This is a genomic window from Cobetia sp. BL01 (assembly GCF_056493605.1).
Genome location: NZ_JBVBEE010000008.1, coordinates 57,458 through 113,261, shown reverse-complemented (window position 1 = coordinate 113,261; position 55,804 = coordinate 57,458). Strand labels below are relative to the sequence as shown.

50 protein-coding genes, 2 tRNA genes and 1 riboswitch (2 of these 53 cut by a window edge) are annotated in these 55,804 nt (G+C 62.9%); of the genes, 30 read left to right on the top strand and 22 right to left on the bottom strand.

What is annotated here, in order from left to right:
• The 3 genes from ACZYGA_RS13985 to ACZYGA_RS13975 form a co-directional block, all read left to right on the top strand.
• A protein-coding gene (locus ACZYGA_RS13985; protein WP_240499558.1) for an extracellular solute-binding protein crosses the window boundary here: on the top strand, positions 1–264 show its final stretch. Its footprint begins 894 nt before the window's first position; 264 of the gene's 1,158 nt are visible here — the last part of the coding sequence; its start codon lies beyond the left edge, outside the window; the stop codon is at positions 262–264.
• A gap of 158 nt (positions 265–422) precedes the next feature.
• On the top strand, positions 423–1,724 hold the full coding sequence (locus tag ACZYGA_RS13980) for an ABC transporter permease (protein ID WP_077372703.1): 1,302 nt from the start codon (positions 423–425) through the stop codon (positions 1,722–1,724).
• A gap of 3 nt (positions 1,725–1,727) precedes the next feature.
• Positions 1,728–2,579, top strand: a complete 852-nt coding sequence (locus tag ACZYGA_RS13975; RefSeq protein ID WP_077372706.1) for an ABC transporter permease — start codon at positions 1,728–1,730, stop codon at positions 2,577–2,579.
• 141 nt (positions 2,580–2,720) lie between these two features.
• Here ACZYGA_RS13975 and ACZYGA_RS13970 read toward each other — a convergent pair whose 3' ends face one another.
• On the bottom strand, positions 2,721–4,757 hold the full coding sequence (locus ACZYGA_RS13970) for a sigma-54-dependent Fis family transcriptional regulator (RefSeq protein WP_479399430.1): 2,037 nt from the start codon (positions 4,755–4,757) through the stop codon (positions 2,721–2,723).
• A gap of 426 nt (positions 4,758–5,183) precedes the next feature.
• Here ACZYGA_RS13970 and ACZYGA_RS13965 point away from each other — a divergent pair, with 426 nt between their 5' ends.
• The 7 genes from ACZYGA_RS13965 to ACZYGA_RS13935 all read left to right on the top strand — a co-directional run bounded on the left by ACZYGA_RS13965 (position 5,184) and on the right by ACZYGA_RS13935 (position 13,809).
• Positions 5,184–6,350, top strand: a complete 1,167-nt coding sequence (locus ACZYGA_RS13965) for an ABC transporter ATP-binding protein (protein WP_084209007.1) — start codon at positions 5,184–5,186, stop codon at positions 6,348–6,350.
• Positions 6,350–7,564: an ABC transporter ATP-binding protein gene (locus ACZYGA_RS13960; protein ID WP_479399428.1), complete on the top strand. Its 1,215-nt coding sequence runs from the start codon at positions 6,350–6,352 to the stop codon at positions 7,562–7,564. The genes ACZYGA_RS13965 and ACZYGA_RS13960 overlap by 1 nt, the downstream gene beginning before the upstream one ends.
• Complete coding sequence (locus ACZYGA_RS13955; RefSeq protein ID WP_077372715.1) at positions 7,564–8,433, top strand: carbohydrate ABC transporter permease; 870 nt, start codon at positions 7,564–7,566, stop codon at positions 8,431–8,433. The genes ACZYGA_RS13960 and ACZYGA_RS13955 overlap by 1 nt, the downstream gene beginning before the upstream one ends.
• Before the next feature lie 11 nt (positions 8,434–8,444).
• Positions 8,445–9,245: a carbohydrate ABC transporter permease gene (locus ACZYGA_RS13950; protein WP_084209005.1), complete on the top strand. Its 801-nt coding sequence runs from the start codon at positions 8,445–8,447 to the stop codon at positions 9,243–9,245.
• A gap of 73 nt (positions 9,246–9,318) precedes the next feature.
• The gene (locus tag ACZYGA_RS13945) at positions 9,319–9,591 is read left to right on the top strand and encodes a DUF2160 domain-containing protein (protein ID WP_043334560.1); all 273 of its coding nucleotides are present in this window, start codon (positions 9,319–9,321) and stop codon (positions 9,589–9,591) included.
• A gap of 211 nt (positions 9,592–9,802) precedes the next feature.
• Positions 9,803–11,839: a DUF4955 domain-containing protein gene (locus tag ACZYGA_RS13940; RefSeq protein ID WP_479399427.1), complete on the top strand. Its 2,037-nt coding sequence runs from the start codon at positions 9,803–9,805 to the stop codon at positions 11,837–11,839.
• A gap of 317 nt (positions 11,840–12,156) precedes the next feature.
• On the top strand, positions 12,157–13,809 hold the full coding sequence (locus tag ACZYGA_RS13935; RefSeq protein WP_240499748.1) for an ABC transporter substrate-binding protein: 1,653 nt from the start codon (positions 12,157–12,159) through the stop codon (positions 13,807–13,809).
• Between the two features lie 156 nt (positions 13,810–13,965).
• Here ACZYGA_RS13935 and gcvP read toward each other — a convergent pair whose 3' ends face one another.
• Complete coding sequence (gene gcvP / locus ACZYGA_RS13930) at positions 13,966–16,860, bottom strand: aminomethyl-transferring glycine dehydrogenase (RefSeq protein WP_479399426.1); 2,895 nt, start codon at positions 16,858–16,860, stop codon at positions 13,966–13,968.
• A gap of 208 nt (positions 16,861–17,068) precedes the next feature.
• Positions 17,069–17,461 carry a glycine cleavage system protein GcvH gene (gene gcvH, locus ACZYGA_RS13925; protein ID WP_077372729.1) on the bottom strand — a complete coding sequence of 131 codons (393 nt, stop codon included), beginning with the start codon at positions 17,459–17,461 and terminating at the stop codon, positions 17,069–17,071.
• An 878-nt stretch (positions 17,462–18,339) separates the two neighbouring features.
• Between gcvH and ACZYGA_RS13920 the strand changes: the two genes are divergently transcribed.
• Positions 18,340–19,701 (top strand): alanine/glycine:cation symporter family protein, encoded by a 1,362-nt coding sequence (locus tag ACZYGA_RS13920; RefSeq protein ID WP_373996116.1) that lies wholly within the window; start codon positions 18,340–18,342, stop codon positions 19,699–19,701.
• A 145-nt stretch (positions 19,702–19,846) separates the two neighbouring features.
• Positions 19,847–20,980, top strand: a complete 1,134-nt coding sequence (gcvT, locus tag ACZYGA_RS13915) for a glycine cleavage system aminomethyltransferase GcvT (RefSeq protein ID WP_077372734.1) — start codon at positions 19,847–19,849, stop codon at positions 20,978–20,980.
• A gap of 291 nt (positions 20,981–21,271) precedes the next feature.
• On the opposite strand, the gene ACZYGA_RS13910 is transcribed toward gcvT, so the two are convergent.
• The 3 genes from ACZYGA_RS13910 to ACZYGA_RS13900 form a co-directional block, all read right to left on the bottom strand.
• Positions 21,272–21,478 carry a cold-shock protein gene (locus ACZYGA_RS13910; RefSeq protein ID WP_077372737.1) on the bottom strand — a complete coding sequence of 69 codons (207 nt, stop codon included), beginning with the start codon at positions 21,476–21,478 and terminating at the stop codon, positions 21,272–21,274.
• Between the two features lie 584 nt (positions 21,479–22,062).
• Positions 22,063–22,725: a 3-oxoacid CoA-transferase subunit B gene (locus ACZYGA_RS13905; protein ID WP_084209001.1), complete on the bottom strand. Its 663-nt coding sequence runs from the start codon at positions 22,723–22,725 to the stop codon at positions 22,063–22,065.
• Positions 22,726–22,817: 92 nt separating this feature from the next.
• Positions 22,818–23,519: a CoA transferase subunit A gene (locus tag ACZYGA_RS13900; RefSeq protein WP_077373240.1), complete on the bottom strand. Its 702-nt coding sequence runs from the start codon at positions 23,517–23,519 to the stop codon at positions 22,818–22,820.
• A gap of 427 nt (positions 23,520–23,946) precedes the next feature.
• Here ACZYGA_RS13900 and ACZYGA_RS13895 point away from each other — a divergent pair, with 427 nt between their 5' ends.
• The gene (locus ACZYGA_RS13895; protein ID WP_479399424.1) at positions 23,947–24,870 is read left to right on the top strand and encodes a LysR family transcriptional regulator; all 924 of its coding nucleotides are present in this window, start codon (positions 23,947–23,949) and stop codon (positions 24,868–24,870) included.
• Here the strand turns inward: ACZYGA_RS13895 and ACZYGA_RS13890 are convergent.
• From ACZYGA_RS13890 to ACZYGA_RS13870, 5 genes are all read right to left on the bottom strand, one after another.
• The gene (locus ACZYGA_RS13890) at positions 24,862–25,623 is read right to left on the bottom strand and encodes an alpha-ketoglutarate-dependent dioxygenase AlkB family protein (RefSeq protein WP_479399422.1); all 762 of its coding nucleotides are present in this window, start codon (positions 25,621–25,623) and stop codon (positions 24,862–24,864) included. The genes ACZYGA_RS13895 and ACZYGA_RS13890 overlap by 9 nt on opposite strands.
• Positions 25,624–25,698: 75 nt before the next feature.
• On the bottom strand, positions 25,699–26,250 hold the full coding sequence (locus ACZYGA_RS13885; RefSeq protein WP_077372749.1) for a phosphatase PAP2 family protein: 552 nt from the start codon (positions 26,248–26,250) through the stop codon (positions 25,699–25,701).
• Positions 26,222–27,379 carry a glycosyltransferase family 4 protein gene (locus ACZYGA_RS13880; RefSeq protein ID WP_479399421.1) on the bottom strand — a complete coding sequence of 386 codons (1,158 nt, stop codon included), beginning with the start codon at positions 27,377–27,379 and terminating at the stop codon, positions 26,222–26,224. Before ACZYGA_RS13880 ends, ACZYGA_RS13885 begins: the two co-directional genes overlap by 29 nt.
• Positions 27,380–27,717: 338 nt before the next feature.
• Positions 27,718–28,668, bottom strand: a complete 951-nt coding sequence (locus ACZYGA_RS13875; RefSeq protein WP_255304395.1) for a LysM peptidoglycan-binding domain-containing protein — start codon at positions 28,666–28,668, stop codon at positions 27,718–27,720.
• Positions 28,655–29,557 (bottom strand): acyltransferase, encoded by a 903-nt coding sequence (locus ACZYGA_RS13870; protein ID WP_084208996.1) that lies wholly within the window; start codon positions 29,555–29,557, stop codon positions 28,655–28,657. The genes ACZYGA_RS13875 and ACZYGA_RS13870 overlap by 14 nt, the downstream gene beginning before the upstream one ends.
• Positions 29,558–29,831: 274 nt before the next feature.
• Between ACZYGA_RS13870 and nhaD the strand changes: the two genes are divergently transcribed.
• Positions 29,832–31,139: a sodium:proton antiporter NhaD gene (nhaD, locus tag ACZYGA_RS13865; RefSeq protein WP_077373243.1), complete on the top strand. Its 1,308-nt coding sequence runs from the start codon at positions 29,832–29,834 to the stop codon at positions 31,137–31,139.
• A gap of 363 nt (positions 31,140–31,502) precedes the next feature.
• Here the strand turns inward: nhaD and ACZYGA_RS13860 are convergent, their stop codons facing one another.
• The gene (locus ACZYGA_RS13860) at positions 31,503–32,273 is read right to left on the bottom strand and encodes a VOC family protein (RefSeq protein WP_077372760.1); all 771 of its coding nucleotides are present in this window, start codon (positions 32,271–32,273) and stop codon (positions 31,503–31,505) included.
• A gap of 116 nt (positions 32,274–32,389) precedes the next feature.
• Between ACZYGA_RS13860 and ACZYGA_RS13855 the strand changes: the two genes are divergently transcribed.
• On the top strand, positions 32,390–33,289 hold the full coding sequence (locus tag ACZYGA_RS13855) for a DMT family transporter (RefSeq protein WP_077372763.1): 900 nt from the start codon (positions 32,390–32,392) through the stop codon (positions 33,287–33,289).
• Between the two features lie 92 nt (positions 33,290–33,381).
• On the opposite strand, the gene ACZYGA_RS13850 is transcribed toward ACZYGA_RS13855, so the two are convergent.
• From ACZYGA_RS13850 to ACZYGA_RS13840, 3 genes are all read right to left on the bottom strand, one after another.
• Positions 33,382–35,136 carry a monovalent cation:proton antiporter-2 (CPA2) family protein gene (locus tag ACZYGA_RS13850; RefSeq protein WP_077372766.1) on the bottom strand — a complete coding sequence of 585 codons (1,755 nt, stop codon included), beginning with the start codon at positions 35,134–35,136 and terminating at the stop codon, positions 33,382–33,384.
• 274 nt (positions 35,137–35,410) lie between these two features.
• Positions 35,411–35,677: a GrxA family glutaredoxin gene (locus tag ACZYGA_RS13845; RefSeq protein ID WP_077372769.1), complete on the bottom strand. Its 267-nt coding sequence runs from the start codon at positions 35,675–35,677 to the stop codon at positions 35,411–35,413.
• 178 nt (positions 35,678–35,855) lie between these two features.
• Entirely contained in the window at positions 35,856–36,908 is a 1,053-nt protein-coding gene (locus ACZYGA_RS13840; protein WP_479399420.1) for a YeiH family protein, read from the bottom strand.
• A gap of 168 nt (positions 36,909–37,076) precedes the next feature.
• Here ACZYGA_RS13840 and ACZYGA_RS13835 point away from each other — a divergent pair, with 168 nt between their 5' ends.
• The 3 genes from ACZYGA_RS13835 to ACZYGA_RS13825 all read left to right on the top strand — a co-directional run bounded on the left by ACZYGA_RS13835 (position 37,077) and on the right by ACZYGA_RS13825 (position 40,262).
• Positions 37,077–37,985 carry a LysR substrate-binding domain-containing protein gene (locus ACZYGA_RS13835; RefSeq protein ID WP_479399418.1) on the top strand — a complete coding sequence of 303 codons (909 nt, stop codon included), beginning with the start codon at positions 37,077–37,079 and terminating at the stop codon, positions 37,983–37,985.
• A 148-nt stretch (positions 37,986–38,133) separates the two neighbouring features.
• The gene (locus tag ACZYGA_RS13830; RefSeq protein WP_077372775.1) at positions 38,134–38,970 is read left to right on the top strand and encodes an alpha/beta fold hydrolase; all 837 of its coding nucleotides are present in this window, start codon (positions 38,134–38,136) and stop codon (positions 38,968–38,970) included.
• Between the two features lie 41 nt (positions 38,971–39,011).
• The gene (locus tag ACZYGA_RS13825; protein WP_136938122.1) at positions 39,012–40,262 is read left to right on the top strand and encodes an MFS transporter; all 1,251 of its coding nucleotides are present in this window, start codon (positions 39,012–39,014) and stop codon (positions 40,260–40,262) included.
• Positions 40,263–40,378: 116 nt separating this feature from the next.
• Here the strand turns inward: ACZYGA_RS13825 and ACZYGA_RS13820 are convergent, their stop codons facing one another.
• The 3 genes from ACZYGA_RS13820 to ACZYGA_RS13810 form a co-directional block, all read right to left on the bottom strand.
• Complete coding sequence (locus ACZYGA_RS13820) at positions 40,379–41,566, bottom strand: ABC transporter substrate-binding protein (protein ID WP_479399416.1); 1,188 nt, start codon at positions 41,564–41,566, stop codon at positions 40,379–40,381.
• 65 nt (positions 41,567–41,631) lie between these two features.
• Positions 41,632–42,399 carry an ABC transporter permease gene (locus ACZYGA_RS13815; RefSeq protein WP_077372781.1) on the bottom strand — a complete coding sequence of 256 codons (768 nt, stop codon included), beginning with the start codon at positions 42,397–42,399 and terminating at the stop codon, positions 41,632–41,634.
• Positions 42,396–43,148 (bottom strand): ABC transporter ATP-binding protein, encoded by a 753-nt coding sequence (locus ACZYGA_RS13810; protein WP_479399415.1) that lies wholly within the window; start codon positions 43,146–43,148, stop codon positions 42,396–42,398. The genes ACZYGA_RS13815 and ACZYGA_RS13810 overlap by 4 nt, the downstream gene beginning before the upstream one ends.
• A 61-nt stretch (positions 43,149–43,209) precedes the next feature.
• Positions 43,210–43,323: riboswitch (TPP riboswitch) on the bottom strand.
• Positions 43,324–43,448: 125 nt separating this feature from the next.
• On the opposite strand from ACZYGA_RS13810, the gene ACZYGA_RS13805 reads away from it, so the two are divergent.
• The 3 genes from ACZYGA_RS13805 to ACZYGA_RS13795 all read left to right on the top strand — a co-directional run bounded on the left by ACZYGA_RS13805 (position 43,449) and on the right by ACZYGA_RS13795 (position 47,568).
• On the top strand, positions 43,449–44,408 hold the full coding sequence (locus tag ACZYGA_RS13805; RefSeq protein ID WP_084208992.1) for a protein kinase family protein: 960 nt from the start codon (positions 43,449–43,451) through the stop codon (positions 44,406–44,408).
• A 121-nt stretch (positions 44,409–44,529) separates the two neighbouring features.
• Positions 44,530–46,239: a potassium/proton antiporter gene (locus tag ACZYGA_RS13800; protein ID WP_255303023.1), complete on the top strand. Its 1,710-nt coding sequence runs from the start codon at positions 44,530–44,532 to the stop codon at positions 46,237–46,239.
• A gap of 198 nt (positions 46,240–46,437) precedes the next feature.
• Positions 46,438–47,568, top strand: a complete 1,131-nt coding sequence (locus tag ACZYGA_RS13795; protein WP_167593029.1) for a GGDEF domain-containing protein — start codon at positions 46,438–46,440, stop codon at positions 47,566–47,568.
• 74 nt (positions 47,569–47,642) lie between these two features.
• Here the strand turns inward: ACZYGA_RS13795 and ACZYGA_RS13790 are convergent, their stop codons facing one another.
• From ACZYGA_RS13790 to ACZYGA_RS13780, 3 genes are all read right to left on the bottom strand, one after another.
• Positions 47,643–48,854, bottom strand: coding sequence for a DEAD/DEAH box helicase (locus tag ACZYGA_RS13790; protein WP_479399413.1), 1,212 nt, complete (start codon positions 48,852–48,854; stop codon positions 47,643–47,645).
• 174 nt (positions 48,855–49,028) lie between these two features.
• Positions 49,029–49,119: transfer RNA gene (locus tag ACZYGA_RS13785), tRNA-Ser, on the bottom strand.
• A gap of 196 nt (positions 49,120–49,315) precedes the next feature.
• A tRNA-Ser gene (locus ACZYGA_RS13780) sits at positions 49,316–49,406 on the bottom strand.
• Between the two features lie 254 nt (positions 49,407–49,660).
• Between ACZYGA_RS13780 and ACZYGA_RS13775 the strand changes: the two genes are divergently transcribed.
• From ACZYGA_RS13775 to ACZYGA_RS13750, 6 genes are all read left to right on the top strand, one after another.
• The gene (locus ACZYGA_RS13775; protein ID WP_065392578.1) at positions 49,661–50,329 is read left to right on the top strand and encodes a Bax inhibitor-1/YccA family protein; all 669 of its coding nucleotides are present in this window, start codon (positions 49,661–49,663) and stop codon (positions 50,327–50,329) included.
• A 197-nt stretch (positions 50,330–50,526) separates the two neighbouring features.
• Positions 50,527–50,916: a sulfurtransferase complex subunit TusD gene (gene tusD, locus ACZYGA_RS13770; RefSeq protein WP_077372797.1), complete on the top strand. Its 390-nt coding sequence runs from the start codon at positions 50,527–50,529 to the stop codon at positions 50,914–50,916.
• A gap of 10 nt (positions 50,917–50,926) precedes the next feature.
• Entirely contained in the window at positions 50,927–51,355 is a 429-nt protein-coding gene (tusC, locus tag ACZYGA_RS13765; protein WP_255317648.1) for a sulfurtransferase complex subunit TusC, read from the top strand.
• 160 nt (positions 51,356–51,515) lie between these two features.
• Positions 51,516–51,806, top strand: coding sequence for a sulfurtransferase complex subunit TusB (tusB, locus tag ACZYGA_RS13760; RefSeq protein ID WP_084208989.1), 291 nt, complete (start codon positions 51,516–51,518; stop codon positions 51,804–51,806).
• Between the two features lie 78 nt (positions 51,807–51,884).
• On the top strand, positions 51,885–52,238 hold the full coding sequence (locus ACZYGA_RS13755; RefSeq protein ID WP_077372803.1) for a TusE/DsrC/DsvC family sulfur relay protein: 354 nt from the start codon (positions 51,885–51,887) through the stop codon (positions 52,236–52,238).
• Positions 52,239–52,448: 210 nt separating this feature from the next.
• Positions 52,449–53,177 (top strand): YebC/PmpR family DNA-binding transcriptional regulator, encoded by a 729-nt coding sequence (locus tag ACZYGA_RS13750; protein WP_077372806.1) that lies wholly within the window; start codon positions 52,449–52,451, stop codon positions 53,175–53,177.
• A 223-nt stretch (positions 53,178–53,400) separates the two neighbouring features.
• On the opposite strand, the gene ACZYGA_RS13745 is transcribed toward ACZYGA_RS13750, so the two are convergent.
• The gene (locus ACZYGA_RS13745) at positions 53,401–54,087 is read right to left on the bottom strand and encodes a DUF4396 domain-containing protein (protein WP_084208988.1); all 687 of its coding nucleotides are present in this window, start codon (positions 54,085–54,087) and stop codon (positions 53,401–53,403) included.
• A 298-nt stretch (positions 54,088–54,385) separates the two neighbouring features.
• Here ACZYGA_RS13745 and rloA3 point away from each other — a divergent pair, with 298 nt between their 5' ends.
• From rloA3 to fhuF, 3 genes are all read left to right on the top strand, one after another.
• Positions 54,386–55,015, top strand: a complete 630-nt coding sequence (gene rloA3, locus ACZYGA_RS13740; protein ID WP_084208987.1) for a retropepsin-like aspartic peptidase RloA3 — start codon at positions 54,386–54,388, stop codon at positions 55,013–55,015.
• A gap of 102 nt (positions 55,016–55,117) precedes the next feature.
• Complete coding sequence (locus tag ACZYGA_RS13735) at positions 55,118–55,501, top strand: thiol-disulfide oxidoreductase DCC family protein (protein WP_077372815.1); 384 nt, start codon at positions 55,118–55,120, stop codon at positions 55,499–55,501.
• 129 nt (positions 55,502–55,630) lie between these two features.
• Positions 55,631–55,804 carry the 5' end (the start) of a siderophore-iron reductase FhuF gene (gene fhuF / locus ACZYGA_RS13730; protein WP_479399412.1) on the top strand. 693 nt of this gene lie beyond the right edge of the window, so the window shows 174 of its 867 coding nt (coding positions 1–174); its start codon is at positions 55,631–55,633; its stop codon lies beyond the right edge, outside the window.

Sequence of the window (55,804 nt, the reverse complement as noted above, 5' to 3'; positions counted from 1 at the left end):
AAGCTCGACAAGGTCAAGGATTACCTGATGTTTGCCACCGACACCCAGCGTCTGGCGGATCAGGCCAAGTACATCTCCTACGGCCCGGCACGTACCTCGTCTGCGGCGCTGGTCTCGACCCACGCCGATACGGGCATCGACATGAAGCCGCACATGCCGACCTACGGCCCCAACTTCGAGACCGCCATTCCCAAGGATGACGAGTTCTGGGCCGACAACCTCGATGAGCTGAGCCAGCGCTTCAACGCCTGGCTGGCACGCTGATTCCGCACTGACCCGATGGCCCCGGTGGCGCACGACCGCGCGCCGGGGCCTTTTTGATCATGCCTGATCGCCCGGCAGTTCGTGCTCGTCCCCGCCTTCACGTGCGGGAATCGGCTGACGGCTCAGGCATCCTCGGATAGCCGATCAAGGAGTGCAGGATGAGCGATTCCTCCGCCCCGGCCACGTCCGGAAGCGCAGAACATGACCCCAATGGAGCCCCCGGCGCGGCACTGACCACCGCCGACGGCGTGCCCCTGAAACAGAGTCTCAATCGAGCCATCCGCCGCAGCCGTCTCAAGGCGTTGCTGCTGGTGGCACCGCTGTTGATCTTCATCGGGCTGGCCTTCGTCATGCCCATCTTCGACATGCTGTCGCGCAGTGTCGACAACCCGGAAGTCTCCACCTATCTGCCGCGCACCAGTGAGGCGCTGGTTGACTGGGACGGCGAGGGATTGCCGGATGAGGCTACCTACGCCGCGCTGGCAGATGACCTTGCCGCGGGCCTCAAGGCGCGCAATCTCGGGCGTGTCGCCTCACGTCTCAACTATGAAATGTCGGGCATGCGCTCACTGTTCATGAAGAGTGCACGCAAGGCCGCTCGCATGGAGGCCCCTTACAAGGCGGCATTGATCGAGGCCGATGAGGACTGGCAGGACCCGGACATCTGGCGCTTGATCAAGCGCGAGTCCACGCCTTACACGGCTTCCTACTATCTGGCGGCGGTGGATCGTCAGTTCTCTCCCACTGGCGAGATCGTCGAGAAGCCGGAATATCTGCAGATCCATGTTTCGCTGTTCATCCGCACCTTCTGGATGAGCGCCGCGATCACCGGGCTATGTCTGCTGCTGGCCTATCCGGTGGCCTGGCTGCTGGCAACCCTGCCTGCCGGGCGCGGCAATCTGCTGATGATTCTGGTGTTGCTGCCGTTCTGGACTTCGCTTCTGGTACGCACCACGACATGGATCGCGATCCTGCAGCAGCAGGGGGTGCTCAACGACATGCTGGTGGGCGTCGGGATACTCGCCGAGGAGGCGCGCATCCAGATGATCTACAACAAGACCGGCACCATCATCGCGATGACCCATATCCTGCTGCCCTTCATGATCCTGCCGCTGTACTCGGTGATGAAGACCATTCCGCCCAGCTACATGCACGCGGCGCGCTCGCTGGGTGCCGGGCCGATCACCGCCTTCCGACGCGTCTACTTCCCGCAGACCCTGCCGGGTATCGGAGCAGGCTCGATTCTGGTCTTCATCCTCTCCATCGGCTACTACATCACGCCGGCACTGGTGGGCGGGCAGTCGGGCCGCTTCATCACCAACTTCATCGCCTATCACATGCAGACCTCGCTCAACTGGGGACTGGCAGCGGCCATTGGCTCGATCCTGCTGGTCGTGGTGATCCTCTTCTATCTCGTCTACAACCGCCTGATCGGTGTCGACAAGGTCAAACTGGGGTGACAGATGGCCATACCTTCCTATGCAACACGTGGTGAGCGGATCTGGCATTGGGTGTTCTGCGCACTCTGTGCGCTGATCTTCCTGTTCCTGATCGGGCCGATCCTGGTGATCATTCCGCTCTCGTTCAATGCCGAACCCTACTTCACCTTCTCGGAGAAGATGCTGTCGCTGGACCCGGAGGGTTACTCGCTGCGCTGGTATCAGGAGTTCTTCACGTCGGATGAGTGGATGCGCTCGATCAAGAACAGCATCTTCGTCGCGGTATGTGCCACGGTGCTGGCCACGGTGCTGGGCACGCTTGCCGCGCTTGGGCTTTCGAGTCGCTTCATGCCGTTTCGCAATACCATCATGGCGATCCTGATCTCGCCGATGATCGTGCCATTGATCATCAGTGCCGCGGCGATGTTCTTCTTCTTCTCGAAGCTGGGGCTGACGCAGACCTATCTGGGCGTGATTCTGGCGCACACCGCGCTTGGCATTCCCTTCGTGGTGATCACGGTGACGGCGACGCTCTCCGGATTCGATCACTCTCTGACGCGTGCGGCGCACTCGCTGGGGGCCAGCCCGAGTCGCACCTTCTTCCGCATCATCCTGCCGCTGGTGACGCCGGGAGTGGTGTCCGGTGCGCTGTTCGCCTTCATCACCTCGTTCGATGAAGTCGTGGTGGTGCTGTTCATCGCCGGGCCGGCGCAGACCACCATCCCGATCCAGATGTGGTCCGGTATCCGCGAGGAGATCAGTCCGACGATTCTGGCGGTGGCCACGCTCCTGGTGCTGGTCTCGATCCTGCTGCTGACGACACTGGAGCTGATTCGCCGTCGCAATGAGCGCCTGCGCGGCCTGACGCCGAGCTGACTCCCTGTCCCTGAGTGCTGAGTGTTAGGTGCTTGGTAGCGGTAAGAAATGTGAGTCGTGTGAAACGCCCGTGCCCCCGCAGAGTCTGTCTGCGGGGGCACGGGCGTTTCAGGGCCGGGGCTTGAGGAGAAGCCTGCTGCGTCAGGCCGCGCCGAGTCGCTTGTAGAGCGTGGTGCGACTGATGCCCAGCTCCCGAGCGAGACGCGAGACGTTGCCGCCCAGCGCGTCCAGCGCGCTCTGCAGTTCCTTGGCACTGGAGAGATCATGCAGCGAGGGCAGGGGAGGCTTCTCGGGCGGCATCATGGCGCAATGTTGTGCATGCGATGCGCTGCTGAATTCGCCCGACAGCATCACGTGGCACGCTTCAAGAGACGGTCCATCGCACAGCGCCAGCGCCAGACGCAGCACATTGTCCAGTTCGCGCACGTTGCCGGGCCAGTCATGCCGGGTGAGGCGATCGAGGAAGGCGGGCGTGATGCGCGGCAGCTCACGTTGCTGCTCTCGGCACAGCCGTGTCAGCAGGGCATGGCTCAATCCAGCCATGTCCTGGCGTTCGCGCAGTGGCGGCAGGGCGATGCTGGCGCCACACAGGCGGTAGTAGAGGTCCGCCCGGAAGTGACCTGCCTTGACCAGCTCGCAGAGAGGCTGATGGGTGGCGGCCACCAGTTCGAAGTCGACTCGCTGCGGCTTGCCGCCGCCCAGCGGGGTGACTTCACGCTCCTGCAGCACGCGCAGCAGACGCGCCTGGACATGCAGTGGCATATCGCCGATCTCATCCAGAAACAGGCGTCCGCCATTGGCCTCGATCAGTCGGCCCTCGCGCCCCGCAGGGTCGGCACCGGTGAAGGCGCCGCGCCGATACCCGAACAGCTCAGCCTCGACCAGCTCATCGGGCAATGCCGCGCAATTGATGGCGACCAGTGGCTGATGGGCGCGATGACTGGCCTGATGCAGCGCCTTGACCACCTCTTCCTTGCCGACACCTGTCTCGCCCTGCAGCAGCAGTGGCAGGCGAGCGTTCACCAGCCGTGCCAGCAGCTCGCAGACTCGGGCCCAGCCGGCATCGCCATGATGCAGGCGCGCAAGGCTCGGATGGCAGGCAGCGGCCTGAGTGGCCAGCGGGCCAGTTCGCTCATCGGTGGGGTGAGTGGCTGGAGCGCGTGCCTGAATGCGTGGCCTGGGCAGGACACCGCACAAGGCGTAGCCCGTGAAATGCGGGTGTTGCGTGAGCGTCAGGCACTCCGCGTCGTCAAGCTGGGCCAGCGGTGCCCAGTCCAGCTGCCAGCGAGCCAGGGGCTGGCCCAGCAACAGATGGAGGTCATCGCGCGTGGCGCAGCTGTCGTTGTCCGCCGGGTGTTCCGCGCAATCTGGCGATGGCGGGAGCTCAAGGTGCGCTGCCAGAAGTTGCAGCCCTCTGCGACTGGCGGCCGCGACCTGGCCCTGCGGCGTGACGGCCAGCAGGGCGGCGCTGGGCGAGTCCAGCTGAGAACGGTTGAGATGCAGGCGCAACAGATGATGATCATGCCCGAGCGCCTCATCGAGACGGCGTTGCTCGATGTCATCCGCCAGTACGCCGAGCATGCCGAGACTGTACTGGCGGACGCGATAGGGGTCGCAGATCAGTCCCAGGCAGCCCTCGCAGGCACCGGGTGTCAGCCCGCGGCGGCTGCTCCAGCTGGCGGGCGCCAGCAGGGCGGCACTGGCACTGGCCAGCCCCTTGAGGCACTCGGCGTCATGCGCCTCGAGCGCGATGCGCGCCAGACGATTGGCACGCGGTGCATTCAGGGTCTCGGCGATGGCGTTGTGACCCAGCGACTCCTCACGCCAGCGCGCGCCGGGGTGCAGCAGGGTGGCGTCATTGCCCAGCAGCTGTTGATGGCCGTAGCTTGCCAGCACCACGCCGTCGCGGTCGGTCAGTACCAGACACGCCTGCCAGTGATCGAGCAGGTTAAGGGTATGACCGGCCACCGCTGACGCCACCGTCGCCATCAGGCTGGCGGCCTGACGCTGACGCCAGACGAGCTCTTCCGGCGGACACACCAGTGAGGAATGCTGAAGTGCCACGGGAGCAGCGGCGGGATGGGGCGTGGAGTGAGCTGGGGTGGCGGCGGTGTGGTTATCGACGTGGTTATCGACGTGGTTATCGACGTGGCTGGCGGAATGATGGCGTGCTGTCATGAGACATCCCTTGTGCGGCGGGCCTTTCAGGCCTCTGTTGTTATTGATGCTGTTATCGGTGCTGTTATCGGTGCTGTTTTCGGTCTTGGGGAGTGTTCACGGCAATGTTCACTTGTGCGTGGCGAGTGTTCAGTTCCGAGGACTCCAGTGTTCAGACACTGTTCATCAGAGTAGCGGCAGACGGGGTGGTTGACGGGCTAGACCATGGTCTGCCCCTGCCTTGGTCGCATCTGGCAAGTGACTGAATGATCAACGAAAGAGGGCGATCTGGTGGTATCCGATGGCTGGCAGAGGGTGTCGGTGGGCACGGGATTGCGCGCGGCTGGCACAGGGTTCGCTAGATGAGAGTCACCAGGTGGGTATGAACACTCGGCAGTGGTTGGCCGTGTCCCTGCCCCGATGACTTTCACCAGACGAGACAGCGCCATGTCCTTGAGCCTTGAGGCGGTCACCCGCCGGGTTGGCCGCGAGACCCATATCGACAGGGTGGACCTGACCTTCGAGCCCGGCTCCTTCAATGTGCTGCTGGGACGCACCTTGTCCGGCAAGACCTCACTGATGCGCCTGATGGCAGGCCTCGATGTGCCCAGTGATGGGCGAATCGTGATGAACGGCGAGGACGTGACCGGCCGTCCGGTGCGCGAGCGCAATATCTCGATGGTCTATCAGCAGTTCATCAACTACCCGAGTCTGAGCGTCTACGACAACATCGCCTCGCCGCTGAAGCTGGCGCGCATGGCGCCGGAGGAAATCCGTCGCCGCGTGCACGAGATCGCCGAGATGCTGCATATCGAGCAGTTTCTCGCGCGTCAGCCGGCGGAGCTCTCCGGCGGTCAGCAGCAGCGTACGGCCATGGCGCGGGCGCTGGTCAAGGATGCTGACCTGGTGCTGTTCGATGAGCCGCTGGTCAATCTTGATTACAAGCTGCGCGAAGAGTTGCGCCACGAGATGCGCAGCCTGTTCGCGACCCGCAACACCATCGCCGTCTACGCCACCACCGAACCCGGTGAGGCGCTGGCGCTCGGTGGCACCACCACCCTGATGCATGAAGGGCGGGTGTTGCAGTCCGGGCCTACCGAGGCCGTCTACCATCATCCGGTGAGTGTCGAGGCGGCGAAGCTCTACTCTGAGCCGCAGATCAATCTGTTCGAGGCCGAGGTGCGTGGGCGTGAACTGGCGTTCTCCGGTGCCGCCAGTGCCGGCGAGCAGGGCAGCCGGTTCGTGCTGCCCACACCACTGGTGGGGCTCGAGAGCGGGGCCTATCGCTTCGGTATCCGTCCCAGTCATCTGGGGTTGGCGCCGCTGGCCGACGATGATCTCGAGTTCGCCGTCACGGTGGATATCGCCGAGATCTCCGGCTCCGAAACCTTCCTGCATGTCAGCAATGACGATCACTCCCTGGTGCTGCACCTGTCCGGTATCCACGACTTCGCCGTGGATGATGCCATCCGGGTCTATGCCCCCGCGCACAAGTTGTTCGTCTTCGCGGATGACAAGGGCCGCGCTGGCGGTGAAGTGGCAGGCCCGGGCGGCGACGGGGCACTGATCCGCTCGCCCGAGCGACCCACCACGACTGGCGGAGGGCTGGCCTGATGGCGGAAATACACCTCAATGATCTGGCGCACAGCTACCTGGCGGCGCCTGCGGCTGACAGTGACTACGCCATCCGGCGCATGAACCATGTCTGGCAGCAGGGCGGTGCCTATGCGCTGCTCGGCCCGTCGGGCTGTGGCAAGAGCACGCTGCTCAACATCATCTCCGGGCTGCTGGCCCCCTCCGAGGGCGAGGTGCGCTTCGATGATCGCGTGGTCAATCGGCTGCCGCCGGAAGAGCGCAACATCGCTCAGGTGTTCCAGTTCCCGGTGGTCTACGACACCATGACGGTCTTCGACAATCTGGCCTTCCCGCTGCGCAATCAGCGCCAGCCGGAGCACAAGGTGCAGTCTCGGGTACGTGAGATCGCCCAGGTGCTGGAGCTGGAAGACCTGCTGACGCGGCGTGCCAGCAACCTGACGGCCGACGAGAAGCAGAAGGTCTCGATGGGCCGCGGGCTGGTCCGCGATGACGTGGCCGCCATCCTGTTCGATGAACCGCTGACCGTCATCGACCCCCACCTCAAGTGGAAGCTGCGGCGCAAGCTCAAGCAGATCCATGAGCAGTTCAACATCACCATGGTCTACGTCACCCATGATCAGCTGGAGGCCTCGACCTTCGCCGACAAGATTGCGGTGATGTATGAAGGCCGCATCGTGCAGTTCGGTACCCCGCGCGAGCTGTTCGAGGACCCCGCTCACACCTTCGTGGGCTACTTCATCGGCTCGCCGGGCATGAACCTGGCCAGCATCACGCTGGAATCAGAGGGCGTGCGACTCGGGGCGGGGGAGGATGCGCCTTTGCTGCACCTTCCACGGGCGCTGCTGGCGACGCTTGAGGAGCGCAAGGGCGAGCTGAAGCTGGGCATCCGCCCCGAATTCGTCGAGCTCGAGGCAAGCGACAGCTCAACCGCTGCGGCGGTTTCCGACACCCGCGAGCATTGGCTCAGTGGTCAGGTCACGCTGGTGCAGGATCTTGGCACCTACAAGGTAGTGGATCTCGACATCGGCGGTGGCTGCATCTTCAAGGCACGTATCGAGGAAGATGCGCCTATCCCTGTCGGGGGTGTGCGGCTGCGGCTACCGGCCCGCTGGCAGCGCTTCTATCTCGATGAGCATCTGCTGGATCTGTCACAGGCCGGCGCGCCCGACAGCGGCGAGGCGGACAGCTTTGCCAGAGGGGAAAGTGGAGAGCAGCCGGGAGGAAACGCCTGATGCAACGCACACACAACAATCGCGCCTGGTGGCTGGTGCTGCCGGTGGTCATCGTGGTGGCGTTCTCGGCCATCATCCCGATGATGACGGTGGTCAACTACTCGGTGCAGGACATCTTCGATCCCTCCACACGCTTCTTCGTGGGAACCGAATGGTATCGCGAGATCCTGCGCGACGAGCGCCTGCACGACTCGCTGGTTCGCCAGTTCGTCTATTCCTTCGCGGTTCTCGCCATCGAGATTCCGCTGGGGATCGCCGTGGCGCTCTCGATGCCGCGCAAGGGCTTCATGGTCTCGCTGTGCATGATCCTGCTGGCCCTGCCGCTGCTGATTCCCTGGAACGTGGTCGGCACCATCTGGCAGATCATCGGGCGTGAGGATATCGGGCTCTATGGCTGGGCGCTGGGACAACTGGGCATCGATTACAACTACGCCTCCAACCCGGCCGATGCCTGGGTGACGGTGCTGGTGATGGATGTCTGGCACTGGACGTCGCTGGTGGCACTGCTGTGCTACTCGGGGCTACGCGCCATTCCCGATGTCTACTATCAGGCCGCGCGCATCGACCGTGCCTCACCCTGGGCCGTGTTCCGCTACATCCAGCTGCCCAAGCTCAAGAGCGTGCTGCTGATCGGCATCATGCTGCGCTTCATGGACAGCTTCATGATCTACACCGAGCCCTTCGTCCTCACCGGTGGCGGGCCGGGTACCACCACGACCTTCCTGTCCCAGACCTTGACCCAGATGGCGATCGGCCAGTTCGATCTCGGACGCGCCGCTGCCTTCTCGCTGATCTACTTCCTCATCATCCTGCTGGTCTCGTGGCTGTTCTATACCGCCATGACCCACCAGGACAGTGACGACGCCTGAGGAGACGAGTGATGAAAACACGCAAGCGTCTGGTAATGACGATCTACCTGCTGTTTCTGCTGGTGCCGATCTACTGGCTGTTGATCATGTCGTTCAAGTCGAATCAGGAGATTCTCGGCGGCCTGACCCTGTGGCCACAGAACTTCACCTTCGACAACTACCGGGTGATCTTCACCGACCCCAGCTGGTACATGGGCTATGTGAACTCGATGAGCTATGTGGTGCTCAACATGGCCATCTCGCTGACGGTGGCACTGCCGGCGGCCTATGCCTTCTCGCGCTATCGCTTCCTGGGTGACAAGCATCTGTTCTTCTGGCTCTTGACCAATCGCATGGCACCGCCGGCGGTCTTCCTGCTGCCGTTCTTCCAGCTCTACTCCTCGGTGGGACTGTTCGATACTCCGCTGGCGGTGGCACTCGCGCACTGTCTGTTCAACGTGCCGCTGGCAGTGTGGATTCTGGAAGGCTTCATGTCCGGCGTGCCCAAGGAGATCGATGAGACGGCCTATATCGATGGCTACAGTTTTCCGCGCTTCTTCCTGACGCTGTTCATTCCGATGATTCGCCCGGGCATCGGGGTGACCGCCTTCTTCTGCTTCATGTTCTCGTGGGTGGAGCTGTTGCTGGCGCGAACCCTGACCTCGACGGAGGCGAAGCCGATCGCGGCGGTGATGACGCGAACGGTCTCGGCCTCGGGCATCGACTGGGGCGTGCTGGCCGCCGCCGGCGCCCTGACGCTGATTCCCGGCATCCTGGTGATCTACTTCGTGCGCAATCACGTCGCCAAGGGCTTCGCCCTGGGTCGGGTGTGAGCGGCGGCCAGACGAGCGCCGCTGTCATTGCCGCCAGCGAGTCGCTGCTGACGGCCTACAAGAGGACATGATGATGGAATGGATGGCCTGGACACTGCCCACGTCACTCTTCTTTGCCGGTATCGGCACCCTGCTGCTGGGCATGACCGCCTGGCAGTTCGTGACCCCGACGCTGAGTCGTCAGGGCTTTCTGCCCATCGCGACCACGCGGGGCGACAGACTGTTCATCGGCCTGCTCTCCAGCGGCTGGCTGCATCTGCTGTGGCTGGGCTTCACTGATCAGGTGCTGTGGATGATCAGCATCGTCTGTGTCGTCTGGATGCTGGTGTTGATGAAGTGGGGATGAGGTGAGGGTGAAGTGAGGGGGGATGTGGGGATGAGAAGAAACGAGAGGTGAAGAAACGAGAAGTGAAGTGAGATGTCGGGAATGGGTGTGAGCGTTGACGACGGGCAGCGTCGCCTTGTGGCAACAGGGAACCCGAGGTGCTGACAGGAGTCCCAAGCGGTTCTGACTGGCCAAGCCAGTGTCATCTGTCATCGCTCTGGAACCCTGCTGCATGTCGTCTACCGAATCCTCGCGTCATTCGTCCACCACTGCCTCTGTTTCTTCCGGCAGGAAAAGCCGTCGTGTCATTCGTGCCGGGCTGACAGGGTTGAGCCTTGTCTGTGTCGTCGCCATCGGCTGGTGGGTCACGACTCCCGTGTCGGTGGAGGATCAGCAGGGCGGAGCTGGCGAGGGCCATTCTTCAGAGGGCCATACTGCAAGTGGCGGGCAGCAGGACAAAGGGCAACCCCCCTTGTGGCAGGCGTATCAGCGAGTGTGGCAGGCCAATCAGGCGCTGCCGGCAGACAAGCGCGAGCCGCTGCCCTTGCCGGACTTCTCGCAAGCTGGCTATCACCAGGGAGGAGAACTCCCGGCGGCGTTGGCGACGGGAGCCAATGCACAAGAGGCGCGGAAGCGGGAATCAGAGTCTCGCAGCGTCAGGCGCTTCGATGTCACGGATTATGGCGCCGATGGCACGGATGACGTGAGTGACCGAGATGCGGTACTGCGCGCCCATGCCGCGATGCGTCGTTGGCAGCAGCAGGGCGAGCATGATGCGGACAGTCCTCAGCGCCATGGGGTGCTCTATTTCCCCGCCGGTGACTATGTATTGTTCGGCCCCGCGGAGCGCGACTGGTTCTATGCACGGATGATCGCGCTCAAGGCGGCAGTCTCGGACAAGGCGCGCCAGCAGACGCTGCGCGAGGCATTGCTCAAGATGCAGGGGCTGAGCCTGGCCGGCAGTCATTGGACACTGGCGGGAGACGGAAGCGACAGGACCCGTCTCAAGCAGACCCGACCGATGCTGCCGTTGCACGCCAGCTGGTACTGGAGCACGCCCTGGTTGCTGCATCTTGGCAATCTGGAGGAAGGCAGGACGCTGGCCGAGGGCGGGAGTCAGGAAGCCTGGCAGCCCATCGCCGCGACGGCTCGCGTGCAGCCCGCCGATACGCAGGACACGGTGACACTGGCGGGCGTGGCACAGGCGGGCGTGGCACAGGCGTCATCGCTCAAGGCGGGGGATGAGGTATTGCTGGAGAGCATCGACAAGCGTCCGCAAGCGGTAGCGCGTGCTCTGGCACCCTATCAGATGGAAAAGGAGGCCAGAACCGGCAAGTCGCGCTGGCTGATCGAGCGGGATGGGGTGGTCAAGCGCGCTCGCTACCGTGTGCTGGCACGAGAAGGCAATCGGCTGACGCTGTCGCTGCCGGTGGTGCACGAGCGCTTCCCCGGTGAGCAGTGGCGTATCGCGCGCATCCACCCGGCGCATGAGGTCGGGGTCGAAGGCATCACGCTCAAGGGCAACTGGCGAGGGCATTTCAAGCATCACCGCAGCGCCGAGGACGACAGCGGCTTCGGCCTGCTGGATCTCGATGGCATCACCGATGGCTGGGTGCGTGATGTCCGGCTCGACAGTTTCAATCAGGGAGTGAAGGTGCGCCACAGCTCCCAGGTGACGCTCGAGGACGTGAGGATGACCGGCAAGCCGGGGCATATCGCGATGACGATCAGTGACAGCAATCAGGTGCTGGCAAGGCAGGTGGTCGACCAAAGTCATGCCTGGCATGCGCCCGGCGTGGCCCGCTACGCGACCCATAACGTCTACCTTGAACTGGAGCATGGCGGTGACAGTGGGATCGAACTGCATGGTCAGCAGCCGCGGGACAATCTCTTCGACCGCAAGCGAGGCGGCCATGTACGTGACCGCTGGGGCGCCAGTGTCGGCCATCAGCCCAATCATCTGCGCGGGCTGGTGCTGTGGAATCCGGTCAATACCGGCAAGCCGCACGATGCCTGGCCCTTCATGCGCGCCGACTCACACTTCGGCAAGGTGATCATGCCGACGGTAGTGGGCGCCACCGGCCGCGCGCTGGGCATTGCCAGTCGCCATGATTACGAGCGGGTGATGAACGCCAAGGGCGTGACGGACTACCCGCAGCTTGAGGCGCTGGACAAGCTGCAGGCGCGAGTGGAATCCCCCGGCGAGGCCGTTGAGCCAGCTTCGCTCTATCGTGCTCAACGTGCGCTGCTTCGCGAGACGCACCCGTGACCCGGAAAGCTTGAATCCGTCGGGTATCTGGCAGACGGACTGACAGTCAGATGCCCGGCCAGCCGAGCAGCAACGCAGCAAAGGCAAGACAGCGTACCCGGAACGACAGGAGGACAAGCAGTACCGGCAGGAGACACGCGCGGCATATCGCGCCGCGCGACACGTGATTGACGGAAGTGGTTGTTGGACGACGCGACACAACAATAACGCCAATGAAGGGACATCCCATGAGTCAGCACATCATTCGACCCGCACGCCTGCGTTACGCCATCGCCTTCGCCACGGCGGCGGGGCTCGCGGGTCTTTCCAGTCAGGCCATGGCCGATCAGTATCAGGATGCGGCAAGGAAGTGGATCGACCAGGAATTCTCACCCTCCACGCTGAGCAAGGACGAGCAGATGTCCGAGCTCGAGTGGTTCATCAAGGCCGCCGAGCCGCTGCGCGGCATGGAAATCAAGGTGGCCTCGGAAACCCTGACCACCCATGAATACGAGTCCAAGGTGCTGGCCAAGGCCTTCAGCGAGATCACCGGCATCAAGCTGACCCACGACTTGATCCAGGAAGGCGATGTCATCGAGAAACTGCAGACCCAGATGCAGTCCGGGCGCAACATCTACGATGGCTACGTCAATGACTCCGACCTGATCGGCACGCACTTCCGCTATGGCAAGGTCGTGCCGATCAGCGACATGATGGAAGGCGACGGCAAGGCCTTCACCTCGCCGACCCTGGATCTGGATGACTTCATCGGGCTGGATTTCACCACCGGCCCGGATGACAAGCTCTATCAGCTGCCGGACCAGCAGTTTGCCAACCTGTACTGGTTCCGCGCCGACTGGTTCGAGCGTGAAGACTTGAAGAAGCAGTTCAAGGACAAGTACGGCTACGAGCTGGGCGTACCGGTCAACTGGTCAGCCTATGAAGACATCGCCGATTTCTTCACCAATGACGTCAAGGAAATCGACGGCAAGCGGGTCTATGGCCACATGGATTACGGCAAGAAGGACCCGTCACTTGGCTGGCGCTTCACCGATGCCTGGTTCTCCATGGCGGGTGCCGGCGACAAGGGCTTGCCCAACGGCCTGCCGGTGGATGAGTGGGGCATTCGTGTCGAGGAATGTCAGCCGGTGGGCTCCTCGGTGACGCGTGGCGGCGCGGCCAATGGCCCGGCGGCCGTCTATGCCACCACCAAGTATGTCGACTGGTTGGGCAAGTACGCACCGCCGGAAGCTCAGGGCATGACCTTCTCCGAGTCCGGCCCGGTGCCGTCCCAGGGCAACATCGCCCAGCAGATCTTCTGGTACACCGCCTTCACGGCTGACATGACGCGGGATGGCCTGCCGGTGGTCAACGACGACGGCACGCCCAAGTGGCGCATGGCGCCGTCACCGCATGGCCCGTACTGGGAAGAGGGCATGAAGCTTGGCTATCAGGACGTGGGTGCCTGGACCTTCTTCGACTCCACGCCGGAGAAGAATCGTCACGCCGCCTGGCTGTATGCGCAGTTCGTGACCGCCAAGACCGTCTCGCTCAAGAAGACCCTGGAAGGTCTGACGCCGATCCGCGAGTCGGATATCCAGTCCCAGGCGATGACCGATGCCGCGCCGAAGCTGGGCGGTCTGGTCGAGTTCTATCGCAGCCCGGCACGGGTGCAGTGGTCGCCGACCGGCACCAACGTGCCGGATTATCCGAAACTGGCCCAGCTGTGGTGGCAGTACATCTCCCAGGCCGCCAGTGGTGAAGCCACGCCGCAGGAAGCGCTTGATGGCCTGGCCAAGGCGCAGGACCGCATTCTCGAGCGTCTCGAGCGCGCCAAGGTGATGGACAACTGTGGGCCGAAGCTCAACGAGGAACGTGATGCGGAGTACTGGTTCGCCCAGCCGGGTGCGCCGAAGGCCAAGCTGGACAACGAGAAGCCCAAGGGCGAGACCATCGCCTACGACGAGCTGCTCAAGAGCTGGAAGGAGTGATCTCGGCTGGCGCGTCATTGCGCCACTGAGCAAGCGCTTGACGGACAGCTGCAACGACAACGCCCCTGCCGGTTACCCGGCAGGGGCGTTTTTTTGCCAGAGCGATCAGCGACAGCGTTTCATCACTGCCTCATTGCTGGCTCTCAATCGAGACTCTCAATCACGGTAGAGGTCGATGCTTGGGCAGGAGCAGATCAACTGGCGATCGCCATGCACGTTGTCGACCCGGTTGACGGCCGGCCACTGCTTGGCCGCCTTGACGTGCTCGCTGGGGAAGGCACCGATCTCGCGGGAATAACCACGGTTCCATTCGGCGTCCATCAAGTCCGCCTGGGTGTGCGGCGCGTGCACCAGCGGGTTGTCTTCCAGGGTCCACTCGCCTTGCTCGACACGGGCGATCTCGGCGCGAATCGCGATCATCGCCTCACAGAAACGGTCGATCTCGTAGAGCGACTCGGACTCGGTGGGCTCGACCATCAGCGTGCCCGCCACCGGGAACGACATGGTCGGGGCGTGGAAGCCGTAGTCGATCAGGCGCTTGGCAATGTCTTCCTCGCTGATGCCGGAAGCGGCCTTCAGCGGGCGGATATCGATGATGCACTCATGCGCCACGGTGCCGTTCTTGCCGCGATAGAGCACCGGATAGTGCCCATCGAGACGCGTGGCGATGTAGTTGGCGTTGAGGATCGCAAGCTCGGTGGCCTCACGCAGCCCCTGCGCACCCATCATCTTGATGTAGGCCCAGGAGATCGGCAGGATCGCCGCGGAACCGAAGGCGGCGGCGGAGACGGCGGTACATTCCGGCTTCACGCCTTCCAGCGGGGTGACCACGTGGTTGGAGACGAAGGGTGCCAGGTGTGACTTGACGCCGATGGGGCCCATGCCCGGTCCGCCGCCACCGTGGGGAATGCAGAAGGTCTTGTGCAGGTTGAGGTGCGAGACATCGCCGCCGAAGTCACCCGGACGGCAGATGCCGACCTGGGCGTTCATGTTGGCGCCGTCGATGTAGACCTGACCGCCGTGATCGTGGACGACCTGACAGGCCTCGCGCACGGTTTCCTCGAACACGCCGTGGGTGGACGGGTAGGTGATCATGATCGCGGACAGCTTGTCGCTGTGCTGCTCGGCCTTGGCGCGCAGATCATTGATGTCGATGTTGCCGCTGGCATCACACTCGACCACCACCACCTTCATGGCGGCCATCGCAGCGGAGGCCGGATTGGTGCCGTGGGCGGAGCTGGGGATCAGGCAGATGTCGCGCGCGCCCTCGCCGATGGAGGCCTGGTAGCGACGGATCGCGACCAGTCCCGCATATTCCCCCTGGGCGCCGGAGTTCGGCTGCATGGAGATGGCGTCGTAGCCGGTGATCTCGACCAGGAAGGCCGACAGCTCATCGATCATCTGCTTGTAGCCGACGACCTGATCCGAGGGCGCAAACGGGTGGACGTTGGCGAATTCGGGCCAGGTGACCGGAATCATCTCGGTGGTGGCGTTGAGTTTCATGGTGCAGCTGCCCAGCGGAATCATCGCGTGGGTCAGCGACAGGTCCTTGTTCTCCAGGCGTTTCAGGTAGCGCAGCATCTCGGTTTCCGAGTGGTAGCGGCTGAAGGTCGGGTGGGTCAGGAAGTCGCTGTCACGCTGACAGGCCGCCGGGATCGCGCTTACGCCCTTGGCCAGCAGGTCCTGGTCCAGCGCGGCGACGGACAGGCCGTGCTCCTCGCCGAGCAGCACGTCGAACAGCACGCCGACGTCAGCGGCGGTGGTGGTCTCGTCGAGGTTGATGGTGATGCGGCCATCGCCGTGGTGGCGCAGGTTGATCTCGTGGGTCAGCTCGCGACCATGGATCTTGCCGGCATCCACGCCGGTGACGGTGATGGCATCGAACCAGCTGTCGTGGGCCAGTGTCATGCCGCAGCGCGTGACGCCCTCGGCGAGAATGCTGGTCAGGCGATGCACCCGGGTGGCGATGCGCTTGAGGCCTTCGGCGCCGTGATAGACGGCGTAGAAGCCTGCGATGTTGGCCAGCAGCGCCTGGGCGGTGCAGATGTTGGAGGTCGCCTTCTCGCGGCGGATGTGCTGCTCGCGGGTCTGCATCGCCATGCGCAGCGCCGGATTGCCGCGCGAGTCCTTGGAGACCCCGATGATGCGGCCCGGAATCGAGCGCTTGAGCTTGTCGGTGGTGGCGAAGAAGGCGGCGTGCGGGCCGCCGAAGCCCATCGGCACGCCGAAGCGCTGGGAGGTGCCGACGACGATATCGGCGCCGAGGCTGCCCGGCGACTTGAGCAGCACCAGGCTCAGCAGGTCGGCGGCCACCACGGTCATCGCGCCATTGGCGCGTGCCGCGTCCAGCAGCGGTGCGAGATCGCGTACCTGACCGGTATTGCCCGGATACTGGAACAGGGCGCCGAAGATGTCGTGCTCACCGACCTTCTCGGCAGCATCGATGACCAGCTCGAAGCCGAAGTAATCGGCACGCGTGCGCATGACGTCCAGCGTCTGGGGCAGGACATCGTCGGCGATGAAGAAGCGATTGCTCTTGTTCTTCTTGTTGCCACGCTGACACAGCGCCATGGCTTCGGCCGCGGCGGTGGCCTCATCCAGCAGGCTGGCATTGGCCAGTTCCATGCCGGTCAGGTCCATCACCGCCTGCTGGAAGTTGAGCAGCCCTTCGAGACGGCCCTGGGCGATTTCCGGCTGGTACGGCGTATACGCGGTATACCAGCCCGGATTCTCCAGCACGTTGCGCTGGATGACCGCCGGCAGGTGGGTGTTGTGATATCCCTGGCCGATATAGGTCTTGAATACCTTGTTCTGACGCGCCAGGCGCTTGAGATAGTCCAGTGCCTCGGATTCCGTGCGCGGCCCTTCGAGGTCCAGCTCGCGTCCCAGACGAATGGCCGCCGGCACGGTGCGGTCAATCAGCGTCTCGATGCTGTCTTCACCCAGTGTCGCCAGCATGCGCGTGACATTGGCGGCAGTCGGGCCATTGTGACGGGAAATGAAATCATCGTGCCCGGCCAGCTGGGCCAGGGTAAGCGTCTCGTGAGCCATGCAAGGAATCCTGTGCTGCAACGGGAACTGCAAGTGACAGTCCGCGGGAGGAACATCGCCTTGCCGGCGCAGGAGGGCGGGCAGGGCGTCGGGAATCGTGAAGCCTCGGCTGGGGGCGCCGAGCCAGCGTACTACCGGGTGAGACGGGCAAGCGGCCTCCAGCCATGTGACAGCGCTGTCTCGGACAGCGGCTGGAGGCCAACCGTGATCAGGCTTCGCTTTCCACCAGCTGGGTGTAGGCGTCCGCGTCGAGCAGCTTTTCCAGCTCGGCGCTGTCAGCGACCTTCATCTTCAGAATCCAGGCATCGTCATAGGGGCTTTCGTTGACGGATTCCGGCGCGTCTTCGAGGCTCTCGTTGACGGCGATGACTTCGCCGGCCAGCGGCGCGTACAGATCAGAGGCCGCCTTGACGGACTCGATGACACCGAACTCTTCTTCCAGCGCCAGTTCGCGACCGATTTCCGGCAATTCGACGAAGACGACGTCGCCCAGCGCTTCCTGAGCGTGGTCGGTGATGCCGATGGTCACGGTACCGTCACCGTTGTCCTGAACCCACTCGTGACTCTCGGTGTACTTAAGCGTGGCAGGAATGTTGCTCATGAGTGTTTTCCTATGTGAAAAGATTTTCTGATTCAGGGAATCGTTGCGCCATTATGCACGAAGGTCTCGACACGTGGCAGTAGCTGAGCGCGGCGTGCCTCTACGACTTTTGGCGAGTGGCAAGCGAGTTGCCCTCTTCATCGTGGTCCGTCGTGCTCCGGGCGTCCAGTGTCTCGCCTTGCCACGCCCGGTCTATCTGCGCCATGGCGCGAAGGTATCAGCGCACAAGGCCCATGAGTGCAGGGTACAGACCGTTTTTTTCACCGCTGGAAGTCAGTTCTCAAGGTCCTCATCCTCTGACGGGAGGTGGGTTTCCAGCGAGAATCTGATGCCACTTTCCTGCGCTTGCGAGCCCTGTTGAGTCGAGGTAGAGTGTCGCTTGTTTCGTATTGGAAACTTGTTTCCCATGTTGTGTCCAGATTCACGTGCTGTCAATGGTGTCGCAGGCAGCGACACCCATATTCGCTGAGGGAAGCTCCTTCACGCTCTGATCATCAGGCGTGTCCTGATGGCAGGTATCCCCGAGGAGAGCCCGCCGGAGCGTGCCTGTCGTCACGGGACTGCCCGCGAGAGGTGTGGGGGAAGACCCGGGAGAGACTCAGGTTGCCGGCACAAGGGAAAGAGATATCCACTGAGTGACGCCCATCAACGGGCTGAATCCCTCAGGCGATTGACACATTTTCATGATTTTTGCGTGACGTTTTGCTCGCATTCCAGCGTAAAGCCCTGTTGGGGTAGTGAAGACTGGAAGCTTCCGCTAATGTGAGCTGTCCGTTTGGCGTGCTGTCCGGTTGACCGGCTGGCCAGACGGGATTTCCGATGTGTCTCTCCTCGCATCGAGTCATAACAACAATTCAGCGGAGGAAATCTGCGTGGAAATGATCAGTTCTCTCTTTACCGCCATCAATGGCGTGGTGTGGGGCCCGGTGATGTTGATCCTGCTGCTCGGGGTCGGCTTCTATCTTCAGGCGGGCCTCAAGGGCATGCCGATCCGCAAGTTGGGTACCGGCTTCAAGCTGCTCTGGAGCGGGCGCGCGCCCGGCAAGGATGGCGATGGTGAAATGTCGCCGTTCAATGCCCTCATGACATCACTCTCCGCTACCATCGGTACCGGCAACATCGCGGGTGTGGCGACGGCGATCGCGCTGGGTGGACCGGGGGCGATCTTCTGGATGTGGATCACGGCGCTGGTCGGCATGGCGACCAAGTACGCCGAGGCCGTCTGTGCGGTGCGTTATCGCGAAGTGGATGACAACGGCAACCACGTCGGTGGTCCGATGTACTACATCCGCAACGGACTGGGGGCCAAGTGGGGTTGGCTGGGGGGCGCCTTTGCCTTCTTCGGCTGCTTCGCGGCCTTTGGCATCGGCAATACCGTGCAGTCCAACTCCGTGGCGGATGCCCTGGAAACCTCGTTTGCCATTCCGCACTGGGCCTCCGGTGTCGTGATGATGGTGCTGGCGGGTGCGGTCATTCTGGGTGGCATCAAGCGCATCTCCAGCGTGGCGGGCAAGCTGGTGCCGTTCATGGCGATTGCCTACTTCCTGTCGGGCATCGTCATTCTGGTGATCAATGCTGACCAGATCGGTCACGCCTTCGGCCTCATCTTCACCTACGCCTTCAATCCAGTCGCGGCGACTGGCGGCTTTGCCGGTGCGGCGGTGATGGCGGCCATCCGTTTCGGTGTGGCGCGCGGTATCTTCTCCAATGAAGCCGGCCTGGGCAGTGCGCCCATCGCCCACGCTGCCGCGCAGACCAAGAACCCGGTACGTCAGGGGCTGGTCGCCATGCTGGGCACCTTCATCGATACCATCGTCATCTGCACCATCACCGCGCTGGCCATCATCACCTCCGGCCTGTGGTCTTCTGGTGAGACGGGGGCGGCGCTGACCTCCATGTCCTTTGATCAGGCCTTGCCGGGTGTCGGCAACCATCTGGTCGCGATCGCGCTGGCCGTGTTTGCCTTCACCACCATCCTTGGCTGGTCCTTCTATGGCGAGAAGTGCTTCCAGTACCTGTTCGGTACGCGCGCCATCATGCTGTATCGCATCGTGTTCGTGATCGCGATTCCGGTGGGCGCGATGGCCAAGCTGGATCTCATCTGGCTGATGGCGGATACCTTCAATGCCTTGATGGCGATTCCGAACCTGATTGGTCTGGCGCTGCTGTCGCCCGTGGTCTTCAAGCTGACCCGCGACTACTTTGACGGCAAGGAAGTGCTGGCGGGCGAAGACCGCTGATCGCATCAGGAGCCCCCCGTCGCTGGCAGGCGCGGCGGGGTGAGCCCCCTCAGATTGTCCTATCTCGATCACTAGCCTCCGGCAGCACAGGGCCAGCTTCACCTGGCTGTCGGAGAGATGTTGCATGCCACTCTGGAGAATGATGATGTCCGATTCCGCCGCTGTCACCGGTCTCAAGCAGACCGCGCTTCATGACCTGCACGTCGAGCAGGGAGCGAAGATGGTCGAGTTTGCAGGCTATTCCATGCCCGTCCAGTATCCGCTGGGCGTCAAGAAGGAGCACGAGCATACGCGTGCCAAGGCGGGGCTGTTCGATGTCTCGCACATGGGGCAGCTGATCCTGCGCGGAGAGAACGTGCAGGCGGCGCTGGAGACGCTGGTACCGACGGACATCGTCGATCTTCCGGTGGGCATGCAGCGTTACGGACTCTTTACCAGTGATACCGGCGGTATCCTCGATGACCTGATGATCGTCAATGGTGGCGATCACCTCTATGTGGTGGTGAATGCTGCCTGCAAGGATCAGGACGTCGCGCATCTGCGTGTGGGGCTGCCGATGGAGATCGAGCTTGAGGTGCTGGAGGATCGGGCACTGCTCGCCCTGCAGGGGCCGCTGGCTCACGCGGTCATGCAGCGTCTGTCGCCCGAGGCCTGCGAGCTGACCTTCATGCATCATGCCCATGTCACCATCGATGGCATCGAGTGTTGGGTCAGTCGCAGCGGGTATACCGGTGAAGATGGTTTCGAGATCTCCGTCCCCGATGCTGAGGCGGAGCGCTTCGCGCGTCTGCTGCTGGCGGCGGAAGAGGTGGAGTTCATCGGTCTCGGGGCGCGGGATTCACTGCGTCTCGAGGCTGGACTGTGCCTGTATGGTCATGATCTGGACACCACGACGTCGCCGGTGGAAGCCAGCCTGATCTGGGCGCTGGGCAAGGTGCGTCGTCAGGGCGGTGCACGTGAAGGCGGCTTCCCGGGGGCGGACGTCATCCTGACCCAGATCGCCAACAAGGATCACACCCGCAAGCGAGTCGGTCTGGTGGCTGAAGGGCGTGCTCCGATTCGCGAAGGTGCCGAGCTATTCGACGGCGAGGGCAACCGCATCGGTGTCGTGACTTCGGGCAGCTTCGGCCCGAGCTACGGCAAGCCGGTCGCCATGGGCTATGTGGCGATCGCGCACAGCGTGCTGGACACTCAGGTCTTCGCGGACGTACGCGGCAAGCGACTGCCGATGACCGTGACGAAGATGCCCTTCGTCGAGCAGCGCTATTACCGCGGCTGATGATGGGCTGAAGACAGGCAAGGCTGGACGGGAAAGGGGCTGCTTCGGCGGTCCCTTTTTCGTTGCCTGTGACAGGCGTCAGGCGTCAGGCGTCAGGCAGCAGGCTCGGCTCTGGTCCGGGAGAACTGGATCGTGTCGTGGGTTGCAGGCAAGTGGCGCTGAGGCACGACGGAACTGGCTGGCAGGGGAGGGGCCGTCACGGCTTTCGAGGCAATCTCCAGACGCAGAAAAGCCCGCCGAAGCGGGCTTTTCCGTGGAAAGAGAGGTTAGTCTCTTTCAGCTAACTCATGATCAGTCGATGATCTTGATGTTAGCGGCCTGGAGGCCTTTCTTGCCCTGGGTGACGTCGAAGGAAACCTTCTGACCGTCTTGCAGAGACTTGAAGCCTTCAGCCTGGATTTCGGAGAAGTGTGCGAACAGGTCGTCACCGTTGTCGTCCGGAGAAATGAAGCCGAAACCTTTGGTGTCGTTGAACCACTTGACTGTACCAGTTGCCATGATCGTAATTCCTTACTGATGATATTGCCGGGAGTTACCCGATATACGTGGGTAAAACAAGGAGGATATGCACCAGGTACCGAAGTGTTTCGATCACGACTGACGATATACGACTTGCTAACCAACGAGATCAATACTGCGCTGCCGCGCCTCCAAGGTCAAATGAAATATCAAAAACTTCGCCTTTGGTCGGGTGTCTCGTGAGCAGATTCTTCTCGAATGGACGGCATTGCGCCAGTCAGTTTTTCAGATTTCGCAAGGATTGACAGTGACTTGCTTTTATCCCGTTATCCTGGTTTCTGGTCGGTATAAAACCTCGCCGTATATTGTTCCGCTTGAGAGGTTGCCAAGGTGAGTCATCGTCGTGGGGATGGGGCGTGCGTGCGGGCTTTCAAGGCAGTGGACAGCTTCGCGGATGATCCGCCAGGTCGTCATGCTTGGTGAGGGAAAGAGATAAAAAAACCGGCAGCGATGGCAGCGCTGCCGGTGGATGGTCTTGCAACCATCAAGACTCTCGGAGAGCGGCGATGATGCGCCCATCATCGCCGGAGAGATGGAGTGTCAAGCGATGCATCTGGGCCGTCTCAGGCGTCCAGCTGCATCTCGGGGACATTGTCGGGCACGATGAGCTTGCCTGCGGTCAGGCGCTGTATCTCCTCGACACTGACGCCTGGCGCGCGTTCCAGCAGGTGGAAGGCACCGTCCTTGATCTCGAGGAAGGCCAGGTCGGTCAGGACACGGCGAATGCAGCCGGCACCGGTCAGTGGCAGCTCACACTGGCTGAGCAGCTTGGACTCACCATGCTTGGAGGCGTGGGTCATGGTGCAGATGATGTTCTCGGCACCCGCCACCAGATCCATGGCGCCGCCCATGCCTTTCACCAGCTTGCCGGGGATCATCCAGCTGGCGATGTTGCCGTTCACGTCCACCTCGAAGGCGCCGAGTACCGTCAGATCGACGTGCCCGCCGCGAATCATCGCGAAGGATTCGGCGGAATCGAAGATGGCGGCGCCATCGATGGCGGTCACGGTTTCCTTGCCGGCATTGATCATGTCGGCGTCGACCTCGTCGTCATAGGGATAGCGTCCCATGCCAAGCAGGCCGTTCTCGGACTGCAGCATCACGTCGATGCCATCCGGGATGTAGTTGGCGACCAGGGTCGGAATGCCGATGCCCAGATTGACGTAGGAGCCGTCCTGGATTTCCTGTGCCACTCGCTGGGCCATCTGTTCGCGTGTCAAAGCCATGATGTATTCCTTGTCTGAAGCGCCATCGAGGTGGCGCCTTGCCGTGTCGGGGAGTGTCGTCGCGAGAAAACGGATGCAGGCGGAGCCTAGGCTCAACGCGAGCGAACGGTCCGTTTCTCGATGCGCTTCTCGAAGCTGCCCTTGATGACGCGGTCGACATAGATGCCCGGAGTGTGGATCTCGGCCGGGTCCAGCTCGCCGGGTTCCACCAGCTCTTCGACTTCGACCACGGTGATCTTGCCTGCGGTTGCGGCCAGCGGGTTGAAGTTGCGTGCCGTGTGACGGTAGACGACATTGCCGTAGCGGTCGGCCTTCCACGCCTTGACGATCGCGAAATCACCCTTGATGGCTTCCTCGAGAATATAAGGGCGACCGTCGAATTCGCGGACTTCCTTGCCTTCTCCGATGGGCGTTCCGTAGCCGGTCGCGGTGAAGAAGGCGGGGATGCCGGCCCCGGCGGCGCGCATCTTCTCGGCCAGCGTGCCCTGGGGGGTCAGGATGACCTCGAGCTCTCCGTCCAGCAGCTGGCGTTCGAACAGGGCGTTCTCGCCGACGTAGGAGGCGATCATGGTCTTGATCTGGCGATCTTCCAGCAAGATGCCCAACCCGAAGCCGTCCACGCCGCAGTTGTTGGAGACGACGGTCAGGTCCTTCACGCCACGACGCTTGATCTCCTGGATCAGGTTCTCGGGAATACCGCAGAGTCCGAATCCGCCGGCGATTACCGTCATGCCGTCTTCCAGGCCCGCCATGGCATCGGCGTAGCGGGTCACTACCTTGTTGAATCCTGCCATGAAGTTCTCCTTGAGCATCTTGTGTTGTCGTTTTGACGGTGATGAGTCGCTGCTCATCTTCCGTGGCCGGCGCCTGGGGCAGGCGTCTGGCAAAGGCTTGAGTGCATCATTGCCGACAATCTGGTGGCTGTATATATTTGATAAGTTTGTTTTTTCTATCCATTGATAAGTTTTCATGAAGAGTCTTGGGGCAGTACGATATCGCCTTGCCCGCTCGTTTCCTGCACAGATCCGCCTGTGGTGCGGGTCAGCGGCGGATATGCACGACAGGGCTGGACGACTCGCGGTGCAAGGCTGCGCAAGCGGCTCTGGCCACCTTGGACCAATGGTGTAGAGGCCGACGGGTCTCCCGGCGACGGGTTGAGCCTGTTTCCCCGAATGTCATCTCAAGGCGCGTTCCCCAGGGACCCCACAGGAAGGATGCCGCATGACCTTGAAACAGTTGAAAGCCTTTGTCGCAGTGGCCAGAACCCTGTCCTTCGTGGAAGCGGGCACGTTGGTGCATCTTTCCCAGCCGGCATTGTCGCTGGCCGTTAAGAATCTGGAGGAGTCGTTGGGTGGGCGTCTGTTCCAGCGTTCCACTCGACAGGTCAGCCTGACGCCGGAAGGACGGGCCTTCTTCCCGCTGGCTCGCAGGATACTGTCGGATTGGGAGCATGCTGAGGACGAGATGCGCCAGCGATTCAGTCTCGGACGCGGGCGTGTGGCACTGGCTGCCATGCCGACTTTCGCCGGGAATCTGCTGCCAGGAGTACTGGCGGATTTTCGACGGCAGTTCCCGGAGATCACCATCGAGGTCAATGACGTGATCGCCGAGGAAGTCGTGGAGCGTGTCACCGATGGGCGCGTGGAACTGGGGATCTGTTTCGATCCCGGGGTGCGCGAGGACCTTGTCTTCGAATCACTCTTCGAGGATCGCTACATCGCGATCATTCCCGAGGGTCACTCCCTGTTACAGGGCGCTCCCGAGACCATCCATTGGGATCAGCTGCTGGAAGAGGATTTCATCACCCTGCAACGTCCCTCGGGCGTGCGACACATGCTGGAGCGGCGCCTGGCAGAGGCGGGACTCAAGCTCACCGTCGCCTTCGAGACCCATCAGCTGGTGACCTGCGGACGTATGGTGGCAGAGGGACTTGGCGTCAGCGCGGTACCGGCGATGAGCGCCGATCAGATGTCAGCGCTGGGATGTCGGTGCCTGGGGCTGGAAGGGCCGGTCATCGAGCAACGTGTCGGCGTGATTCGCCGCGGCCGTCATGAGCTGTCGGTCGCGGTCCAGGCGATGCTGGACACTCTGCGGGCCCGCTATCCCGTCTCGCCGCCGCCCGTGCCTGATGAGGATCTAGCGTGACGCCGTCAATAGCTGTCGGTAGGTCAGGCTGATGCGCACGCCCTCGAGCTTGCGTGGCGGCAGGGCGTGATGCAGTCGGTCCTGACAGCCGCGCCCCATCACCAGCAATGAGCCATGGGGCAGCCACAGGTTGAAGGCGGGGTCCTGTGCGTAGGGGCTGCGGGGATGTCCCTTGAAGCGCAGTGGCCGCTCTCGTCCCAGTGACAGGGCCAGCACGATGGGGCGGTCGCCAAGCTCCGGTTCATTGTCACTATGCCAGCCCATGCGGTCATTGCCATCGGCGTAGCGATTGGCCAGCAGGCTGTTGAAGTGCTGGTCGATATGGCGTTCCTGCCCCGGCTGCGCGCTCAGCTCGCGGTTGATGGCGTGACGGGCAAGCTCCCCCAGATGCCAGGCCATCGGACGCCATGGCGCTGGCTCGAACAGGCTGCCGGAATAGCGATAGCGAGCCCCGGCGTCCCCCATCCATACCTGACGGCGAGGGATGGGATGCGTCTTGCCATGCACGCTCAAGCTCGGCCGCTGCCAGTCGAGCGTGGTATCCAGCGTGACCAGTGCCTGGTCGGCCTGCAGGGGAGTCAGAGCGGCTGGCTTGAGATAGAGCGGGTGCAGCGGATGGCGATACCAGCCATGGGCCAGTGTCTGCCAGTCGTCCGGCAGGCCAACAGGTCGCTGTCCGCTTGGCGGGGTGCGGGAAGGGGCGTGTTGAGGATGCGTGGCGAACAGGTCGCCGGCCTCGGAGGATATCGTCATGAGGCGAGCTTGCCAGAGCGAATTGACTGTCGGCAAGTCGAAGGTGGCCTGCCGCCGACAGAGCATGCACTGGGCTCAGAGTCCTGTCAGGGACTCAAGACTCAGGATGGCCACTTCAGCCAGCCCGAGTCCCAGCAGCGCCCCCGCCAGCACGTCACTGACGTAGTGCAGTCCCAGGATCACGCGGGAAAGCGCGATCAACATGGCAAGCGGCGTGACGAGAATGGCCAGTTCCGGCAGCTGCTGAGCCGTCAGGCTGGCAAACAGCACCGCATGCAGTGTATGGCCACTTGGAAAGCTGTAGCGATCCAGCGGTGGCATGGTGCATTGGATGGTCGTGAAGGTGATGAAGGGGCGTTCCCGGCACAGCCGGGTCTTGAGGGCGCGATACAGAAGGGCGCCGGCCCCCGCCGCCAGTCCGAATTCCAGCATCAACCAGCCACCTTGCACGTGATGGAAGGGCAGGCTGAGTGTCAGCAGCAACCAGACGGGCCAGTCACCGAGGCGCGAGACCACGCGAAAGAGGGTCAGGATAGGCCGATACAGCGCCAGACGTGCCACCTGGCGACACAGCCGCCACTCCAGCAGGTCGAGTCGCTCAAAGACGGGAAGGCTGCGATCGTGCATCGGGCTTCTCCTCGGCGAGGCGTAGACAGGCAAGAAAATGCTCGGCGACCTGGCTCCAGGCCATGGGCTCGACGCGTACACGGGCTGCTCTTCCGAGACGTGCGATACGCGCTGGTCGCTGGCAGACTTCCACTGCCTGTTCGATGAATCTGTCCGGCTGGGTGCAGGGGGCCAGCAACCCCTGGTGGTCATCGCGGATCACTTCCGCAGCGGCCGCGTAGTCGAAGGCCACCACGGCCAATCCACTGGCCATGGCTTCCAGTACCACGTTGCCGAAGGTCTCCGACAGCGAGGGGAACAGGAACAGGTCGGCACTGGCGTAATGGGCAGCCAGCGCCTCGCCGGTCTGGAAGCCGGCGAAGATCGCCTGCGGCAGGCGTTGCTCAAGGCGTTCGCGCAGCGGGCCATCGCCCACCAGTACCAGCGCGATATCCGGCTGCACGGCCTGCATGGCCTCGTAGCTGCGAATCAACAGCTCGATGTTCTTTTCCGCCGCCAGGCGACCGACATGCAGCGCGACGGGCTGCTGAGGGCCGACGCCCCACTGGCGACGCAGCGCTTCACTGCGATGAACGGGCGAGAAGCGCTGACAATCCAGCCCGCGTCCCACGACCCGGACATGCTTGAAACCCTGTTGCGCGAGAGTGGCGGCCTGGGTGCGTGTCGGGACCAGTGTCAGGTTGGCGGCATTGTGGAAGTGCTTCAGCCCCTGACGTACCAGGGGGCGTAATGCCCTGAGATGATAGTGGGTGCTGTACTGGTCGAAATTGGTATGAAAGCCTGCCACCACGGGCACGCCGAGGCGACGCGCGACCATCAGGGCACTGACCCCCAGCGGTCCCTCGGTGGCGATGTAGATGACGGAGGGCGGATGCTGGCGCCACAGGGCCGTCAGCCGTCTCAGGGCAGGGGCGCCGATCTGAACGGTGTCATAGCCCGGAAGACGGAAGCCGCGTACCTGAAGCTCCTGCGCGACTCGTGGTTCATGGCTGCCGTCGCGGGGTGCGGGCCGCACGAGCTGCAGCTCGCAGCCCCGCGTGATGAGTTGATCGCACAGATGGCTCAGCGTGTGAGCCACGCCATTGATTTCCGGGTGCCAGGTTTCACTGACAAAGGCGATACGCTCCATGACGGCTCCTGATGACCTTTGAACGAAGTATTGGCCATGGGAGTGACGCCTGCATAACAGCGAGGTGACGAAGTGATGACACCCCACGCAGGTGTCGTTGCAGCCGCGGTCACTCCAGCGGGCAATCTCCCGCGGGCAATCTCCAGCAGGCAATGCTGCCAGGAGGCAGCGGATTCAAGGCGGTCACAGGTCACAGCTCAAAGATCAATCACGCTGGCCGAAACTGACGCGGGGGCGACAGGCGCGGCATGAAGGACGCCGTGGGCGAGGCATGCCCGACGCTCGTTTGGCAAGGCGAGCCCCTGAAGGGCTCGCCAGTGAGGCCGGCAGCCCCAGTTTCAGCGTTTCTCGAGCAGCTCGCGTGGATTGATCGGCTTGCCGCCATGGCGCACGTCGAAGAGCAGTTCAGGCTGACCGTCATTGCGACGTGCCACGCGACACAGCGGGGTGCCCGGCGTGACCTGCTGACCGACCTTGACCAGTATCTCTCCACACTGCGCCAATACGCTCTGCAGATTGCCTGAATGGTGGAGGATGACCACATTGCCCAATTGCCGCATGTTGTCGGCAAAGCGGACTTCACCGCTGGCCGGCGCGCTGGCGACCCCATTGCTGGCCGTGCGAATCCGCATCGGGGCCAGTTGGCCATTGCGGTTGGTGCCGAATTCGCTGATGACTTCGCCGGCGGCAGGCCAGCGCCACGATTGACGCGGTTTCTTCAGCGGACCCGGGTCCGGGCGTGCCACGAGACTGCCGCCGCTGGCACGCGCATTGGAAGCGCTTCGGCTGGGGCCACCATTGAGGGGAACCGAGATCAGGGTGCCGACTTTCAGGTCATTGGGGGGAAGCCCCGGGTTGGCGGTCTGGATGCGCTGAGGATTGGCTCCGAAGTAACGGCCTATCTTCGAGTAGGTGTCCCCGGGGCGCAGCTGATAGCGATAGGGGCCACCGGAGGGGGCACGCTCACGCGCGGTGGGCACCAGGATGCGCTGCCCGACCTTGAGGTCACGGATCTTGACGCCGGGGTTGAAGCGGGTGAGGCGCAACAGGGGAATGTCAGCGTCGCGTGCGATCTGCCCCAGGGTGTCGCCCTTCTGGATCGTGATCCATTGGCCTGCCGGTGAGCCGGAGTAGCTGCCGGTGGCGCAGCCTGTCAGCCACAGTGCCAGGCTCAGCCACGCCAGTCGCCGCAGCGGCGCGCGAGATGTCCTGTGGAGAAATGTCGAGATGGCGCCCACGGTCAGGCGCACAGCGCCCAGCGGCTCGTGGGGCATGTCAGAGTTGTTCAATGTCGTGTCCTGCACGTGACAGTCGGGCATCCTTGTCCTTCCAGACCTGATTGAGCCATTGCTGAAACCGTTCGCGGTAGGCAGCGTCCGCGTGATAATCCCCGTTCAGCATCCAGGGTTCCACCGGGCGTTGCACGATATCCAGATGGATATCTCCCCCCTTGCCACACAGAAACTCCCAGAAGCTCGCGCTGGCGTGACGATAGTCCAGCGTGGCGTCGAGTATGCCTGACAGGCGGTCGCCGAGAATGCTGATCACCTGAGCGCTGCCGCCGGCGCGCGGCCTGAGCAGATGAGTGTACGGGCTTTGCTGTTGATCATGCTTGCCTGACGTGAAGCGCGTGCCTTCCACGAAGTTGAAGATCGACATGGGCGACTGGCCCGCTCGCTCACAGATGCGGCGTGTTGCGGCACGGTCGCGTTCCGCCAGGCGCGGGTCATTGGCCAGTCGTTCACGGCTGTAGCGGCGCATGAAGGGGAATTCCAGCGCCCACCAGGCCAGGCCGATGACGGGGACCCAGATCAACTCGCGCTTGAGAAAGAACTTGGGCATGGGCGTGCGATGATGCAATGCATACTGCAGCACGAAGATATCCGTCCAGCTGCGGTGGTTGGAGATCACCAGCCACCAGCGTCGCCTGGCGGAGCCATCCTTCAGGGCGTCCGGCACGTTGACCTGCCAATGGGGGCGTATCCAGGCGCGAATCCACAGATTGTTGGTGCCGATCCACCCCATGGCGAGACGGTTCAGCCCTTCGAGAAGATGAAGCTGCAGACGACGGGACGGGCTGAGCAGCTTGAGCAATGCCAGCAGGTACAGCGGTACCGACCAGAACAGGGTATTGGTGATCAGAAACAACAGGCTGATGACGCCTCTGATACTCGACATGAACGACTCCTTCAGCAGATCGCGCCATCCTAATTCACCCGTGACAGGAAACCCACCCCGCTTGCGTGGAGGACAGCAACTCGACGTTGCGCAAACCGTACGCATCTGATGTCGAATGGTGGCGGTTCGTGAGCTGTGGTGTCATTCGCGCGCCGACTTTCCTGTCGGCCGGTGCAAGGGAAGGCCTGACATGGCACTCGGCCATCGTCGTGAGCATGCACCGCCACTCGACGTCCTCTCACGAGATGGACGCCCTTTCAGGGAGCAGAGCGACATGTGGTTGCAGGGAGTGTTGGTGGGGCTGGCGATCGGGGCCTTCGTGTTGATCGCCATCGAGGACGTGATTCATCTCAACAAGGCCAAGACGACCTTGTTGCTGGGGACGTTCAGCTGGTTGCTGCTGTTCATCTTCGGCCCCGGTGCGTTGGGAGTCGATGACGTCGGTGAGTCGCTCAACGAGAATCTGCTGGAAATCGCCACCTTGTGGCTGTTTCTGATGGCGGCGATGACCTTCGTGGCGTTTCTCAATGCCAAGGGACTGATCGCCAATCTCATCTATCGATTGCTGCCGGGCCGCATCGGTGAGCGAGGCCTGCTGTATCTGACCGGCACCTTCGCCTTTGCCTTCTCCTCTCTGGCCGACAACATCACCGCTACGCTGGTGTCGTTGACGCTGGTGCTGTCTCTGGGATTGCCGCCGAAGAAGACGCTGCGTTTCGCGGTGCTGGCGGTGTTTGCCGTCAATTCCGGCGGGGTGGCGTTGATCACCGGTGATGTGACCACACTGATGATCTTCCTTGCTGACAAAGTGCGTATCAGTGAGCTGATGCTGCTGGCCATCCCGGCCTTCGTCAGCGTGATGCTGCTGGCGACGCTGCTGCTGCCCGGGCTTGGGGGAGAAGTCCATCTGTCGCGTGAACGCCGTCCGACCCGGCGTCTGGACCGCTTCGTGGCCTGGCTGTTTCTCGCCACCATCCTCTCCACGCTGGGCCTGAACGTGCTGTTCGGTATCCCGCCCTTGCTGACCTTCCTGTTCGGGATGTCGATCATGTTCCTGCTCGGGCATGTGGCCGAGCGACGCAGTGACAGCGAAGAGCGCAGAATTCTTGATTACATCAGGATAATTGAATTCGACACTCTGCTATTCTTCCTCGGCATCCTGCTGATGGTGGGAGCGCTCAAGGAAGCCCGCCTGCTGGAAGGGCTGGCACAGCTCTATGACGTGATGCCTGCCATGCAGGCCAATTATCTGATCGGCCTGTTGTCGGCATTGGTCGACAACGTGCCGTTGACGGCTGCGGTGCTCAAGGCGGATGTCGGCATGAACGATGCCGAGTGGTTGGCGCTGACCTACGCCGCTGGCGTGGGCGGATCACTGCTGATCATCGGGTCGGCCGCTGGAGTGATTGCGCTCTCCAAGGTGCGTGAGGTGACCTTCATGAGCTACCTGCGCTTCTTCCCGGCGCTGCTGCTGGCGTACAGCGTCGGATACGTCGGCGCCTACTGGCTGGGGGGACAGGTCACCGACACGCCGATGGACCTGGGAGTGGCGCTCACGTCACTGGGCTCATTGCTGCGCTAGGCGAGGTGGTTTCGGAGGCTTTTTTCGTGACAGTCAGGCGCTCAGCGGTGAAGTGGTGAATTTTTGATCAATCTGACATCGGTCGCCAGATCGCGAAGCCGATGAGTGGATGTACAGAGATTCTTCACAGCTTTTTCCACAGCTTCTGTTGATAACCTGCTTGCGACCAACGTATTACGGCTCTGAGCCACCAGCAGACCTCATGGGGCACCCGAGCATGGCGCACGACAGCCAGTGGCTCGCGAGGGGAGCCCATGGCGGTGAGTCATGACATGGCTTGCCAATGAAAACGCCCCTGGCGCCAGAGGCGTCAGGGGCGTTGCGGCACTACTGCTTGCGAATCTGGCTCGTGAATCTTGTCCGTCAGGCACTCAGCTGGCAGAGCGTGTGCTCTGGCAGCAGTTGCTCGGCGGCGCGCTGATGCTGGCCACTGTCGGCCGTTGCCAGCAGGGCCAGCCCTCCCAGCACCACCATGTGCTCATCACCTTCGGCGAATACCATGCGTTGTGCGTGCGCGGGATAGTAGTGGTATTGCAGCTTGGGGTTGATGGGGAGTACGGCATGGTGGCGCCCGCTCTGCGGCGACATGCCGTGCATCAGCATGCCTTCGCAGACAGCTTCAAGCGTTTCTCCCAGCTCGTCGGCGTTGAAGCCCACGTGATGCAAGCGCGGGCCCATCACCGATAGCCATGCCGCCAGCGGGTTGGCTTCCAGCAGACGCTCGAAGGTGGGCCAGTCCGGCATGTCCCATGGGCGGCACGGCGCCAGCAGGTTCTGTCCCTTGCAGTCGTCACGGTGACTCTGGCTGATGAGCGTCTTCAGCAGGTCTCGGTGAAGGGGAGGCAGGCTATTGGCCTGAAGTTCGGCCAGCATGACAGCCGAGCCGCCATCCGGCGGCAGCAGCAGATCCACCAGTAGGCCACGGTCGGCCATGGCGTACTGCTTCACGCGTCGATAGCCCTGATGATAGAGGCTGGGACGCAGTTTCTCGCTGCGAAATGGCCCCTGATCCAGTGTCACGAACATCAGATATTCGGGCCTGATGCCATCCGGCCAGATGTCCAGCGCTCCGATATCCGGATGGCGGTGAACGAAGTCCAGCCATAGCTGTTGTAGAAATTCCTCGCGTTGCATGAAGCCTCCTTGACGGGATATCGGCACCCTGTGCTGGAGCGATTATAGGTACCTGCCAGATAAGGCCATTCAACGACATTGTCCTTTTTTTCTGACCGACTGTTCGGAGTGTGAAAATGCCAGTGCTGGTGGCGTATTGCGTGGTTCTCATGGTGTGGTCAACCACACCGCTGGCGATTTCATGGAGTGCTTCCGGATGGCTGCCGGCCTGGTCTGCCATGGGGAGAATGTTAATTGCCGCATGTATCGGTTACCCATTGTTACGCATGCTCGGGCTGAAAATGGATTTCGGTCGCGTGGCAATTCGCAGCTACGTGGCGGCTGCACTGGGGATATGGGGTGGGATGTACTTCGCCTATATTGCTGCCGGTTGGTTACCAAGCGGTATCATGTCGTTACTTTTCGGCTTAGCTCCTCTGCTATCAGGACTTTACGCGCGCTGGTGGTTGAAAAGTGCGCCTCTTGACAAGCTGCAATGGTTAGGTTTCGCATTGGCATTGGGCGGACTGGCCATCGCCGTCTCGGACTCGCTGGCGCTACCACCGGGCAGCTGGAAGGGGGTGGTGACCATGTTGCTGGCGGTCAACTGCTTTGCCGCTTCCGGCGTATTGGTCCAGCGAGAGCGAGCAGGGCTTCATCCGCTGGTGCAGACCGAGGGCGCGCTGCTCGTCTCGCTTCCGCTCTATCTTCTCGCGGCCCTGCTGGTCGATGGTGTGCCGCAGGCATGGCCGACACAGCGCCCGCTGGGGGCGATCGTCTACCTGGGTATCTTCGGCTCGTTGATCGGGTATCTGTGCTATTACTTCGTGCTGGCACGCCTGTCCGCCAGTACCGTGGCATTGGCCACCCTGATCACGCCGATATTCGCCATGAGTCTCGGCGCTGCCCTGAATGGCGAGATAGTCTCCAGCCGCGTGCTGGCGGGGGCGCTCTTCATCGTCGTGGGCCTGTGTGCCTATCTCTTCGGGCCGCAGTGGCGCGCTCGCCTGCGCGGGGGAGCCGTGACTCGCAGCTGAATGGCACGCCAGTGGATGCCAGAACCGAAAACGCCGCCCCTAGAGGGCGGCGTTTTCGGTTCTGGAGCGACAGCAGCTGGCGAGAGTGGATATCAGCCCTTGGTCTGGAACAGGCGCTTGAGCTCTTCCATGGCGCTCTTGGCGCTGGTGACCAGCGCCTCGGGGTCATGGCGGTTCTCGAAATCGCTCTTGAGCATGGTGTCATCCATCTCACGGAAGGCGCGGACCACTTCGGCGGCACGTGCGCTTGGATAGCCCATGGCAACCAGCAGTTCGTTGCCCATTTCCAGGCTGCTGGCGTAGGTCTCGCGGATCACGTGTTCCACGCCCAGCTCCATCAGCTCCCAGGCATGGTGGCGATTGCGGGCCCGCACGAACAGCTTGAGATGCGGGAACTGTTGTCGAACGGTACGCACGATCTGGGTGGTCATCCTGGCGTCATCGACCGCCACCAGCATGATCTGTGCGTGCTCGGCGCCAGCCGCTCGCAGCAGCTCCGATCGGCTGGCGTCGGCGTAGAAGATGCGCGAGCCGAACTGACGCACGAACTCGACCTGGGTGATGTTGGGGTCGAGGGCGGTGAAGTTGATGCCCTGGGTCTTGAGAATGCGCGCGCTCATCTGACCGAAACGTCCGAAACCGGCAATCAGTACCGGCGGGGCTTCCTGACCGAAGTCTTCATCGTAGGGGCGCTTGGCTTCGCGCGCGGCACCGAACTTGCGCGCATAGCGATACAGGAAGGGCGTGGCGGCCATGGACAGCGTCACGGCGCTGATGACCAGACTGGTAAGCGTCTGATCGAAGATGCCGGCGGCCATGCCGGCGGTCAGCAACACGAAGTCGAATTCTCCGCCCTGAGCCAGTACGGCGGCCAGTGGCAGTGCCTCGGCAAGCTTCAGGCGTGCGACGCGGCCCACCAGCGTGATGACCAGCACCTTGCCGACCATCAGCGCCAGTGTCAGGCCCAGCACCGTCAGCGGGCGCTCCATGACCAGCGAGACGTCCACCGACATCCCGACCGCCATGAAGAACAGCCCCAGCAGCAGGCCCTTGAAGGGGTCGATGTTGGCTTCGAGTTCGTGGCGATAGACGGTATCCGCCAGCAGCACCCCGGCGAGGAAGGCCCCCAGTGCCATGGAAAGCCCGACCCATTCCATCAGCAGGGCAGTACTGATCACCACGAACAGTGCCGCGGCAGTGAAGATCTCGTGGATCTCGCTGCGTGCCACCATCTTCAACAGGCGCGGAACGACGAAGCGGCCAACGATGATGACCGCCGCCACCATGCCGATGCCCTTGGCGACACCGGCCCAGCCGGAGCCGGTGGAAGCGTCGAAGTTGTCGGCGAACAGCGGCAGCAGCGCCAGCAGCGGAATCACGGCCAGGTCCTGGAACAGCAGGATGGCGAAGGTTGACTGGCCATGGGGTGTCGCCAGTTGTTGATTCTCGCTGAGTACCTGAAGCGCAAAGGCGGTAGAGGACAGCGCCAGAATCAGGCCCAGCAAGGCGGCGGCCGGCAGTTCAAGGCCCAGCCATAACCCGACGGGCGTCAGCAGCGCTCCGCATAGCAGCATCTGTGCGCTGCCAAGCCCGGCAAGCTTGAGGCGCATGTCCCACAGGCGCTTGGGTTCGAGTTCCAGTCCGATCATGAACAGCAGCATGACCACGCCGAACTCCGCGAAGTGCAGCACCTCGGTCGGTTCCGAGATGAAGCCGATCAATGACGGCCCCAGCAGCACCCCGATCGCCAGATACCCCAGGATGGACCCCAGCCCCAGGCGCTGAAAGAGCGGCACGGCAACCACGGCGCAGCCCAGCAGCACGGCGCCTTCCATCAACATGTTCATGTTTGCTTCCTTGTCCAGCTACGTGCGGAGAAAGGCGAATTGTCGCCGCAGCTTGCGAGCGCCGCAAGCGCTCCGCTGCGCACTTTCCCGTTGCCGTGAGTGGCTGCCCTGAGGGAGGCACGAGTCAAGGCACTGGCGAGAGGTGGGAAGCTGGCCCCTTGATTGACGGCGCTCGTGGCAGGGGCATCAGCTGAGCAACTGGCATGCCGGCTGCAAAAAAAGCCCCCGCCATGGGCGAGGGCTTTTCAGGATCAGACAGAAGTCGAGGCGATGATCAGGCCTGCGGCATCAGTGCCTCGTCCTGAACGTACTGGTTGAACTCGGTGAAGCCACCGATGTGGGTCTGATCGACGAAGATCTGCGGCACGGTTTCCACCGGCTTGCCGATGGTCTTTTCCATGTCGGCCTTGGTGATGCCCTCGGCGTGGATGTCGATGTAACGGAAATCGAAATCATCGCGCTTGGCGGTAAGTTCTTCCGCGAGTTCCTTGGCGCGGACGCAGAACGGGCAACCCGGACGACCGAAGATGACTGCCAGCATGAGATTCTCCTTGGAGGGTACGTGATACTCGTCAAGCCCACCGTGACGTGATGTTCGTGGGCTTCCGGCAGAACCGGTGAGTCAATGGATGGATGCCATTGTGCTTGAGCCTCACCGGGTTTGCCAATTGAGCGGCACTAATTGGGTGATTGCGACACTCAATCATTGCCGGCGTGTATCACCTCATCAACAGCAGGTTGGCCCCGAAGCCGCCGACCATGAGCAGCGCGAACAGGATCAGTGCCAGCAGGAAGGGCTTCATGCCCAGTGAGCGCAGACGATCCATGCGTGTCTCGACCCCGAGTCCCGCCATCGCCATGGTCAGGGCGACGCTCCCCAGCACGGACAGGTTGGCGTGCAGGGCGGCAGGAATCTCGCCGGTGCTGTTGATCCCGGCCATGACGATGAAACCGAGGGCGAACCAGGGAATGGTCATGCTGCCGCCGGCATCGCGGTCATCCCCCTCGCTGCGGCTGCGCATGGCCCACAGCTTGGGCAGCAGGAGCAGGAAGGGGACCAGCATCATCACGCGCATCAGCTTGACGATCAGGGCATTGGCCAGGGCGTCCGGACCTACCGCCTCACCTGCCGCCACGACCTGCGCGACCTCGTGAATGGTCGAGCCGATGTAGATGCCGAACAGCCCCTCATGCATGCCGGTCAGCGGGTAGAGCAAGGGGTAGGCCAGCATGGCCAGCGAGCCGAACAGTACCACCGTGGCCACGGCCATGGCGGTGGCTGCCGGGCGTGCCTTGATCATGGATTCCGTCGCCAGCACGGCCGCGGCGCCGCAGATGGCAGAGCCGGCACTGGTCAGCAAGGCGGTATCGCGATCCAGACCGAGCCAGCGCGTGCCCAAGAAATAGCCGCAGCTCAACACGGCGGCGATGACGATGACATCCAGCACGACCACGCTCCACCCCAGGCCGAGAATCTGCTGCAAGGTGATCGACAGTCCGAACAGGATGATGCCGAGTCGCAGCAGCTTCTTGGTCGCGACATGCAGCCCTGGTGCCAGTGCCCGGGCATGGCGGCTGGTGACGGGCAGGTTGCCGACCACGATGCCGCACAGCAGCGCGAAGACCAGCGGACTGACGCCGGTCGCGGCGAGGGTCGGAATGGCGTGCAGCCCCAGCCCCGCCAGTGTCAGCCCGCCGCACAGCGCGAGTCCCGGCACCATTCGGCGCAGCCGTTCCGTGACAGGGGGGGCAGTCAGCGTCTGTGCGTCCATTGGCTTTCTCCTTGATAGGCGTGTCGGGTCAGGTCTTGTCGTGTGAAGGTCTTGAGTGCATGTGAGGGCGTTGCATGCTTAGTGCTTCTGGTTTGATGAATAGTTTATGCAGGAATATCATTGGACAGTTAGTCGATTATTCCTTTACCACTTACCGGAAAAACCGATATGCAGATCCATATCACCCTGCGCCAATTACAGGTCTTCGTCGCCGTGACTCGCCAGGGCTCGGTCAGTGGTGCCGCCCGAGAGATAGGGCTTTCGCAATCGGCGGCGAGCCAGGCGCTTTCAGAGCTGGAGCGCCACCTTGACGTCGCGCTGTTCGAGCGGCTCGGGCGCCGGTTGGCCCTCAATGCCAATGGGCGTCGTCTGCTGGCGCGTGCCGAACAGCTGCTGGAACAGACCCATGCACTGGAGCTGGAGGCCCGTGAGCCCGGGCTGGAGGAGGGGTTCCTGCGAGGCGAGCTGGAAATCGCCGCCAGCGCGACCATCGGGACCTGGCTGTTGCCCGGCCTGGCAGGGGCCTTCATGCGTGAAAATCCCGGGACCGAGCTCAACCTGCGCCTGCGCAATACCCATCAGGTGGTGGAGGCGGTGCTCAACTACGATGCCGAGCTGGGGCTGATCGAAGGGGATTGTCACGCGCCACGCCTGATGAGCCAGACCTGGCGTGAGGATGAACTGGTAGTGGTGGCGCCGCCGTGCCACCCGCTGGCGATACGTGCAACGGCACTCGATGACGAGGATCTGGCCAATGCCGACTGGATTCTGCGCGAGGGAGGGTCGGGCACGCGGGCGGTCTTCGAACGTGCACTGCACGGGCGAATCGAGCGCCTCAAGGTGCGCATGGAGCTGGGTCAGCATGAGGCCATCAAGCAGGCTGTGTTTGCCGGCCTCGGGCTGGGCTGCCTTTCACGCCTGTCTGTGGATGCGGAGCTGTCACGTGGGGAGCTGGTCGTGCTGGAGACGCCCCAGCTCAACCTCAAGCGGCATTTTTCCATGCTCTGGCATCCGGAGCGCTATCGAAGCCCCCTGTGGCAGGCGGTCAAGGTCTATCTGGAAGCCAGTCCGCGGTGAGCCGCGCGGCGGCTTGATAGTCTGCTAACATGAGCGTTTTCTGACACTCGGCCACGAGGTTGCCGCTTCGCACTGGCGCGTGCCATCGCGGGCGATGCGTGAGGGTCGGGAGCGTCTGAGGGTCTGTCTAGCGTCCATGGAGATGATGATGAGCACTGCGACAAGCACGACGGTCGAGCTTTTCTACAACGAGAGTGATGCCCGTGAAGCCGCACAGGGCAATGAGGCGGGTGAGCAGGATGCGACGCCGCTGGTGATTCTGCATGGTCTGTTCGGGAGCGCGGACAACTGGCGCTCGCATATCAAGTTCTGGTCGCAGTCGCGTCGCGTCATCGCGGTGGATCTGCGCAATCATGGTCGCAGCCCGCATGTGGCGGGCATGAGCTACCCGGAGCAGGCCGCTGACGTGATCGCTCTGCTCGATCAGCTCGATATCCCCACCTGTGATCTCATGGGGCACTCCATGGGGGGCAAGGTGGCCATGCAGGTCGCACTGCAGGCACCTGAACGACTGCGCAGTCTCGTGGTGGCCGATATCGCGCCCATCGCCTACGGACACGGGCACGATGAGATATTCGCTGCCTTCGAGGCCGTGCGTGAGGCGCGTCCTGCCTCGCGCAAGGACGCTGACAACGTGATGGCACGCCATGTGGAAACGCCGGCTATCCGTCAGTTCCTCGCCACCAACCTGGTGCGCGATGAGGACGGCAGTATGGGCTGGCGAGTCGGGCTCGATCACATCGCGGCGGGTTACCCCCAGATCGTCGAGGCGCCTCAGGCACACGGCGAGGTGGAACTGCCGGCCCTGCTGCTGTGGGGCGAACGTTCCAATTACGTGCAAGCCGACGGGCTCCAGGCAATGCGTGAGCGCTTCCCGCGACTGGAAGATGCCTCGCTGGATGCCGGCCACTGGCTGCATGCCGAGCGAGCAAGCGAGTTCCAGCAGGCCGTCGAGACGTTTCTTGAACGCGTCGCACGCGCTTGAGCGGCTCACGTCATGCGCCTGCGCCGTTGGCGGCGCCCCGCGTGCCTGACGAAGACGGCACGATACCGGTGACGCGTCACGAGCGTCTGGTGATCGCGCTGGTCACGCTGCTGCAGTTCGCCGTCATCATGGGCTTCACCATGGTGATGGCACTGGGGCCGGATTTCGCGCAGTCGCTGGGCATTCCGCTGGACCACCTGGGCTACATCGTCGGCAGCTACCCGCTGGCGGCGGCGGTGGGTACCTTGCTGTGGACGCGGCATGCGGATCGTTTCGATCGTCGCTGGGCCGTGCTGGGCTTTCTGTTCGGTGCCGCGCTGTGTCATCTGATCGCGAGCTTCGCCACCGGATTCGAGACGCTGCTGGCCGCGCGCATGCTGGGCGGGCTGTTCGGTGGGCCGGCGGCGGCCACGGCACTGGCCATCGTGATCGATGTCGTGCCGGGAATCCGGCGTGGACGCGCCATGGGGATGGTGATGGGGGCCTTCTCGGTGGCCTCGGTGCTGGGGCTGCCCTTCGCGCTGTGGTTGTCCGAAGGCTTTGGCTGGCAGGCGCCGTTCCGGGCCGTTGCGCTGCTGGCGTTGCTGGTCTGCGGGTTGCTGGCCTGGGTGCTGCCGCCGATCCGGGGGCATCTGGACAATCCTCGCAGTCGCGCCGGTACCTCCATCGCCACCATTCTCGCGCAGCCGAATCACCGGCTCGGGCTGGCGCTGATCGCCACCGCGATGTTCAGCAACTTCCTGGTGATTCCCAATCTCTCCAGCTATCTGCTGTTCAATCTCGATCTGCCTCGCGAGGATCTCGGCGGGCTCTACATGATCGGAGGCGGACTGTCGCTGGTGGGCATGCAGCTGACCGGGCGGCTGTGTGATCGCTTCGGCAGTGTCTGGCCCGGCACCATCACCTGTCTGCTGACGGCGCTGGTGGGTTGGGCCTTCCTGCTTCATTCGCCCGGGCCGTCGCTGGTGTGGGTGGGGTTTGGTGCCTACATGCTGTTCTCCTCGGCGCGGCGGGTGGCGCAGAACACGCTCAACAGCTTCATTCCTGCCGAGCACGAGCGGGCCGCCTTCACCAGCACCCAGAGTGCCGTTCAGCATCTGAGTTCTGCCGCGGGCAGTTATCTCGGGGCGGCGCTGCTGGTCAGCTCGCCGGGTGGCGCCCTTGAGGGCATGCCACTGCTCGTGGCGGTGCTGGTGGTCGCGCTGGTGATCCAGCCTGTGCTGATGGGGTGGTTGGCGCGGCGTCTGGCCAGGCGGGCGTCAGCCGGCAGTCCGGTGGATGGCAGGCGCTGACAGGAAGGTCTCGGGAGGCAAGGGGCGGGGGCATCTTCGCGTCATCTGGCGGAAAGCAAACGACGCCCTGTCGGGAAACCGGCAGGGCGTCGTCGTGTCTGTCATCGGCCGTCTATTCAGGGCGCGTTGACGTCGATGGCCAGGTGGTCGAGTGACTGGCGCTGCTTGATCATGCCGCGCTCGTACAGGAAGTTCTCGAAGTCACGGTAGCGGCCGGCATCCAGTGCGGCCGGACGCAGGGCGAAGCGCGGCAAGGTGGCATACCAGGCTTTCTTGTTGAGCGCGGTATCGAGTGCCGGGTCGGACTCGCGGAACAGCTTCCAGCCCTTGTCAGGGTGGTTGATTATCCAGGCGGTGGCTTCACCGACGGCGGACAGGAAGGCGGCGTACTGCTCGTGCTTGCGAGAATAGCTGTCGCTGTTGGCGACGAAGATCAGTTCGTCATAGGTCGGCACGCCTTCTTCCTCGATGTAGAAGGCGCGGCCCTTGACGCCTTCCTGTGCCATCTGGGCGAGTTCGAAGTTGCGGAATGCCCCGGTGACGGCATCGACCTTGCGGGTCAGCAGTGACGGCGTCAGCGAGAAGTTGACGTTGGTCAGGGTGATGTCATCCAGTGTCAGGCCGCTGTTCTGGAGCATGGTGGACAGCAGGACTTCCTCCACGCCACCGACGGAATAGCCGACGCGCTTGCCCTTGAGGTCGGCCATCGACTGGATGTCACTGTCAGCCCGTACCACCACCACGTTGAGCGGGGTGGCCACCAGCGTGCCGATGCGCACCAGCGGCAGCCCTTGATCCACCTGCAGGTGCAGCTGGGGCTGATAGCTGATGGCGATGTCGACACGCTCCGCCGCGGCAAGCTTTGGGGGGACGCTGGGGTCTGCCGGAGCGATCAGCTCGACGTCCAGACCATGTTGCTTGAACAGGCCCAGTTCCTGAGCCAGCACCAGCGGCCCGTGGCCGGGATTGGTGTACCAGTCGAGCATGACCTTGAGGTGCGTGAGGGGCTTGGCATCGGTGGCGGCCGCTTGCGGGTCCTGCACATCGCCAGCGGCGGGGCGGGTCTGTTGCTCGGTCTCGGCAGCCTGCTTGGCAGAAGCGTCTGGCTCGAGGGTGGCACCGTCCTGCCCGGTCTGGGTGACCGCTGCCGCTGCACTGTCACTGGCGGTCGGGGCCTGGGGCTCGGCGCTGGCGCCAGTCTCGGCTGACAGGGCGAAGGTGCTCAGGCTGAGGGTTGTCAGCAGTGTCGCGAAGAGGCAGGACAGCTTGCTGGAACGGCGGATCGCCGATGGCGAGAATGGCATGGCGGTATTCCTTGTGGTGTCAAGAATGTGAGACCGTCAGGGCATCGCCTGACAGCCGGAAGCGCTCAGTTCAAACGGGTCAGGCGATCCCGATGCCAGGGCATCAGGCGACGCAGCAGGGCATCCAGCGTGAAATACAGCAGCAGCGAAAAGGCGACCAGCACCAGCAGGGCGGCGAACATCAGGTCGATTTCCATGCGGGCATTGGCATTGAGCATCAGATAGCCGAGGCCCTGACTTGCGCCGGCCCACTCACCGATGACGGCCCCGATGGGGGCGGCTGTCGCTGCCATGCGCACGCCGGAGGCCAATGCCGGCAGCGCGGCGGGCAGTTGGACATGCAGCAGCAGTCGCCACGGGCTGGCACCCAGGGTATGGGCGAGATCCAGCCAGCCCTGAGGGGTCTGGCGCAGGCCGTCGTAGCCGGTGGAGGCCACGGGGAAATAGATGATCAGCGTGGCCATCACGACCTTGGAGAGCATGTCATAGCCCAGCCACAGCACCAGCAGTGGAGCGATCGCGAACAGCGGGATCACCTGGCTGATCAGCAGCAATGGCAGCAGGGTGCGCCGCAGACGGGGGATGAACGCCAGTGCCAGCGCGGTGCTCAGTCCGAGAAGGACCCCCAGTACCAGCCCGCCAAGAATCTCGGCGAAGGTGATGCCGGCGTGGTGTGCCAGCATCGGAGCCTGACGGACCAGCACCTCCGCGACTGCCAGTGGCGCTGGCAGGATGTAGGGCGGCACGGCCGTGGTGATGATCACCAGTTGCCAGAGTCCCAGCAGGACGGCGGCGCTGATGGCGAGATGACGCAGGGCATGCAGGCGTTTCATTGCGTCTCCTCGCCGTCGCGCAGGCGTGTGATCAATTCGGACTGGGCCTGCTGCAGGGCGGGCAGGTCCAGCGGCACCGGGCGAGGCGGCGAGAGCCCCGGCAAGCGGTCGAGCACTGCCCCCTGCTGGCTGTCGCGGCCCGGACGCAGCACTAGCAGTTGGTCGGCCAGGCGCAACGCCTCGAGCGGGTCATGCGTGACCATCAGCACGGTGCGTCCGTCCAGCAGCCGGCTGGCGAGATCATGCAGTTCGAGTCGCGTGATGGCGTCCACTGCGGAGAAGGGTTCATCCATCATCACCACCGGAGCCTGCTGATAGAGCGTTCGCGCCAATGCAACGCGTTGGCGTTGCCCGCCGGAGAGGGAGTCTGGCCAGGCCTGCTCGCGCCCCTCCAGACCCACCGCTGCCAGCAGTTCGCGGGCCCGCTCGGTATCGCGGGGGCGACGATGGAGGTCATCTCCCAGACACAGATTGTCCAGCACCCGGCGCCAGGGCAGCAGCAGGTCCTGCTGCGCCATCCAGGCGACGCGACCCGCCAGTGGCTTGCCGTCATCGGTGGTGAGTTCCAGCGTGTGATGGTCGGGCATCTCGAGGCCGGCCAGCAGGCGCAGCAGTGAGCTCTTGCCACAGCCCGAGCGGCCCAGCAGGGCCGTCCAGCTTCCGGCATCCAGACGCGCCGACAGATCACGAAACAGCGTATGGCTGGCGTAATCGATGCGAGCGTTGTTGAGGGAGAGTCCCAGCGACACAGTGTCATCCGTGGTCAGGCGGCATGCCGAGGGGAGGAAGCACGCAGGGCGCCTGACGCTTGGGCAGGTGACCGGAATTCCCTCCGCCGGTATCAACCGGATCAGGTTCCAGGGGTTGCCATGCGACGTGACGCATCGGCTCTCAGCCCACTTTCGGGCACCCCCATCCAGGCCGACAGTGTACCGTCACCTGCCCGCCGGTTGCATCCCTGCCATCGTCGGGGTGGCTGTCGTGTGGCTATGCTGCATGGCCCGGTGTTGGGTATGCTATCGAGGTATCGCAGCCTCAAGGAGATCAACATGCCTGATACCCCGGATCTCTCGACCTGCTCCAGCGGTTATCCCGTGCCACCGCGGCGACCCGTGATGCCAGACGCGACATCCGTGCCCAATGGCTGGCCGGAGGATGCGCTGACTCGCCGTCTTTCCACCTATCTGGGGCATGCGCTGGAGCCGCTGGCACTTGCCTGGCCGGATAGTGCCAACTGGTTGTGGCGACAGCGTGGCGGCACCCCCGGCCTGATCAAGCTGGCGCGGACCGGCCCGGATCACGACCCCTTCTGGCGAGCGATGCGCGGTGTCTTCGGCGCCGATCGCTGGGCGCAACCTGAGGCCCTGACACGGCTGGCGGGCGCGTTGCCGGCGCGTTTGCCCATCCCTCCGCTGCCGCTGACCTATCTGGGACGTCTCGATGGCGCGCCCGTCTGGCATCTGCCGTGGTCCAGCGGTCAGCCCAGTGATCTCAGTGACACCTTCTGTGAGTTGCTGGGAGATCAGGTCGGGCGGCTGCATCAGGACACCGTGTCCGGCTTTGGTCAGCCCCTTGCCCAGCCCATGCCGTTGCTGCATTGGAATGCCCGCGTGACGCGTTTTCTCGCGCGCCATCCCCTGTCCCACGAGCTGGGGGACCTGCCATCACGCACCTTCTCGCATCCCGCTCGCGCCGTCTGGAGTCTGCCGGACCTGCGCGCGGACCAATATCTGTGCGCCGCCACCGGCTGGGTATGGAGCGACTGGGAGGCACTGGTGTGGGCTCCGATCGAGTTCGACTGGGCACTGATCGAGTTGTTGCTGGAGACGCCGAGTCAGCGTGAGGCCTTCCTCGCCGGTTATTCGCGTCATGGGCGCATGGTCGATATCGACGGTCAGCGTGAGCTGTGCCGAGCCCTGTTGTGGGCGATGGAAGCCTTCGGTCCGACCCGCTACGCCGAGCTGGCGGCAGCCCCGGCCTGGGTGTCGCCGAGAAGCCTGACATGTTGATCGCAAGTCCATGAATATTTGAGAAATTTCTCTGCAGCCTCGTCGCTGACATGGAATACTGTCTCTGGGCCGTCGCAGACGTGATTCGAGACTTGGTGCCGGGAATGGCGGGGGAGCACACGTGGTAGAGAATCTGAACTATTACTTCTTGCTGGCGGGCATGCTCATCGCCTTGAGCGTGCTGGCAAGTCGGGTCTCGGCTCGTCTCGGCATGCCCCTGCTGTTGCTGTTCCTGGGACTCGGCATGCTGGCGGGGGAGGATGGCGTGCTCGGCATCCAGTTCGATGATGCCTCTACCGCGTACCTGATCGGCAATCTGGCGTTGGCACTCATTCTGCTCGATGGCGGTCTGCGCACCCGTCTCTCGACCTTCCGCGCGGGTCTCAAGCCGGCATTGGTGCTGGCGACCGTCGGGGTCTTCATGACCAGCGGGCTGGTGGGGCTGCTGGCCATGTGGCTGTTTGACCTCACCCTGATCGAAGGCCTGCTGGTCGGGGCCATCGTCGGCTCTACCGACGCCGCGGCGGTCTTCTCGCTACTGGGCGGGCAGGGGGTGCACCTCAACGAGCGGGTCGGGGCGACGCTGGAGATCGAGTCCGGTACCAACGACCCGATGGCCATCTTCCTCACCATCACTCTGGCCGAGATACTGACCGGACAGCTGTCGGGGGTCGCCGCCGGACTCATGAGCTTCGCGCTGCAGTTCGGGGTCGGCGCGGGCATGGGGATCGCCGGTGGCTGGTTGATCGCCCGTCTGATGCGCTATCTGGATCTGGCGCCCGGCCTCTATTCCCTGCTGGCGCTGGCGCTGGGCCTGAGTCTGTTCGCGACGACCAATGAGCTCGGTGGCAGTGGCTTCCTGGCCATCTATCTGTGTGGCCTGATGATCGGCAATCATCCGGGGCGCCACCTCGAACACATCCTGCCGGTGCATGACGGACTGGCCCACCTGTCCCAGATCGTGCTGTTCCTGATGCTGGGTCTGCTGGTCTCACCCTCCACGATGCTGCAGTTCGCGCTGCCGGCCGCCATTCTGAGTGTGGCGCTGATCCTGTTCGTGCGCCCCCTGGCCGTGATCCTGTGTCTCAAGCCTTTCTTCCGCTTCCGCTGGCGAGAGCTGTGGTTCATCAGCTGGGTCGGGTTGAGGGGGGCGGTGCCGATCGTGCTGGCGATCTTCCCGGTGATCACCGGGGTCGAGAATGCCGGCGTCTACTTCAATGTCGCCTTCTTCGTGGTGATCATCTCGCTGCTGGTGCAGGGCTCGTCGCTGGCTCCCATGGCGCGCAAGCTCAGGGTGGTGGTGCCGCCGGGCGCACAGCCCAGCCGCCGCAATCTGCTGGGCATCATGCCCGTCAACGATTACGAGATGCTGGTCTACCGGGTCGACAACACGGCGCTGGAAGGCGTGGCATTGCGCATGCTGCGCTTCCCCTCCGGGGCCAAGGTCGGGGCACTGTTCCGCAACAAGGTGCTGATCCATCCCAAGGGCAGCACCTGTCTGCATCAGAAGGACGTGCTGTGCGTCGTCGGTCGCTCCTGTGATGTGCCAAGCCTCAATCGCATGTTCAATGGCGAGAGTCTGCAGCATGAACAGCGCGCCTTCTTCGGCACCTTCACCCTGGAAGGGGATGCCAACATGCAGGATATCGCCGATGTCTACGGACTGACGCTCTCTCAGGGCGAGCAGCACCTGACCATCGCCGAGTTCATCACCCGCAGAGTCGGCGGGGTGCCGGTGGTCGGGGATGATGTCGACTGGCATGGCATTCACTGGGTGGTGAATGAGGTCGAGGGCAATCGCATCACCAAGGTGGGGCTGCGCCTGCATTGACGCGGTTCTTTGCGTCGTGGCCCGGTTCTGCCTGTCGTGACGCCAGGCTGGCTCGGCGCTTGGTGGCGGGTTTATGCATTGCGTGTAATGTGCTGATCTCCTTTCGACTGAGGGATGACGTACCCTTGGCTCGTCAGGCCTTTACCCGCCTGGTCTGGCTGGCCACGAATGGTGGTCAGCAGCCAAGGAGATAGTCTCATGGGCAGTCCACATCCACACCTTGCGCGCTGGCTGTTGCGATTCGAGGATTTCCCACCAGGCCTCACCGAGGACGAGAAGACCTTCCACGCCACCTTCAATGTGGTGTATGTGCTCGCGATAGCGAGTCACCTGCTGTATGCCGGTCTGATGCTCTGGCTGGGAGAGATGGGCATTCTGGCGCTGGATCTGGGCATGCTGGTGGTGGACCTTGTCTGTCTGCAGCTGCATCGCGCGCGCCGAGAGGTACTGGCCGCCAACCTGCTGGCATTGGGTACCTGTGCCCAGATAAGTCTGTCCCTGGGCTATTTCGGTCCAGCCCCCGGTTTCGATTATTTCTATTTCGGTGCGCTGCTGTGCATCTACTGCATTCGCATGCCCTTCACGCGACGTCTGCTGCTGTGTCTCATCTGCCTGAGCATGCCGCTGCTGGCCTATGTCGTGTTGATGTTCCAGGGGGTGGCCAATCCGCTGCCGCCCGGGTGGGCATTCGCGTTCCGACTGATCAATCTCTGCGTTCTGACCGTGTTCTTCACCCTCGTGCTGGTACAGATGGGGTGGTCGGCGGATCGCTTGCGCCAGCGTTTCGAGTCACGCGAGCGGTTCGATGAGTTGACCGGGGCGCTGAGTCGCGCGGAACTGATCGACAAGGGGCGTGAGATGTTGATGGGAACACAGCCCATCAGCGTGATGATGGTGGATGTCGACCACCTGGGGCTGATCAACGAGACCTGGGGACGCGCGGCGGGCGACCAGGTGCTCAAGGAGCTGGTGAAGCGCATGCGCAGTATCCTGCGCGGAGAGGATCTGATCGGTCGCTATGGCGGGGAGGAGTTCGTGCTGCTGAGTCCGCGGCTGCATGGTGAGCGCGCCGACCAGGTGGCGGAGCGTCTGTGCAAGGGGGCCTCGGCATTGCCCTTCGTCATCAATGACGGCATCAACAGTCTCGATGTCAGTCTCTCGATCGGCGTCGCCCAGCGCCAGTCGGGGGACAAGGATCTGGAAAGCCTGATCGCCAAGGCGGACGTCAACCTGTTCCGCGCCAAGCGCGAAGGCTGCAATCGTTTCGTCAGCGACAACCAGCTGGGGCCGGTATCGCGCAGCAGCGAATCTCACGGCAGCAGGTCGTGAGGCGATGATCAGCAGTGAGAGCGACAGTGGAGGAGGTTCCACTGTCGCGGTGTCGCGTACGGTGCGCGAATGGCTCAGCGCTTGCCGGCAGGTCGGCGGCGAGCGCGGGCCGGCTTGCGTGGCAGCGGGTCCATCGTCGAGGCGGGCACGGCGAGTCCGGGCTCGAACCCTTCGATCACCACACGCTCGATGAAGTTGCCCAGATGCTGCTCGATGGCGCACAGGTTGCGGAAATCATCACGCGATACCAGTGAGATGGCTTCACCGCTTGCCCCGGCGCGTCCGGTGCGTCCGATACGGTGCACATAGTTCTCTGCCTCATCCGGCAGGTCATAGTTGACCACCCGCTGCAGGTCATCGATGTCGATGCCGCGCGCCGCGACGCCCGTCGCCACCAGAAATGGCACCTTGCCTGCCTTGAAGTCTGCCAGCAGCTGCTCGCGGACCGCCTGGCTGCGTCCGCTGTGGAAGGATTCGGCGCCAATGCCGCGCTTCTCCAGCTGGCTGACCAGCTTGGCCGCACCGCGCTTGGTCTCGATGAAGATCAGCGCCTGCTGCCACTCGCCACTCTGGATCAGGTGGCTGAGCAACGCGGATTTGAATTCCTTGTCGACCGTGATCAGGCTCTGGGTGATCTCGGGAGCGCTGGTGTTTTCCGGCGCGATGGAAATCTCCACGGCGTCCGTCACCGCCGTTCTGGCCAGCATGCGTACCTGGGTCGACAGAGTGGCGGAGAACAGCAGATTCTGACGTTGGCTGGGCAGTTTCTCGACGATCTTGTTGATGTCGGCGATGAAGCCCATGTCGAGCATGCGGTCAGCTTCATCGATGACGAGGGTGCGTGTCTCGTCGAGATGGATCGCGCGTCGGGTCAACATGTCGAGAAGACGCCCTGGCGTCGCGACCAGAATGTCCACGCCTTCGATCAGGCGCTGTTGCTGCGGGGCGATGTCCACGCCGCCATACATCGCCATGGAGCTGAGCGTGAGATGTGCGGCATATTGGCGGATGTTGTCTTCCACCTGGATGGCCAGCTCACGCGTCGGCGTCAGGATGACGGCATGCACTCGCTTGGCGCGGACCTCGGGGGCGTCTATCAGTTGTTGCAGCAGGGGCAGCACGAAGCTTGCCGTCTTGCCGGTGCCGGTCTGCGCGGCGGCCATCAGGTTGTCGCCGGCCAGCACGACGGGAATCGCCTGCGCCTGAATCGGGGTCGGGGTCTGATAACCCTGCTCGGTAACAGCCTTGACGATGGGGTCGCTCAATCCAAGGGCGGAAAATGGCATGGTGTCTCGATTTTTCAAGGGGAGGAGGGATTGTACGACCACGGGGTGTCGCAAGGCGTTGAGTGATCCATTGTACCTCCCCGGGAGGATGCCATGAGGAATGGCCACTGCAGGCAGGTGTGCAATGAAAAAGCCCCGTCTACCTGAAGTAGACGGGGCTTTCGGAATTCAAGGTGGTGGAGGGACAGGGATTCGAACCCTGGGTAGGCTATTAACCTACGCCGGTTTTCAAGACCGGTGCATTCAACCGCTCTGCCATCCCTCCGACTCACGGAGCGAAATACTACCGAAACTGATGAGAATAGCAAGAGGTGGGCGAAGAAAAATCTTCGGAAAAGCCATCGCGGACAATCACTTGCGGTGATCATCAAACACCCTTGAGCGCTGCCGGCTGCCAGGCGACAGGGTGAGCACGAAAAAGCCCCGCCTACCTGAAGTAGACGGGGCTTTTGGAATCAAGGTGGTGGAGGGACAGGGATTCGAACCCTGGGTAGGCTATTAACCTACGCCGGTTTTCAAGACCGGTGCATTCAACCGCTCTGCCATCCCTCCGACTCACGGGATGAAATACTACGGATTTCTCTGGCCGCGTCAAGGACTTGGGGTGAATTTCCTTTCCGTTCAGATGCTTGAAAGGTAGCGAGTGCCACACTGTGCGGGGAGAGCGAGGATGAGGTTGCCTTTTGCGCGCTGGATAGTTGCATGAAACGGGCTTTTCATCGTCCTGTCTCTTGATTAGGGAAACCCCGACGGGCATGCTGGGGTCAATTCGATGCATCCATCGTAGCAACCTGAGGATAGACACCATGGCTAACAGCTCCTGGCAGGTCTCGCAGGATACCGCGAGCCGCTCACTCAGTACCCACCGGGTACTGCGCAACACTTACATGATGCTGGCGATGACGCTGCTGTTCTCTGCGCTCACCGCTGGCGTGGCGATGAGCATGGGCGTGGGCCGCATGAACATCTTCGTGCTGCTGATCGGTGCCTACGGTCTGATGTTCCTGGTCCACAAGACCGCGAATTCCACCGCCGGCATCTTCGCGACCTTCGCCTTCACCGGCTTCATGGGCTTCACGCTCGGCCCGGTGCTCAATGCCTACCTGAGCATGCCCAACGGCGCTCAGCTGGTGATGACGGCACTCGGCATGACAGGCATCACCTTTGCCGGTCTGTCCGCGGTCGCACTGGTGACGCGCAAGGACTTCTCGTTCCTTGGCAACTTCCTGTTCGCGGGTGCCATCGTGCTGATTCTGGCGATGCTGGCGGCGATGATCTTCAACATCAGTGGTCTGGCGCTGGCAGTATCGGCCGGCTTCGTGCTGTTCGCCTCCGCGGCGATCCTGTTCGAGACCAGCCAGATCATCCATGGCGGGCAGACCAACTATCTGCTGGCGACGGTCAGCCTGTACGTCTCCATCTACAACATGTTCGTCAGCCTGCTGGCGCTGCTGGGCTTTGCATCCGACGATTGATCGTCAGACGCTACCCCGCAAGCATTGCATCAACGACCCCGCCTCGGCGGGGTCGTTGCGTTGTGGGGCATGGACACGGCGCGGCGGCAGGGATCGGCGGTACGTCGCGGCGGCGGTGGTGGCGATGCGGGGCTCTGACAGATGCCACCACTCGCGCTAGAATGTCGCCCTCAATGCGCAGCCGACTCGAGGTTCACATGCGTTACGCTCTGGCCGTCTACGGCGGTCCCTACAGTCAGCAGGCCAGTCATTCGGCCCTGCGCTTCGCCGAGGCGTTGCTGGCCCGCGGGCATCGTCTGAGCACGGTGTTCTTCTATCACGACGGCGTCTACAACGCGGCGACGATGATGGCACCTCCTCAGGATGAGCCACATCTGCGGGACCGCTGGATCGCGCTGGCGGAGCAGGGCGAGACCCGTCTGCAGGTGTGCGTGGCAGCAGGGCTCAGGCGTGGCATGCTCGATGAGCGTGAAGCCGCGCGACACGGCAAGCAGGGGGCGACCCTCGAGGCGCCCTTCGAGTTGACCGGACTCGGGCAGCTGGTGGAAGCCACGCTCGAGAATGACCACCTGATCACCTTCGCCTGAGGAGAGCACCATGAGTGATGCGATGTCACAGACAGCGACGCACGCTGCCGACCTTGGGCAGGTGAGCGATGACCTCGCGCCGGGCGATCTGTTGATCCTGTTGCGTCACGCGCCGCATGGCAGCAGCTGGCTGCGCGAGGGGCTGGAGGCGGCGATGGTCGCGGCGGCCTTCGGGCGCGAGGTCGGGTTGCTGTTCAGTGGGGATGGCGTATTGGCCCTGCTGGAAGGCCAGCAACCGGGCGCGCTGGGGCAGAAGGGCAGTGACAATCTCCTGGCAGCGCTGGACATGTACGATGTCCAGCGCTGTTATGTGGATGCCGCCGCCCTGCGCGCACGGGGCCTGAGCGTCGAGGATATCGCCTTGTTGCCGGTGACCCTGATGGAGCACGACGATATCGTGGCGCTGACCGGCGCCTTCTCGCGGGTCTTGAGCTTCTGAGGTCTGCCTGACGCTCGGGCGTGCGGCTGGTATGCTCCGCCATCATCACCCTCGCGCTCGCGCTTCGGGCGCAAGATCGCACTGGCGGGCGTGCGGCTCACGCCTTTCGCAGGCGCGTCTCTGTCCCGCGCACTCCTGCCTCCCTTGACTGGATAATTGCATGAATCTTCATCTTCTCAATCGCTCGCCATTTTCCAGTCGCATTCTGGATGATGCGCTCAATGCCATGGGGCCCGAGGACCAGCTGCTGCTGATCGAGGATGGTGTCAACGGCGCATTGGCTGGCGCGGAGCACTATTTCGTCGGCCTGGAAGGGCGTCTGTTCGCCTTGCGTGAGGATCTCGAGTCACGTGGCCTGTCGGGCCGTTGTAGCGCGAGCGTGATCGTGGTGGACGTGGATGGCTTCGTCGCGCTGACCGAGGCCGCGGACAAGACGATCTCCTGGTTCTGAGCGGCGCGATGTGTCACGTCAGCCGGACAGACATGTCGCATGTCATTTCTTGAGTGGAACGAAACATCAGGATGAGCAATGGCCAGCAGTGAAACGGTACGTACGCTTTCTCTCGACGGACGTGAGATCGGTCTGGATGCCGAGGGGTATCTGGTGGATCTCGAGGACTGGAGCCCTGCGCTGGCCGAGCGGCTGGCGGCGGAAGAAGGCCGTGAGTTGACCCCCGAACACTGGGAGGTCATCGAGGTATTGCGGGATTTCTATCAGCGTTTCTCGCTTTCCCCGGCCATGCGGCCGCTGACCAAGGCGATGACCCAGCGCTTCGGGCCGGAAAAGGGGCGCTCGCTGCATCTGATGCGCCTGTTTCCAGACAGCCCCCCCAAGGTGGGCGCGCGCCTGGCAGGACTGCCCAAGCCGACCAACTGCCTGTGAGGCAGTGCCTTGCCGCGCCGACAATCGCGCCGGGCACATGCACACAACCCTCAAGTCCGCGCCGAGCAGGGCGGCGCGATGGCGACGCAGAGCGCGGTCTGCGTTACTATTCCCTGCAGCAATGCATCGCGGCCAGGTGGCGGCGGTGCATCAGGTCCCGCGACACGATCGCAAGGGCATTTGAATTCAGGCGGACAAGAGTCGACTTGCATGGGAAGAGCATTCCAGAACCGTAAAGAGTCAATGGCGCGTACTTCACTCAACAAGGCGCGCGTATATTCACGCTACGGACGCGAGATCTACGTCTCGGCCAAGAGCGGTGGTGTCGACCCCAACGGTAACCTGAGCCTGCGTCGTCTGATCGAGAAGGCCAAGAAGGATCAGGTGCCGACTCACGTCATCGACAAGGCCATCGACAAGGCCAAGGGCGCCGGCGGTGAAGATTTCGCGCTGGCCCGCTATGAAGGTTTCGGTCCGGGCAATGTCATGGTCATCGTCGATTGCCTGACCGACAACAACAACCGTACCTTCGGTGAAGTGCGTACCTGCTTCAACAAGGGCAAGGGCAAGCTGGGCGCCCAGGGTTCGGTCTCGCACATGTTCGATCACCGCGCCATCCTGTCCTTCAAGGGTGCGGAAGACGACGAGGAGAAGGTGCTCGAGGCACTGATGGAAGCTGACGTCGATGTCAGCGACATCGAGCTGGATGACGGCATCATCACCGTGTTGACGCCGACCACCGAGCACTTCAAGGCCAAGGGCGCACTGACCGATCTCTTCGGGGAAGACCTTGATTTCGAAGTCGACGAGATCAGCTTCATCCCGCAGATCCACACCGAGGTCAGCGGTGACGACGCCGAGCTGCTCAACAAGATGCTCGAGATGCTCGATGACTGCGAAGACGTGCAGCAGGTCCATCACAATGGCGAGTTCGTCTGATCGAGCTGTGCATCAAGGCAGGTCCCGTGGCATGAGCCATTGAGACGATAGCCCGCAAGGCCCCGCCGGTTCCCCCGGCGGGGCCTTTTCATGTCTGCTCTTTCAAGAAGGCGGTACGTTCAAGGAAGCGGTACGTTCAAGAAAGCGAGGCGAGATCGTCGCAAGAGCAGCACGAGGAAAGCGTGAGGGCAGTGCAGACCAAGCCACCATCACGGCGACTGGCTCAGCAGTGCGCGTGATGCTGGGCATGCGGGTCCGTCTCGCGTGGGTCGGCCATGCCTCCCTTGATGCCACGCTTCACCAGCCAGACATTGACGGGCCAGGCGGCGAGCAGGCCAAGGCTCAGCGAGATGACCATCGAATTCCAGAACAGGGCGTCATGCATGCCTGATCTGCCTCCCAGCCACAGGTCGACCGAGATGGCCACCAGCTCCATGACGAAGATCGAGGCGGTCTCGCTTCTGAACGCATCCTGGATGACCTTGCGCTTGTCATCGCTGCCGGCCTGAAGCATCGGGCCGACGGTCAGCAGGAAGCCGAACAGGTAGGCGAAGAGGAAGGTGATGATCGCCGTCGCGAAGTTGCCCAGTGCCAGCAGACCCACCGCCAGCACAACCCCCACGAACTCCCCGAGTCCACAGCCCGAATAGCAGTGCGCGACGCTTCTCAGTCCCTTGCGTGCATCACGGTTGTCCGCGATCTGGCGGCGCCCGGCAAAGCGATAGACGAGAAGGCCCACTATTCCGGAGTACAGCGTGGTCAGCCCCCAGACCCACTTCATCATCGGCGCCAGATGGGCATTGCTGGTCGTCAGGTCACGCAGGACCCAGACCAGTGACGGCAGCATGAGCAGTAACCAGCCGAGAAACAGGCTCCAGTCGGAAAGTAGATCACGTAGCGCGGATTGCATGGGACCTCCTGTCGTATCGGGCATTCTGATGGGATGGCACGGATGGCCCGGCGCCGGTGTTCCTGCAGTGATGACATGGCGCTGATCTCAGCAAGGCGATCTCAGCGAGGCAATGCCCGGGCACTCAGTGATACCTGATGGACAAGGCGCGCGAGATCAAGGGAGCACAAACGCAACGTAGCGGCGCGATGACATGTCATGTGGTGCTCTCATGGCTTGTTAACCTTGGTGCAAACCTCCATGGTGAAAGATGTTGGACGTTGCGCTGGCAATGTCGCCACCTTTATCAGGAGTCACGATGTCGAGACACGCTGCTACCTTTCTTTCACGTTCTCTTTCACGCTCTCTTTCGCGCGTCACCCGTCAATTTGCCGGGGCTGCCGGGCTCGGGCTGATCGCCTCGCTGGCATTGCCAACGGCGGCTCAGGCCGAGGAGGACAAGGTCTTCGGCTGGGTGGAGAAGGCGACCATCGAGCCCTGGGGTGTGCTGGTCAAGGCCAAGCTGGACAGCGGCGCGCTGACGTCCTCGATGCATGCCGAGAACATCGAGACGTTCACGCGTGACGACGAGGAATGGGTGCGCTTTGACGTGGAGGTCGAGGATGAGGCCAGCGGCGACATGGTCGAGAATTCCTTCGAGCGCCCGCTCTATCGTGACCTGACCGTCTCCGGTGCCGGCGGACGTGATACGCGCCCGGTGGTCCTGATGACCCTGTGCATGGGGGGCGAACGTTACGAGGAGCAGTTCAGTCTGCGGGATCGTGATGGCATGAATTACCCGGTACTGCTGGGGCGTCGCACCATCCAGAGCCTGGGCGTGCTCGACGTGCGCAAGACCTTCCAGACCACGCCGGACTGTGGCGAGGATGCGCCGCTGCATCGCTATGAAGACAAGCAGTATTCCGAGCGGATCGGCGCGGCTTCCTGAGCCGTGGCCCTGCGCCAGCCCTGATCACCAGCCCTGATCGCCAGCTCTGATCAGCAGCCCTGATGGCCAGACGCTGACATTCATCCCCCGGAGAGCCAGAGCATGTCGGATTCCGCCCGGCCGCCGTCTCGGGCGGCCCTCAAGGTCTACTACGATGCACGCTGTCCCGTATGTCGGCGTGAGCGTGCACGCTATGAGCGACTGTCGCGCCACGATGCTGGCGTCGAGTGGTGGGATGCGACGGAGCATGCCGAGCGTCTCGCCGCGCGGGGCATCCCCCTGCAGCGCGCGCTGCTGTCATTGCATGTCGAGACGGCCGATGAGCGGATCTGCGATGGCATGCCGGCGTACCGTCTGCTGCTGGCCCGTCTCCCCGGCCTTGCCTGGCTGGGGTGGTTGATCACTCGTCCGCTGATCGAGCCGACCTTGACCCGTCTCTATGATGCCTGGGTCAGGCGTCGGCTATGCCGGGATGGCAGGCTCTGACGGGCGGCAGGCTTGGCGAGAGAGGGAAGACACGCCTGAGGTCCATCACGCTTTTTTGATATGCAAATGCTAATAGTTTTCGTTAGTATGTGAGGCACCGTCCGTCTCCTCATGTCTGCGAGCCTACCGATGATCGACGCGCTTTCCCCGCTCTTTGCCGGTCCGATGGTTGCCTATCGGGACCTGATCACTACCAGCGCTCAGGCGCAGGCAGGTGGCGAGTCATCGCTGGACCGTGTCGTGCCGGCACGTGATGTGCTCAGCCCCGGCTGGCTTTCGGCCTGCATCGCCGCACATGGCATG

What these genes read in the sequence shown, in the direction of transcription:
- ACZYGA_RS13980 (WP_077372703.1), top strand. Translation starts at nt 423, where the DNA reads ATGAGCGATTCCTCCGCCCCGGCCACGTCCGGAAGCGCAGAACATGAC.
- ACZYGA_RS13975 (WP_077372706.1), top strand. Translation starts at nt 1,728, where the DNA reads ATGGCCATACCTTCCTATGCAACACGTGGTGAGCGGATCTGGCATTGG.
- ACZYGA_RS13970 (WP_479399430.1), bottom strand. Translation starts at nt 4,757, where the DNA reads ATGACAGCACGCCATCATTCCGCCAGCCACGTCGATAACCACGTCGAT.
- ACZYGA_RS13965 (WP_084209007.1), top strand. Translation starts at nt 5,184, where the DNA reads ATGTCCTTGAGCCTTGAGGCGGTCACCCGCCGGGTTGGCCGCGAGACC.
- ACZYGA_RS13960 (WP_479399428.1), top strand. Translation starts at nt 6,350, where the DNA reads ATGGCGGAAATACACCTCAATGATCTGGCGCACAGCTACCTGGCGGCG.
- ACZYGA_RS13955 (WP_077372715.1), top strand. Translation starts at nt 7,564, where the DNA reads ATGCAACGCACACACAACAATCGCGCCTGGTGGCTGGTGCTGCCGGTG.
- ACZYGA_RS13950 (WP_084209005.1), top strand. Translation starts at nt 8,445, where the DNA reads ATGAAAACACGCAAGCGTCTGGTAATGACGATCTACCTGCTGTTTCTG.
- ACZYGA_RS13945 (WP_043334560.1), top strand. Translation starts at nt 9,319, where the DNA reads ATGGAATGGATGGCCTGGACACTGCCCACGTCACTCTTCTTTGCCGGT.
- ACZYGA_RS13940 (WP_479399427.1), top strand. Translation starts at nt 9,803, where the DNA reads ATGTCGTCTACCGAATCCTCGCGTCATTCGTCCACCACTGCCTCTGTT.
- ACZYGA_RS13935 (WP_240499748.1), top strand. Translation starts at nt 12,157, where the DNA reads ATGGCCGATCAGTATCAGGATGCGGCAAGGAAGTGGATCGACCAGGAA.
- gcvP (WP_479399426.1), bottom strand. Translation starts at nt 16,860, where the DNA reads ATGGCTCACGAGACGCTTACCCTGGCCCAGCTGGCCGGGCACGATGAT.
- gcvH (WP_077372729.1), bottom strand. Translation starts at nt 17,461, where the DNA reads ATGAGCAACATTCCTGCCACGCTTAAGTACACCGAGAGTCACGAGTGG.
- ACZYGA_RS13920 (WP_373996116.1), top strand. Translation starts at nt 18,340, where the DNA reads ATGATCAGTTCTCTCTTTACCGCCATCAATGGCGTGGTGTGGGGCCCG.
- gcvT (WP_077372734.1), top strand. Translation starts at nt 19,847, where the DNA reads ATGTCCGATTCCGCCGCTGTCACCGGTCTCAAGCAGACCGCGCTTCAT.
- ACZYGA_RS13910 (WP_077372737.1), bottom strand. Translation starts at nt 21,478, where the DNA reads ATGGCAACTGGTACAGTCAAGTGGTTCAACGACACCAAAGGTTTCGGC.
- ACZYGA_RS13905 (WP_084209001.1), bottom strand. Translation starts at nt 22,725, where the DNA reads ATGGCTTTGACACGCGAACAGATGGCCCAGCGAGTGGCACAGGAAATC.
- ACZYGA_RS13900 (WP_077373240.1), bottom strand. Translation starts at nt 23,519, where the DNA reads ATGGCAGGATTCAACAAGGTAGTGACCCGCTACGCCGATGCCATGGCG.
- ACZYGA_RS13895 (WP_479399424.1), top strand. Translation starts at nt 23,947, where the DNA reads ATGACCTTGAAACAGTTGAAAGCCTTTGTCGCAGTGGCCAGAACCCTG.
- ACZYGA_RS13890 (WP_479399422.1), bottom strand. Translation starts at nt 25,623, where the DNA reads ATGACGATATCCTCCGAGGCCGGCGACCTGTTCGCCACGCATCCTCAA.
- ACZYGA_RS13885 (WP_077372749.1), bottom strand. Translation starts at nt 26,250, where the DNA reads ATGCACGATCGCAGCCTTCCCGTCTTTGAGCGACTCGACCTGCTGGAG.
- ACZYGA_RS13880 (WP_479399421.1), bottom strand. Translation starts at nt 27,379, where the DNA reads ATGGAGCGTATCGCCTTTGTCAGTGAAACCTGGCACCCGGAAATCAAT.
- ACZYGA_RS13870 (WP_084208996.1), bottom strand. Translation starts at nt 29,557, where the DNA reads ATGTCGAGTATCAGAGGCGTCATCAGCCTGTTGTTTCTGATCACCAAT.
- nhaD (WP_077373243.1), top strand. Translation starts at nt 29,832, where the DNA reads ATGTGGTTGCAGGGAGTGTTGGTGGGGCTGGCGATCGGGGCCTTCGTG.
- ACZYGA_RS13860 (WP_077372760.1), bottom strand. Translation starts at nt 32,273, where the DNA reads ATGCAACGCGAGGAATTTCTACAACAGCTATGGCTGGACTTCGTTCAC.
- ACZYGA_RS13855 (WP_077372763.1), top strand. Translation starts at nt 32,390, where the DNA reads ATGCCAGTGCTGGTGGCGTATTGCGTGGTTCTCATGGTGTGGTCAACC.
- ACZYGA_RS13850 (WP_077372766.1), bottom strand. Translation starts at nt 35,136, where the DNA reads ATGAACATGTTGATGGAAGGCGCCGTGCTGCTGGGCTGCGCCGTGGTT.
- ACZYGA_RS13845 (WP_077372769.1), bottom strand. Translation starts at nt 35,677, where the DNA reads ATGCTGGCAGTCATCTTCGGTCGTCCGGGTTGCCCGTTCTGCGTCCGC.
- ACZYGA_RS13840 (WP_479399420.1), bottom strand. Translation starts at nt 36,908, where the DNA reads ATGGACGCACAGACGCTGACTGCCCCCCCTGTCACGGAACGGCTGCGC.
- ACZYGA_RS13835 (WP_479399418.1), top strand. Translation starts at nt 37,077, where the DNA reads ATGCAGATCCATATCACCCTGCGCCAATTACAGGTCTTCGTCGCCGTG.
- ACZYGA_RS13830 (WP_077372775.1), top strand. Translation starts at nt 38,134, where the DNA reads ATGAGCACTGCGACAAGCACGACGGTCGAGCTTTTCTACAACGAGAGT.
- ACZYGA_RS13820 (WP_479399416.1), bottom strand. Translation starts at nt 41,566, where the DNA reads ATGCCATTCTCGCCATCGGCGATCCGCCGTTCCAGCAAGCTGTCCTGC.
- ACZYGA_RS13815 (WP_077372781.1), bottom strand. Translation starts at nt 42,399, where the DNA reads ATGAAACGCCTGCATGCCCTGCGTCATCTCGCCATCAGCGCCGCCGTC.
- ACZYGA_RS13805 (WP_084208992.1), top strand. Translation starts at nt 43,449, where the DNA reads ATGCCTGATACCCCGGATCTCTCGACCTGCTCCAGCGGTTATCCCGTG.
- ACZYGA_RS13795 (WP_167593029.1), top strand. Translation starts at nt 46,438, where the DNA reads ATGGGCAGTCCACATCCACACCTTGCGCGCTGGCTGTTGCGATTCGAG.
- ACZYGA_RS13790 (WP_479399413.1), bottom strand. Translation starts at nt 48,854, where the DNA reads ATGCCATTTTCCGCCCTTGGATTGAGCGACCCCATCGTCAAGGCTGTT.
- ACZYGA_RS13775 (WP_065392578.1), top strand. Translation starts at nt 49,661, where the DNA reads ATGGCTAACAGCTCCTGGCAGGTCTCGCAGGATACCGCGAGCCGCTCA.
- tusD (WP_077372797.1), top strand. Translation starts at nt 50,527, where the DNA reads ATGCGTTACGCTCTGGCCGTCTACGGCGGTCCCTACAGTCAGCAGGCC.
- tusC (WP_255317648.1), top strand. Translation starts at nt 50,927, where the DNA reads ATGAGTGATGCGATGTCACAGACAGCGACGCACGCTGCCGACCTTGGG.
- tusB (WP_084208989.1), top strand. Translation starts at nt 51,516, where the DNA reads ATGAATCTTCATCTTCTCAATCGCTCGCCATTTTCCAGTCGCATTCTG.
- ACZYGA_RS13755 (WP_077372803.1), top strand. Translation starts at nt 51,885, where the DNA reads ATGGCCAGCAGTGAAACGGTACGTACGCTTTCTCTCGACGGACGTGAG.
- ACZYGA_RS13750 (WP_077372806.1), top strand. Translation starts at nt 52,449, where the DNA reads ATGGGAAGAGCATTCCAGAACCGTAAAGAGTCAATGGCGCGTACTTCA.
- ACZYGA_RS13745 (WP_084208988.1), bottom strand. Translation starts at nt 54,087, where the DNA reads ATGCAATCCGCGCTACGTGATCTACTTTCCGACTGGAGCCTGTTTCTC.
- rloA3 (WP_084208987.1), top strand. Translation starts at nt 54,386, where the DNA reads ATGTCGAGACACGCTGCTACCTTTCTTTCACGTTCTCTTTCACGCTCT.
- ACZYGA_RS13735 (WP_077372815.1), top strand. Translation starts at nt 55,118, where the DNA reads ATGTCGGATTCCGCCCGGCCGCCGTCTCGGGCGGCCCTCAAGGTCTAC.